The organism is Paenibacillus sp. S28, assembly GCF_016624415.1.
Lineage (GTDB): Bacteria > Bacillota > Bacilli > Paenibacillales > Paenibacillaceae > Paenibacillus_AQ > Paenibacillus_AQ favisporus.
This window is the reverse complement of sequence record NZ_JACVTM010000002.1, coordinates 805,313-862,983: the sequence shown is the minus strand read 5'-3', so window position 1 is coordinate 862,983 and position 57,671 is coordinate 805,313. Positions and strand designations below refer to the sequence as shown.

Genomic DNA, 57,671 nt, shown 5'->3' with positions numbered 1-57,671 from the left:
CGCACTTCCTCCGGCACCCGGTGAATGTCTGTGATGAGTCCCGTCGACTGAATTTGGAAAGGCACCTTGACGCATCGTTTCAAGTTAGCGCGCAGCTCATCCGTCAGGCGTTTCATGCCCCCCTCTTCCCCCAGCGAGACGAGGCCGATCAGGCTCGTTTCGTCCATGCTTGTCACAAATCCGCAGCCGTGCGCTTCAATCAGCTCACCAAGCACATTTTCAATAATAAAATGCTCCAGATGCACCGGCGCGTCGCTCTCCATCTTAACCATTACCAGTTGGAATGCGGGGTAGCTCTCAATTATTGAGGCGACGTCAAGGCGCCCGGTATCGAGTCCGCTCGCCCAGCGCTGAAATACCGCCTCGCGCAAATACTTCAGGTTAGACTTCAGCAGCTCCGCCTCGCGCACGATTTCATTCTCCCGATCCATCTCCTGAGCAAGTCCGGATATCATGGAGAGCAGCAGCTCTTTCCCGATCGGCTTGAGCATATAGTCCTTAGCCCCAAGCTTGACGGCTTCCTGGGCGTAGGAAAACTCGGAATAAGCCGAAATAATGACCCATTTGATATGCGGATAACTGCCTTGGCACAGCTGCATCAATTCAAGGCCCGTCATTCCCGGCATGAGGATATCGGTCAGCACCAGGTCAATCCGGTGTCTGCGCAGCTGCTGAACCGCTTCCTCCGGATTCGCCGCCAGGTGAACATAATGCTGCGGATAGGCCCGGTGGATGGTGCGCTTAATTCCGTCACGGATCACATGCTCATCGTCCACGACTAAAATGTTCATCTTCCATTCCTCCTTGGTGCCGGATTGGTAAACGGATGGTTACCGTCGTTCCTTCCCCTTCTTGACTGTCCAAGTATAAACCGTACGGACTGCCGAACATCATTCGGATCCGCTCATGCACATTGCTCAAACCGATGCCACGGCGAAGCACGGGGCCGTCTCTGTCCTCCGCTTTGGGCGAAGTGCGGTTGCCGCCCTCCAGCAAGCTTCTGACCCGCATCAGCGTGTCTTCGTTCATTCCCCTCCCGTTATCCCGAACGACGACATGGAGATCGTCCATGACCTGCTCCGCCGTAACGAGCAGCATGCCCTGCCGATCCAGCGGCTCCAGTCCGTATTTTACAGCGTTTTCAATAATCGGCTGAATCGTCATTTTCGGCAGCGTGACGTCCATCCACTGCGGATCCACATCGATTTTCGGTACAAGCCTGTCTTCCAGCCGGTTCTCGATGATCGTCAAATAATGCCGGATCTGTTCCAATTCCTGACGCAGCGTCGTCCTGGAGGCCTCCTCCCAGTTGCTGCTGTAACGGAACATTTGCGACAGCGACAGAATGACCCTGCTGAGGCGTTCATTCCCCTTTTCATCCAGCATCCAGTAGATCATGTCCAGCGTGTTGTACAAAAAATGCGGATTCACCTGGGACTGCAGCGCCTGCAGCTGCGCATTCTTCTCGCTGACGGTCGTGACCTTGATCGTCTCAATCAACTCATCCATCCGGTGCACCATCCGGTTGAAGGAAGACACCAGGCTGTTGATTTCGTCAAACGAATCGACATTAACCGAACCGCTGAAATTGCCCATCTCCACCTTTTTCATTTCCCGGATCAGCAGCTTCAGCGGGGAAGCAATGTTGCGCGATACCAGCGTGGCCAGAACCGTCGAGACAATAATCAGCACGATCAGGACGATAACGAGATATTGAGTCGTCTGGTTTACTTCCGCCTGAATGTCGTGCTTCGGGGTAAATCCGTAGATCGTCCAGCCCGCCATGGGCGTATTGGCAGCAACCACCAGCTGGCTTGAGCTGTCGTCCACCAGAATACCGTCCTCGGCACCCGGTTTCGGAATGCTGGCAAAGTCCGGCGCCTCCGTCCCTTTTTTACCGGTCGAAGCGATGATGCTGTTGTTCTGATCGATCAGATACACGCGGCTGCCCGGACTGATCGTCACATTGGACATCGCCTCCATGATGGACGAAGGATTCGCTTCGATGACCATGATGCCAAGCTGCTTGTGCGTGTTCAGATCATACAGCTTCCGTCCGAACACAAAGACGTTCTCTTTCTGCTGCAGCGTGTTGATCGGCGATCCCGGCATCATCCCGAGCCAGACCATATTGCCCGACGAGGCGTTCAGCTCGTTGTACCAGGACGTCTGGGCGTAATTGTTGTCGATGACCCCGGCGAACTGGCGCTCATAGCTGTACACTTTGCCCCTGTCGGTCAGAATATGGATGCCTGTAATATCGTTCCTTGAATAGTAAGCCGCCCCGATAATATTCGTAATCGTTCGTTCGTTTTCGATGGCAACGGTCTCTTTCACATGGGTCTCCTGAAGCAGCCGGGTCAGCTCGTAGTTGCTGTTGAGCGACTTGGAGAGACTGTTGTAGCCTTGAAGCAGCGAGTTGAACAGTCCGGCGGTCTGCGAAATGTTCTTCTCGGCGATATCATTCACCTTGGTATGAATAATGGAAATCGTGCGGTAATAATACACGACGCTGATCAATATCAATATGCCGGTCATGCAGCATAGAAACAGCAGAAAAAGACGGCTGTGAATCGAACGAAAATGTCGCCCCACAGATACATTCCCCTTTCGTATCCGGTCATCCATTTGTCATTCTATCACAGAAGCCGTCTTTACCCTACTAACCTTTTACTGCACCTGCTACCATACCTTGGGTGATCTTGTCGGCCAGCAGGAAGTAGATAATGATGACCGGAAGCGCGCCCAGCACAAGAAATGCGCCGATGGCTCCATAGTTGACCGAGTATTGGCTGACGAAGCTGTTGACGCCGAACGGCAGTGTTTTCAGCTTTTCCGATGAAATAAACGTCGCAGCCAAAATATATTCGTTCCAGATGTTGATGAATGTCAGGATACACACCGTCATCACCGGCGGAACCGAGATCGGCAGGATGATGCTCGAGAATATGCGCCCGATCCCCGCTCCGTCCACCACCGCGGATTCTTCGATCTCATGCGGAATGGTTTTCATGAACCCGCTGAGAATAAAGATGGCGATCGGCATGGAAAATGCCACATACGGAAGAATGATCGACAGATGCGTATTCAGGATATGCATGTTTTTGAAAATGATCATGAGCGGCAGCAGCGTCGCCTGCATCGGGATCATCATTCCGATCAAGAATACGACCATGACCGCCCCGCCAAAGCGCCACCGGAAACGGCTGATCGCATAGGCGCACAGGGAGCTGAGAATAATGACCGCAATCATCGTCACGGATGTGACAAAGATGCTGTTCAACAAATAGCGGAAATAGTTGCCCTCCAGCGCAGCGCTGTAATTGCCCCACTGCGGCGAATGCGGCAGGGCGAAGAAGCTGCCCGACAAAATTTCTTCATTGGATTTCAAGGAATACAGGAGCAGCCACAGCAGTGGATACACCTGGGTTACAAACAGAATGCCCAGTACCAGAAACACGATGGCCTTCGTAACGGAAAACCGTTTGCGTCTGGTTGCGGCCACCTGCTTGTTCAAAGCGACGGCTGTGCTTGTGTTCATCGGCGGTTTCCTCCTTTACGAGTATCGTTTCTCCAGTTTGTTGAAAATGAAGTTGATGCAGAACGTGGCGGCCAGACAGAGCACGACCAGAAATGCGGCGATCGAGCTGCCGTAGCCGTATTTCATGGATGTAAACGACATATTGTACATGTGCGTGGAAATGACATCCGTGGCATGCGCCGGTCCGCCGCCCGTCATGACCATGATCATGTCGAAAGCCTGCAGCGAGCCGATGAAGGCCAGCACGATGGAAATTTTGAAAATCGGGACAATCAGCGGAAACGTAATGTGCCAATCCGCTTTAAAGCCTTCGGCACCGTCGATACGGGCCGCTTCGTACACATCGTCCGGGACATTCGAAATGCCCGTAAATTGAATTAAGGTATGGTAACCCAGGTACTGCCACAGGGCAACGAAATACAGCGAGTACATGGCGACCGAAGGATCGGTGAGCCAGGCTTTGCTCCAGGAATGCAGTCCGACCGCATCCAGAATTTGGTTCAGCATACCGCCCATTGAAGCTGGGTTATAGATCGTTTTCCACAGCTGGCCGACGACAACGACGGACAAGATGACCGGTAAAAAGTAGCTGGACACTAAAAAATTCGGTTTTCGCACGTAACGCTTCAGCAGTATGGCTACGAGCAGTGCGATAGGAATTTCGGCCATGGAAAAAACCGCAAACATCAGCGTTCTTCGCACCGACGGCCAAAATACCGAGTCGTGGAACAGCAGCTTTTTGAAATTGGCCAGACCCACAAACGTCGATTCGCCGATCCCGTTCCAGTCCAGCATACCGCTGTACATGGATACGAGAATGGGAACAAACACAATACCGATATAGATGATTAAGCAAGGAAGCACAAACGCGGCAATCGTCCAGCGGGAGACCTTCAGCACGTTCACGACTTACCTCTCCTCCTTCTCCTTCTTGGCTGCAATATTCCTCATGGGAATTGAAGGGAACGGCATCCGGAATGCGTTCCCTTCGTTTTTAAATACTTGTTCTCTCTATAACTAGCTGTATCCGTTGATTATTGATTGTTATCTTCGAACCCGGCTTGATGCTCTTTAGCCACGTCCGCAGAATTTTTCTTCTGGGCGAACAGGTTTTGAATGCTGGAGAGGTGAACTTGAGCTGTGCCCGGATTCATCGTGTTGTCAAACGCCAGGTCTCCGCCTTTGACTTCCTTGAACAGGTTCAGTACGTCCATGGCCATGTCGGAATATCCGGCAGCCTTGAAGTCGCCGTCCACTTTCTGGCCGATACCGACCGCGCCTTTGGCTTCAAAGGCTTCTTTCGGGAAGTTCAGCATGAAGTAGTTGAGGAACTCTTTCGTTTCCGCAAGATGCTTGCTGTCTGCTGCAATGGCGAACCCGCTTCCCGGCGCCAGCATGAATTCGTCCGGGTTGCCCTTGCCGCCGATCGTCGGGAATTTGAAGACGCCGACTTTGCCGTTGACGGAAGACGATTCAATGCCGCCGGTTGCCCACGTTCCCATGTAGTACATCGCTGCTTTACCGGTTTTGAACAGGTTCTCGCCGGCGTTGTAGTCGAAGGATGTTGCGCCTTCCTGGAAGGCTCCGGCTTGTACCAGGTTCTGGAACGCGTCAACCGCCTCAACGAAGGCCGGATCTTCAAATGTCTTTTTCTTGTCGAGGACGTCCTTCAGAAATCCAGGGCCATTGTTCGTGCGAAGCAGCATGTTCATGAACAGGAACGAACCGGTCCATGTATCTTTCTCGCCGATCGCCATCGGCTGGATGCCTTTGGATTTCAGCGTTTTGACGACGTCGACCATTTCCTCAAACGTACTTGGAACCTTCACGCCGCCTTTTTCAAACAGTTCTTTATTGTAGAAGACCACGCCGATGTTGTTGCCGTCCGGTACCGCATAAGTACTGCCGTCAAAGCTGTACCAGTCAAGCAGCCCGTCCTGGAACGTGTCCTTCAGACCGTTCTCGGCCAGCATGTCATCAAGCGGAGCCAGCAGCTTGGCATCGACAAAAGGCTGCATTTGCGCCGCAGGGTTCACGACCGTAATGTCCGGAATTTCCTTGGAGGCCGCCTGCGTTTTCAGCTTCAGCTTCTGCTGGTCGGTGTTGAGCGAATCCAGTTCGATTTTGATATTCGGATGATCCTTCTCATACTGATCCACAATCTTGTTCATGATCTTGTTCTTCGGATCCGTCGGGTCCGGATAGATGTTTTGGAAAGTAATCGTAATGTTCTTGTCCTTCGATGTGTCGGATGTGCTGCTGTTGGATCCGGCCGCGCCCGATGCGCTGCTGCCAGAGTCCTCCTTGTTACCGCTTCCACAAGCCGTAAGACTAAGCGCCAAGGTGCCTGTAAGCACGATGCTTAATAATTTCGACATCTTTGCCATCTTGTTATCCCCTTTTTGTTTGGTATGGGTTCATTATGCCGCGATTCGACTCGAAAAGGGAGGTGAGAAATTCAGGAAATAGGTTTAATTTCTAAAGGTCCCCTTAAATGATCGCCCCAGACGATGCGATATTATAAACGAGGCATTGCTGAACAATCGACAAAAAAAGGAACCCTGTAAGGGTCCCCTGAGAATCCTTTCATCCTCATTTATAGCGTGTACATCCCTCAATCCATCCAATCGGTGCAGGTGTCGGCGAGCTGCTGCAGTTCTTGCAGAAACATTCCGGCATGGTACCCGTCACAGACGGCATGATGCACCTGCAGCGAAACCGGGAGCAGAACGTGCTTCCCTTCCCGAAAATACTTGCCCCCCGTGATGATCGGCAGCAGGTAGCTTCCGCCATGATCCAGATTCAGGTTAAAGCCGGTAAAACTGACCCATGGAATCATGGATACGGAGAAGGTATGAGGCGGCATGTCTTTTTTCGTAAACAGCCCCATGCTCTCCCCATAAAGGAGCTGATCCTCCAGATAAAGTTCCATAAAGCTCCGGTAGCTGCTGCTGTACTCCGTCCAGATCGCGGAGAAGGTATGGTTTTCCGGGTGAAAAATCGTATAACACGGACTCATCTGCTCCCAGTAGCCAACCTGCTCCTCCCGAATCTCCATCCGAAACTCCACATGCGCATTTACGATTCTGGACAGCATGTACAAAAAGGCGGGGTACAGCTTCATCCCCCTCTTCTTCAGCTCGCCCAGCAGCAAGGTGATCTCGATGTTGGCTGTCATGCTGAAGGTGCACCGGTTCTGTTTGAAATAGTGGTCAAAATAAGGCTGTCTGTCCCACTGCCCGGTTTGGATCGGAATAAATTTCATTTATGAACCCTCCTAAAATGTATATTTCGCGATTTTAGGAGGGTAAATCAACGGATTTCACCACGACGCTCACTCCATGTACAGGATTGGTTACTATGCCATTGTAACCAATTTCGCTGAACAACAAAACCATTTTATAGAGTTATAGACTCCTGCTTTTCCTTTCTAGCACGGTTTCGCATAAGTTAGATCATCAAGAGATGAAAGGAGAAATCCGGTTATGAACATCTCCAAATCGCTGTGCGACCGATTGGCCGCCATTCTCGGGGGCAAAGGCACGTCAGACGGAAAAAGCTGCTCCATCATGATCGAAAGAAAGCTGAATGCCAAAATTCTCGGCAGAAACTATGAAACCGAGCACGAAATCACGATCCAATCTTTGAAAAATGGCACAACGCTCAACACAGGGGAAATCACGCTGCTTCAGTCGGAAGTCCAGCGCTTTACCAGTGCCGCCCGCAAGCAAGGTTTTAAAGTGACCGCTATCCACAATCACTGGCTCTTTGAAAAGCCGAGGCTGATGTACCTTCATTTGGAAACAGTAGAGAACCCCGTTACGTTTGCCAGAAAATTAAGAGCCGCTTTAAATGTGCTGAAAAAGTGATCTGTGTGCATCGCTGAAAGGATGATGCCGATTCCGACAAGAAAAGCCCGCCGGCAGATGCCGACGGGTTTCGAGATCCTTTATTTTAGTAAATAAAGGCTTTCGTGATGATGACCAGCAGGATGAAGAGGACCAGGATTGCTCCTACGCCTCCGCCCCACAGACCACCATAACCGTATCCTACTCCAACGCCTCCAACGCCATCGCTCATGTGATAACCTCCTTGATTTATAAGGTACACCATATTCATATGGCGAAAAGCATAAAGAGGTATAGGCTAAATGGTAAGAACAGTGAGATTGGGCAGCAGCCTGTCAGCCGTAAAAAAATCCCCCGCACCGGTCAGGTGCAGGGGATTGTCCATTCTTAGTACAGCGTGATGTATTGATCGCGCTCCCATTGATGAACTTGTGTTCTGTACATATCCCATTCGATTTCCTTCAGCTCGTAGAAGTGAGCCAGGGCATGCTCGCCGAGCGCGTCGATGATGACTTCGTCGCGGATGAGTTCGCCGAGGGCTTCCTTCAGGTCGGCCGGCAGGCTTGGGATGCCTTCTTCAATGCGCTCTTCTTCGGACATCACGTAGATGTTGCGGTCGATCGGCGCCGGCAGCTTCAGCTCGTTGCTGATGCCGTCAAGGCCGGCTCTCAGCATAACGGCAAGCGCCAGGTACGGGTTCGCTGCAGGATCCGGGTTACGAACTTCAACGCGTGTGCTCAAACCGCGGGAAGCCGGAATCCGGATCATCGGGCTGCGGTTGCTGCCGGACCAAGCCACGTAGCACGGAGCTTCATAGCCTGGAACGAGGCGCTTGTAAGAGTTGACCGTCGGGTTCGTGATGGCTGCCATGGCGCGGGCATGCTTCAGCACGCCTGCCATGTAATAGCGGGCGGTGGCGCTCAGGCCCAGCTCGTCGGACTCGTCGTAGAAGGCGTTCTCGTTGCCTTTGAACAGCGACTGGTGGCAGTGCATACCGGAACCGTTCACGCCGAACAGCGGCTTCGGCATAAAGGTCGCATGCAGACCATGCTGACGGGCAATCGTTTTAACGACCAGTTTGAACGTTTGGATCTGGTCCGCTGCCTTCACAGCGTTCTCGTATTTAAAGTCGATCTCGTGCTGTCCCGGCGCCACTTCGTGGTGGGAAGCCTCGATTTCAAATCCCATTTCTTCCAACGTCAATACGATCTCGCGGCGGCAGTTCTCGCCGAGGTCTGTCGGAGCCAGGTCAAAATATCCGCCCTGGTCGTTCAGTTCCGTCGTCGGATTGCCTTTCTCGTCGGTCTTGAACAGGAAAAATTCCGGCTCCGGACCTACGTTCATGGACGTGTAGCCCATCGCTTCCGCTTCTTTCAGGTTGCGTTTCAGAATACCGCGAGGGTCTCCGGCAAACGGAGTGCCATCCGGCATATAAATGTCACAGATGAGACGCGCAACGCGGTCTTCCGTCACCCAAGGGAAAATGACCCAAGTGTCCAAATCCGGATACAGGTACATATCGGATTCCTCGATGCGCACATAACCTTCGATGGAAGATCCATCGAACATCATTTTATTGTCGAGCGCCTTCTTCAGCTGGCTGACGGGAATCTCCACATTTTTGATCGTTCCCAGCAAGTCCGTGAATTGAAGACGGATAAAACGGACGTTCTCTTCCTCCGCAATACGCAGAATATCCTCTTTAGTATAACTCACGATATCCTCTCCCTTTCTCACATGTGATTCCTGTTATTTTTTATTAAAAAACCGGGACAGCTCGCCTTGAATCAATGAGACCTGACCCGGTCTCTTACCAGATACCAGCTGCTGCTTCAGCAATCGGTGCAGCTGAGATTCCGACAGTTCTCTGCGCTTTACCTCGGTGTCGGCATTAAGGACAGTGGCTTCCTCAGACTCTTTGGACACAGGATTCATGACCTGCTTGATTCCCGCGATGTTGACGCCCTTCTCAATGAGCGCCTTAATCTCCAGCAATCTCTCCACATCGTTAAACGAGAACAACCGCTGGTTGCCGGAGGTGCGCGCAGGCACGATCAAATTGTGCTGTTCGTAATACCGGATCTGCCGCGCGGACAAATCGGTCAGCTTCATGACGATACCTATCGGGAATAATGCCATGTTTCTGCGAATTTCATCACCCATGACTCATCTCAACCTTCCACATGAACTATTTCTCATGTTCCATTGTACATTTCATGATATCACACGTCAATAACGTGTCAGATAAACTTACAATAATTTTCGATTTTTCATCGTCTGTAACGCCATCATTACGCCATATTTGACGTGTGAATAGGTGAGTCCGCCCTGCATGTATCCGATATAAGGCTCCCGGATCGGCGCGTCTGCAGACAGCTCCAGACTTCCCCCTTGAATGAACGTCCCGGCCGCCATAATGACCGGATGCTCGTAGCCGGGCATGTCCCACGGCTCGGGTACGACGTGGCTGTCGACCGCTGCCGCGCGCTGGATCCCCTGAACGAAAGCGATCAAATGATCCGGTCCGGTAAAGGAAATGGCCTGGATCAGGTCGGTGCGCTTCTCGTTCCATGCCGGCTTGCTCTCGAACCCCGCCTGCTCAAACATCGCGGCTGCGAAAATGCTGCCCTTGACCGCTTGTCCCACAAGCGTCGGCGCAAGGAAGAGCCCCTGGTAAATCCCCCGGGTCGCTCCAAGCATCGCTCCCACCTCACCGCCGATGCCCGGGGCGGTCAGCCGATAGGCTGCAAGATCAACGAGGGCTTGTCTGCCGCAAATATAGCCGCCGGTTTCGGCAATACCCCCACCGGGGTTTTTGATCAGCGAGCCCGCCATCAGATCTACTCCGACCTGCGTCGGCTCTATTTCCTCCGTAAATTCGCCGTAGCAGTTGTCCACAAACACGATCACATCCGGCTTGATTTGCTTTACGCGCCGGACCATTTCGCCAATCTGCTCCACCGTGAACGAGGAACGCCAGTCATAGCCGCGCGACCGCTGGATGCCGATCACCTTCGTTGAGCCGGAAATGCCGGCTTCTACAGCCTCCCAGTCTACGTCTCCTGACGCAGTCAAGGCAGCTTCGCGGTAAGTAATCCCAAAATCGGCCAGGGAGCCCGTTCCATCCCCTTTGCGGCCGATCACCTTATGTAATGTATCGTACGGCCGTCCGGTAATGTAGAACAGCTCGTCCCCAGGACGAAGCACCCCGAACAAGGCCGTTGAAATCGTATGGGTCCCGGAAGCAAAATGCGGGCGTACCAGAGCGGCTTCGGCTCCGAATACGTCCGCATACACCAAGTCAAGCACTTCTCTTCCTCGGTCGTTATAGGCATAACCGGTTGAGCCGGCGAAATGAAAATCGCTCACCTGATGGCGCTGGAACGCTTCGATGACCTTCCACTGATTATGGTCCACGATTCCGTCCACCGTCCGGAGCTGATCTTCGATCCGCCGCTCGGCTGTATCTTTCCACTGTATAAGTTCGTCTGCAAATGTTACCATGTTCCCGGTTTCTCCTCACTTCTCATTGGTCAGAAGGTCTGACCTTTTCTTTATAGCTCTCTACGATGTAACCGTACTTCTCATAGTCAGGCTTGTGCACCTGCACCGTATAAATCATATCATCATTGTCGGCATCCTGGCCAATCACTTCGCCGACCCGGTGCAGCTGGGACAATATATCACCGCGTCCGGCAGGTACGCGGAAGGTTAATGTATCTCCCGTCAGCCTCGTCTGTACTGCTTCGCGAACGGCCAGCAGATCTCCTTCCGCAAAAGCGCTGATTTTTAAATAACCCGTCCCGGACGGCAGCATCTCCAGCTGCTCAGGGGTGCAGGCGTCTTTTTTGTTAAAAAGGATCAGCTGCGGCTTGTCAGCCGCCCCCAGCTCTTCCAGAATGGAATCCACCACCCGCATTTGTTCGTCCCGCACATCCGACGATGCGTCAACGACATGCAGCACGAGATCGGCCTCATTCACTTCCTCCAGCGTGGCGCGGAATGCGGCGACGAGGTCGTGCGGGAGGTTCTGGATGAAGCCGACCGTGTCGGTCAGGATAACTTCACTGCCGCCGGGCAGCTTCATGATGCGCGAGGTCGGATCCAGCGTCGCAAACAGCTGGTTTTCGATATAGACGTCAGCGTTGGTCAGCTGTTTGAGCAGCGTTGACTTGCCCGCGTTCGTGTAACCCACCAGCGCGACCTGGACCACCCCGCTCTTCTGCCTGCGGCCTCGGTGCAGCTTCCGGTGCTTGGTAACCTCTTCAAGCTGGCGTTTCAGGTCGCCGATCCGACCGCGGATGTGCCGGCGGTCGGTCTCCAGCTTGCTTTCCCCAGGTCCCCGCGTCCCGATTCCCCCGCCAAGACGGGAAAGGTTTTTGCCGTGTCCGGACAGCCGGGGCAGCAGGTACGTCAGCTGAGCCAGCTCCACCTGGATAATCCCTTCGCGCGTTTTGGCGCGCTGGGCGAAAATATCCAGGATGAGCTGGGTGCGGTCGATGATTTTGGCATCGAGGGCCTCCTCCAGGTTCCGGACCTGGGCGCCGGAGAGCTCCTGATCAAAGATGGCCGTATTGCCGCCATGCATTTCCAGAATCTGCTTCAGCTCTTCCACCTTGCCCTTGCCGATAAACCATCTCGCATCCGGTACATCCCGGTTCTGCACTAGCATTTCCAGCACTTCCACGCCGGCTGTCTCGGCCAGCCGGACGAGCTCTTGAAGCGAGTGCTCCGTATTCATGCCGGATCTCTTCACCTCGTCGGTCACCAGGCTGACCAGTACGGCCCGGTCCGGAATTTCATGATTCGTGTCATACGTTTGGTTTGCCATGATGATCTGCTCCTTTTCGCTTCAGCGTCCATTGCTGCAAAATAAAGATCAGTTCAAACTGCCGGGCGAGCCTTTGGCTTCCAGCTTAAAATCCTCGGTCCGGAGCGTCATAAGCTCCAGCTTACCCGGGTTGCTGTGCGCATAATGATTCAGCAGCCGCACAGCCTGATTCCGGATTGACTTCTCGATCGTGTTGCGTACGTACCTCGCATTGCTGAAGGCGTGCTCGCTTTCGCCTTTCTCCTGAATCAGGTGCTGCCTCAATTTTAGTATCGCCTGCGGCATCAGGATGTAGTCCCGCTCCTTGGCCATCAGCTCGGAGATCTGGATCAGCTGATCGATCGTATAATCGGGGAAATCAACCTGAATGGGAAAACGCGAAGGCAGCCCAGGATTCGTTTGCAGAAAAAAGTCAATCTCCTCGGAATATCCGGCAAGAATCAGAATGAACTGATTTTTGTGGTCTTCCATCGCCTTGACCAGCGTATCGATCGCCTCTTTGCCGAAATCCTTCTCGCCGCCTCTGGCCAGACTGTACGCTTCATCGATAAAAAGAATGCCGCCAAGCGCCTTCTTGACCAAATCCCTGGTTTTCTGCGCGGTATGTCCAATATACTCACCGACGAGGTCGGCGCGTTCAACTTCGATCAGGTGGCCTTTGCTCAGCACACCCATTTTTTGAAACAGCTTGGCGATGATTCGTGCTACTGTGGTTTTACCCGTGCCGGGGTTCCCTTTAAACACCATATGATATACATGTCCGCCGCTGGCCAGCCCCGCTTCCTGACGCATATGGGCGATTTGGAGCATGGCGTAAATTTCAAACACGAAATCTTTGATACTGTCCAGCCCAACCAGCTGATCCAGCTCTTTTAGAATTTCCTGATACAGGCTGTGCTGAGCTGTATTCTTCTGGGCAGGGACCGGTTCCTTCTCCGGAACGGCGCTGCTGACGACAGGAGGCTCCTGGCTGCGCAAAATCACATTGATTTGTCTGGATGGCCTGCCCTCCGGCCGGCCGTTCGCGGCCGCTATACGCCCGTTCATGCATCCATCACCTCATTTATCTACAGAGATGTATTCTCTATTCAATGTATTCTACTTGCCCAGGCGTTATTAGCAGTTTCCCATCTATTTCAGGCCTGTCAGCAGCAGCAGCTCATCCAGCTTCCATTTGGTGTAGGCCAGCACTTCACGCGGCTTGTGATACTTCATCTGCAGCGTTCTGGACTCTGTTAAACCAAGGGCCGGTCGGATGTAGTCCAAAAATTTCGCAATGTCCAATGAGCGCATGCCATGGTATTGATGCGTAACGATGACGGCGCTTTGCCATCCCCGCTCTCTCATAATCTCCCGGCTGAACAGCAAATTTTCATAGGTACTCGTCGCCTTGTTTTCCAGAATAATAGCCGATGCCGGCACGCCGTGGTCCACCAGGTAATTCCGCATGCCTTCGGCTTCGGTATACTTGTAATCTGCCCGGTCCAGGCCGCCGGTGACGATAATATATGGAAACTTGCCTTCCTGATAGAGGCGGAGCCCTTCGTCCAAGCGTTCCCGGAGACCGGGGCTCGGCGAGTCCCCCCACATCGATGCGCCGAGAATAATGCCTACATCGCTTGCCGATGTCGGTACGGAGCTGTGGGCCCCGTTCATGAGCCGCCATGCATACCCGACCCACAGCAGTCCGAGCAGGACCAGAACGGCGAAGGTAATCAGCAGCTTCCGAAGCACGGACATTTTTTTACGCTTGGTTACGGCCACCGGCCCCCCGCTGCGGGCGTTCATGACTTCCTCCGGAATTCACCGTTGTCAAATAGTCGCTTCCGGTCCTCAAGGGACATGAGGAAGTACGGGAACTGATGCGCATCAATGGCTTTCATCACGTTCTTCGCCGTTGAGATTGCCAATTGGTAGTCTTCCTTGGTGATATCCCCACGGGTCAGCGCATCATCCAGTTCGTCCTCATCCAGCAGGAACACCTCTCCGTTTCGAAGGACGACCACATCCAGATACAAATCGTCAAACCAAGGCACGCCTTGTTCCGTGACCCCCTGCGTTTTGCAGGTGTCGATGTACCATTGGATAATTTCGCTCCGTTCGTCGAACATCGCCGTGACAATATAATGGCTGTTATGGGGAAAGTACTGCAGCCACGAGTATCCTTTATCCGCGATGCGGTAGGTGTGATTTCCGTAGTTTTTCCAGAGCGGCTCTTTCAGGTTGTAAATCGTGTACAGCGTAATATAGCCTGTGAATGCATCGCTCTCAACATAACGGCAGGCGAAGCGGCGGCGGGAAATCCGGCGCCAGTTCGCTCGATCTCCAAATTTTCGTTTCATGGAAAATTCCCTCTCCAATATGGTGTCTTCAGCTTATCACATTTGGGAATCACACTCAAAATATTGCCTGACAGATGTGCGGACAGCAAAAAAAAAGACCCCCAAATGAAAGGGGTCTAATACAAAACTTATTCTATTCGGTTACGGGGTGGTCACGGTTCCTGTGCTGCCGGAACTGGAATCACCCGGGTTTTGGAAGGTCGTTCCGTCGCTGCTTCCGGTTCCGTCACTGCTGCCATTGTCGGTCGTTCCGCCGTTCTCAGGCGGGGTTATCGTACCTGTGCCGCTATCGCCGGTTGTATCCCCGCTAGAGCCACCGTTGCCGTTATTGGCGCCGCCTCCATGGCCACTGCCGTTGTTATCATTGGAACCGCCGTTCCCGTTGCCGTTCCCATTGCCGCTATTGCCCGGGCCGCCGTCATTCCAATTTCCATTATTGCCGTTATCGTTCCCATTTCCGTTACCCATATCCCCGTTATCACCGCCCTGGCCGTTGTCGGTATTGCCGTTATCCGGATTACCGTTTCCGTCCTGACCGTTATCTCCGTTGTTCTGATCAGGCGGGGTTTGTTCGTCAGGCGGTGTATCGATCGTGATCTGCACCGTATTGGATGGATCCGACTCGGTACTCGAATCCGGGAAGTATGCCGTGACATAGTATTCGTACGTCATACCCGGCAGCGCCCCCATATCCTGGGCCGTTGTGCTGGTTACGCCATCCAGAATCAGCGAGTAGTTCGCTTCGGACGATTCTTTACGGTAGATACGATACTGGGCGTTACCGGAATCCACGCCGTTCCAGCCCAGCGTAACCGTCTGCGTGTCGATGTTGTAATCGGCGCTCAAGCCGCTTACGTGGCCCTGGTTCTGATCCTGCTCCGGTTCCTTCACCGGCTCCTGATCTTTGACTTTGTCCGGAACCGGGAACTCCTTCTGAGGGAAGTCCTTCACGACCTGCTCCATGACCTTGCCCCAGAAAGAGGCCGCCAGCGGACTGCTGTTGTGCAGCAGATGCGTTTTATCCGGCTTGTCATAGCCCATCCAAACCGCAGCGGTCAGCTCCGGCGTGTAGCCGACGAACCATACGTCGCGGTTCGATTTGACACCGGTATAACCGCTTTGCGTTGTCCCTGTCTTACCCGCTACCGGACGGTCGATTCTGGCTTTCCGGCCCGTACCGTCTTCAACGACCTTTTTCATCATTTCGGTCATTTGGTATGCGGTATTTTCGCTCATGACTTTCTTGGCGCTGTCTTTATGCTCATAAACCGGCTTTTCGTCGCTGTCGACGATCTTCTTGATCGCGTACGCCTCGTTCATCTTGCCGCCGTTGGCAAAGGCGCTGTACGCCTGAGCCATTTCCAGCGTGTTCGTTCCCTTGCTGATACCGCCGAGCGCCATCGCCAGGTTCTTGTCATCTTCGGTCAGCTGAATGCCGAGGGATTCCGCGAATTTGAAGCCGGTATTTACCCCGATTTGGTTCAGCAGCCATACAGCCGGAATGTTCTCGGATTTCTGGATCGCTTCGGCCATGCCGATCGTATCCGAGTATCCGTGCAGGTTGCCTGGGCAGTAGCTGCCGAAGCACTGCTTCTTGTTGCTGAGCGACGAGTACATATCGAACTTGCCGCTTTCCAGCGCAGGCGCGTACGAGACGATCGGCTTAAAGGCCGACCCCGGCTGCCTGCGGCTGTTCGTGACGCGGCTGTAGCCGCCGCGCGTATAATCCCGTCCGCCGAGCAGGGCGACGAGCGCGCCAGACTCCTGGTTCATGATGACCATGGAGCCCTGCACCGGCTGGTCATCCGGGCTTTTCTCGAAGTTCGATTCGTCCGCAAACTCTTTCTCCAGCACTTTCTGGGCGTTCGCGTCCATCGTCGTATAAATTTTATAGCCACCGATGTTCAGATCGTCTTCGCTGAGCCCGGTGACTTCTTCCGCCTCATTCATGACGTAGTCCATGAAGTTCTGGTACTGCTGTTGTTTTTTCGGCGGTTTATACGTATATTCGACTTTTTTCGCGGCGTCGGCCTCTTCCTGCGTGATGTACCCTTCCTGGGCCATCAGGTTCAGCACGACGGCGCGGCGCTGCATGGACAAGTCCGGATTGCGCACTGGGTTGTATTTGGAAGGTCCCTTCGGCATCGCCGCAAGGGTGGCCATTTCCCATACTTTCAAATCATTCAAATTACTTTTGCCGAAATAATACTTTGACGCTTCTTTAATGCCATAAATCTGCCCGCCGAATGGAATACGGTTCAAATACATCGTAATGATTTCGTCTTTGGTCTTGTTCCGTTCCAGCGCCATGGCGATGGACACCTCGGTCGCTTTCCGGAAGAACGTTTTGTCCCGGGTCAGAAAAATGTTTTTGGCGAGCTGCTGCGTTATGGTACTGCCGCCTTCGACCTTGGATCTGGCGATGACGTCCTTGATGGCCGCCCGGCCGATCGACCACAGATCGACGCCGCTGTGCTCATAGAAGCGTTTGTCCTCTGTCGCCACAAAAGCCTCCTTCAGCAGCTTCGGAATATCCTCGCTCTGGACCGGATCGCTCTTCTGCAGGGACAGCTCGCCCATCAGATTGCCGTTGCGGTCGAATACCTTAGATGTTTCGTGTACGGTCAGCTTATCCTTGTTCGCCTGCAGCAGGCGCTCCCCGTTGACCGTAATATACAAATATCCGGCAAGCGCACAGAAGATAGCAAATGCACAGGTGAAAAATAACGTCCAAAACACGCGCTTTCCGGATATTTTTTTCTTCTTATTCTTGGTTGTCTTTTTCATTGTCTTGGGCTGTTCTTTGTTTCTATCAGACCTCGACAGCTTGTTGTTGTCCATGGTACCCTCCTGACTCCCTTTTGATTTCTAAGCTCGGAATGAAAAGAACAACCCTTGCAGGTTGCTCCGCTCCATTTCCTATGCTTACAGAATGAACGTCTATAACGGATTTACCCGCATCCCCGCCATTCTATACTCTTTAACGAAAGTCATTTGAAAAAGTTTCAGCTATGAGGCTTGTCCTGTTAAATTATACCTCGTTCTGGGTTTCCTGCATCAGGGATACATTGCGTTGAGGCGTAACCGTTGAAATCGCATGCTTGAACAGCATTTGCTGTTTGCCGTCCGTATCCACCACGACGGTAAAGTTGTCAAACGCCTTGATTAAGCCTCTGATTTGAAATCCGTTCACAAGAAAAATGGTGACAGGGATGTTTTCTTTGCGAAGCTGGTTTAAAAATGTATCTTGGATATTGATGGATTTGTTCATTAGCCGTACCCCCAACGATTCAATTAGATTGTTTTGAAGTATATTCAAGATTTAAGAGAAACTTTCCTGCTATTATATCACGGATTGCGGCGAAATTCGCGAGAAAATTTCCCGTGTCCGTGACGTCCACCCACTGGATTTCCTTCATGTGGCGGAACCAGGACAGCTGGCGTTTGGCAAACCTGCGCGTATCTCTCTTCAAAATTGCAACAGCCTCTTCCAGGGTAGCTTCACCCTGCAAATATGAGATGATCTGTTTGTAACCCAGTCCCTGCATCGAGACCAGATCCGGTCCGTAGCCCTTATCCAGCAGAGAAGAAACCTCTTCTACCAAACCCTGCTCCAGCATCTCATCGATACGGGCTTCAATACGTTTATATAGCATTTGCCTATCCATTGTCAAACCGACCAGGCATAATTGATACGGCGATTCCCGGGTTTGGCTCTTCAACTGGGCCGAAAGAGGGATACCCGTCAAATGATAGATCTCAAGCGCCCGGATAATGCGCCTTTGGTCATGGGGATGCAGCCTCAGGGCGCTCTCCGGGTCGACTTCCGCCAGCCGGGCATGAAGTGCCTCGGCACCGTAACGCTCCGCATAGTCGGCCTGTTCCTGCCTGAACGCTTTGTCCTCTCCCGCTTCGGCAAACTGAAAACCGTAGCACACCGATTCCACGTACAGACCGGTCCCCCCGACGATAAAAGGCAGCTTGCCCCTGGCATGGATATCTGCGATCAGCCGGGAACATTCTTCCTGAAACTCGGCGACCGAGTAGGCTTCGTCCGGCTCGTGTATGTCGATCAGGTGATGCGGGATTCCCTGCATCTCTTCTTTGGTAATTTTGGCGGTCCCGATATCCATCTGGCGGTAGACCTGCATGGAATCCCCGGAGATGATCTCGCAGCCCAGCGCCTTGGCGATCTCGATGCTCATTTTGGTTTTGCCGACGGCGGTGGGGCCGATCAGCACCAGCAGCCGCGGCTTCGTCTCAGTTGTCATGCGGTCGGTCAACACATATCACTCCATACGAAATTTTTGAATGCGGCCGGTCGATCGGCACGAAGCCGAGACGGGCAAATTCGCCGCTGCCTTTTTTCTCCTTCAGCACAACGGTCTTGCGCGCGACCCGGACGGCTTCGCGGATGCTCTCCGGCTGCAGCGAGTCGCTGTTGGCAAACGCGCGCAGCGGACTGATAGACGAAGAATCCATCAACGGCTCGCGGAACATCGGGTCGAAGTATACGATGTCCACGCTGTTGTCCGGCTGCTTGCGCAGCACGTCCAGATGATGGCCGCAGGCCACCCGGATCCGGCGCATGGCGTCATCCACCTCAGCCAGGCCGGAACGGTAGTGAGCCAGCCCTTCGGCAAGCATCGCCGCCAGGGCCGGCGAGCTTTCAATCGCGGTGACATGCGCGCCGGGCCCTCCTTGGACCGCAAATACGAGCGAATCCGACCCAAGGCCGGCCGTACAGTCGAGCACCGTGTCCCCCGCAGTCATCAAGGCCGCGTCCAGCATCGGGTCACTCTCGCCCTTGAGCAGCCGCTTGGCGCGGACAAAGCCCATGCTGGGATGAAACTCCATCGGCGGACTTCCCGGCCTGACAAGCCTCGCTCCACCGTCCAGCACGACGATGATTTCGTCATCGCCGTGCATTTTGGCCATTTTTGTTAATGGGGTGTGGCTTCTCGGGACATATTTGCCCCCCGTCTCGTTGGCCAGGGCGACCGCCCTGCCTACGATCGATTCAGCCGCTTTATCCCCCGTCGTAATAATCATGACAGTCTCCAATCCTGTATAAAATAGGGCACCAGCCAAGCAAATGCGCTGTTGGTTTAGTTATACACCTTAATTCGTTTTATGAACCGTCCCTCTCCGTCACTTTCCTCTGCCCGCTGTGTTGAACCGCCTGCCGCGTTACATAACGCGCTTAAACAGCTTTTCCAGGTCATAGGTCGAAAAGGAAACGACGATCGGCCGCCCGTGAGGGCAGGTATAAGGCTGCCGGCATGCCGCAAGGCGGTCCAGCAGCGTCGTCGCTTCCTGCTCGGTCAGCTTCTGGTTCGCCTTGATTGAAGCTTTGCAGGAGCAGAGAATGGACGACGTCTCGCGGAGCTTGGCCAGGTCGATGCTGCGCTCGCTGAGGACCCATTCGGCCATCTCTTCGATCAGCTCTTTCTCCTCCCCTTTAGGGAACCAGTATGGATGGGAAACCACGCGGAAGGTCTGCCCGCCGAAATGCTCCAGATATACGCCGACCTGCTCGAACCAGTGCAGTTTCTGTGTCAGCTGCTCCGACTCAGACGGCGTAAACTCCAGCGTAATCGGCAGCAGCAGCTCCTGGGATGCATCGGCCGGACGGCCGAATTTCTCGTAATAGAATTCGTAATTGATCCGCTCATGCGCTGCGTGCTGGTCGATCAGGAACAGCCCGTCCGCGTTTTGGGCGATCAGGTATGTCCCGTGATGCTGGCCAATCAGCGTCAGCTCCGGAAAAGGCGGAATTTCGGGCGGCGCCTCTGTGCCCGCCAGCAGCCGGCTGGCCAGCGCTGGATTCGAGCTCTGCGAAACCCGCCCGCTCTGCGACAAGTTCAGCCGGTAGCCGGGAACCGTATTTTCGCGTAACGTTTCGCGCGCAGAATACGGAAGCTTCTGCTGCGCATAGGCAGCTTCACCGGGGTTGCGCACGCTTCCTGCATTCGGGCTGCTCTGACCGGAATACCCTTGCTGCGTCGGCGCCTGTGCACGCGGGCCGGAGAAGCCCGTGCCGGCGCCTTCCGCTCCGTCGGTCAGAGGAGATTTCACCGGCTGGCTGCCTGATGCGCTCACCGGATTGAGGGAGCTGCTAGCGTCCGAATTTCCGGTGTGACCGGCTGGGCCGGGATCCTGCGGCAGCGGGGCTTCCCGGCCGTCCTTGAGCCCGTCCATCGGTCCGGCTTGCAGGGCCGGGCTTTTGGAGAAGTGAAACTGCTCCTGGATAAACGATCCTTTATCCTTATCGCCGATGCTCTGCTTAACTGGCTGCGGAATGAGCACTTCCTGACGGAGCACCTGATGGATGCTGCTCTCCACGAACGGGAACAGCTCCTGCTCTTTGCTGAAGCGCACCTCCAGTTTGGCCGGATGCACGTTGACGTCCACCAGGGACGGATGCATCTTGACTTCCAGGACGGCGAGCGGGTATCGGTTGATCGGCAGCAGCGTATGGTACGCCCGCTGAATGGCCTGATTCAGGCCATAGCTGCGGATGTACCGCCCGTTGACGATGATCGAGATCCCGTTCCGGTTCGAACGGGTCCAATCCGGACGGCTGACGTACCCGTCGATCGTAAAATCCAGGTTCTCCGCATGGATCGGCAGCAGCGCCTTGGCGGCCTGCCGGCCGTATATGGCGGCGACCACCTGCAGCAGATCCCCGTTCCCGACGGTCTGCAGCAGCACGTTTCCGTTATGCCGCAGCGTAATCGCGATCTCCGGATGCGACAGGGCGATGCGGTACATGTAATCGGAGATATGCCCCAGCTCCGTCTGGATCGTCTTCATATATTTCAACCGGGCCGGCGTGTTGTAGAAGAGTTCCCGGACCGTCAAGTCGGTTCCCTTCGGCGCCGCCGTGTCCTCTTCGGTCACGAGCCTGCCGCCTTCGATGACGATTCGCCGCCCGAGCCCGTTATCGGCGCTCGCCGTGACCAATTCCACTTTGGCCACGGCGGCGATGCTCGGCAGCGCCTCGCCGCGGAACCCGAGGCTCGTGATGTTGAACAGATCCCTGCTGTTTTCGATTTTGCTCGTCGCATGGCGGTAAAAGGCGGTGCTAACGTCTTCCGGCTCGATCCCCGAGCCGTCGTCGATTACGCGGATGCTTTCAAGCCCACCCTCCTCTACCGTGACTTCGATTCGAGAGCTTCCGGCATCAATGGCGTTCTCCACCAGTTCTTTCACAACCGAGGCGGGACGCTCAACCACTTCACCGGCCGCTATCTGGTTGGCTATGTGCTCGTCCAAAACGCGAATTTTCGCCATACCGTTCCCCCATTTCAAAAAAAGATATGAACGGACAATCGGCCTTGTCCCACTTGTTTACAGATCCTTTGCCTTCATTTTCAGCTCGTTCAGCAGCTGCATGGCCTGCAGCGGCGTCATGTTCATGACGTCGGCGCTTTTCACCGATTCCAAAATTTGCGTTACTGCTGGATGAACCGGCTGCGGTTCAGGAGCGGCAGCGCTTCGCTTCACCGGCTCCAGCTCCTCATCCCCGAATATCGAGAGCTGTACGACTTCCGCAACGCTTGACTCTCCCCGGCCTGAAACCGTCTCCTGAACGGAAGCTCCGACAGCCGGTTCGGCGTGCCCTGCTTCCGTATTCGTCAGCGAACGTTCCCATTCGCCAGCATCCGCCCGCTCCCTGAGCTGTATCGGCGGTTCAGCCTTGGTCGCTTCTGCGGCCGCAGCGGTCTGGGCCGCGCTTTCCTCAAGGCCCTGCAGCAGCGTGTACGCCCGTCCTATGATGGACGACGGCAGTCCGGCCAGCCGGGCGCAGTAGATGCCGTAGCTGCTGCCGGCAGGCCCGGCGATCAGCTTCCGCAGGAAGTGAACCTTGTCGCCGCTCTCCTGCACCGCCATGGAGTAATTGCGCAGGCTCTGCAGGCTGTCCTCCAAATGCGCAAGCTCGTGAAAATGGGTCGATACGAGCGCCTTGCAGCCGATCGTATCATGGACATATTCGATTACCGCCTGGGCGATGGCCATGCCTTCGCTGGTCGATGTGCCCCGGCCCAGCTCGTCGATAATGATCAAGCTGCGCGGCGTCGCTTTTTCGGTCATGACCTGAATGTCGGCCATTTCCACCATGAACGTGCTCTGGCCGCCTATCAGGTCATCCGCCGCTCCGATCCGGGTAAAGATCCGGTCAACGAGCGGAATTTCCGCCGCCTTGGCCGGCACGAAACACCCGATTTGCGCCATGATCGAGATCAGCGCCACCTGCCGCATATACGTACTCTTTCCGGCCATATTCGGCCCGGTAATGAGCAGAATCGCCGCTTCCTCCCGGGTCAGCCGAGTCCCGTTGGCAATGAAGGAGGCATCCTTCATCACCGCCTCGACCACCGGATGGCGCCCGTTCTCTACGACCAGGTCATAACCTTCGGTCAGCTTAGGCTTCACAAAGCCCTGCTCCGCGCTGACGGCTGCCAGCGACTGATAGACGTCGGTGACGGCGACCTTCTCGGCGAGTGCCTGCAGCCGCGGGATTTCCGCGCTCAGCCGGTCCCTTAGTCCGCTGAAGAGGGAATATTCGAGGTCCACCATTTTGTCCTGGGCTTCGAGAATGAGCCCCTCTTTCTCCTTCAATTCCGGCGTTACGAACCGCTCGGCATTGGCCAGCGTCTGCTTCCTTTCGTACCGGCCTTCCGGCAGGGTGCCCAAATTCGATTTGGTAACTTCAATATAATACCCGAACACTTTGTTGAATCCGACTTTCAGCGAGCGGATGCCCGTCGCTTCACGCTCCTTGGCCTCAAGCTCGGCAATCCAGCGTTTGCCGTTCACGCTGGCTTCTCTGAGCTCGTCCAGATGATCGTGATAGCCCGGTTTGATCAAGCCGCCGTCCCTCACAGATACGGGCGGATCGTCGACGATCGCCGCGTCGATCGCTTCATAAAGATCGCGGCATTCGTCCATCTCCGCCGCCAGCTTCCGCAGGGTGGAAGACGCCGACGACACGCACAGTTCCTTCAAGGAAGGAATTTGCGCCAGCGACAGCTTGAGGGCGTTCAGATCCCGCCCGTTCGCGTTGCCGAAGGCGATTCTAGCGACCAGCCGCTCCAGATCGTAAATGTCTTTCAGCGCAGCCCGCAGGTCTTCCCGCAGGATAAACTGGTTGTAGAGATGCTCCACGGCTTCCAGGCGCTCTTCGATCGGCCCGCGGTGCAGAAGGGGCTTGTCGATCCATCTGCGCAGCAGCCGGGCCCCCATCGACGTTTCGGTCCGATCCAGCAGCCAGAGCAGCGACCCTTTCTTGGATCGGTCGCGCACCGTCTCGACGAGCTCCAGGTTTCGCCGCGTGAACGGATCGAGAATCATGTAATGGCCGGGTTCATAGGGCGAAATTTGTGTCAGCTGGCCGAGCGAACGCCGCTGCGTCTCGCTCAGGTACGAAATAAGCACGGCCACGCATGCCTGCCGCTCCGGATCGAGCCGGGCCCAGGCCGATTCGCCGAACTGCGCGCGGACCGTCTGCTCCTCCCTTTTCTCCCATGACGTGTAGACGACCGGCCGGCTCCACTGGAGCTGTTCCGCCTTGATCAAATCCAGCATTTTCGGGTCGCCGATCACTTCCGCCGGTTCATAGATGCCGATTTCGTCGCGCAGCCACTCCATGGATGCGGGCATGGAAGTTACGTACAGCTCGCCTGTCGTCAGATCGCAGGCCGCCAGCGACATCATACGGTCGGTCTCGGTCACGCATACCAAATAGTTGTTGGATTTGTCGGCTACGTTTTTGCCTTCCATGATCGTCCCCGGCGTCACGACGCGGACGATGCCGCGCTTGACCATGCCTTTGGTCACCGCCGGGTCTTCCAGCTGCTCACAAATGGCCACTTTGTAGCCCTTCTCGATCAGCCGCTGTATGTAACTCTCAGCCGAATGGTAGGGAACCCCGCACATCGGGATTTTTTCGTCCCCGCCGCCTTCCCGGCCGGTTAACGTAATTTCCAGTTCCCGGGAGGCCTTTAAGGCGTCCTCGAAAAACATTTCGTAAAAATCGCCCAGGCGGAAAAACAAAAACGCATCCTGGGCTTGCTGCTTGATTTCCAAATATTGTTCAATCATTGGCGTATACTTGGCCATGAGGTACCTCCAGACTTCACTTGTGCTCACGCCCTATTATAACAGAAAGTAAGTGGGCGGGAATCAAGGTTCGACCGGAATGTTCCACAGCGGCCGGATATCCCTGCTCTCGTTCCACGTTGTTCCCTGCTCGATATGCGCCAGGAGCGGTTCGATAGAGCCGGCGTAATTGCCGTAATCCGGCATCTGCCGGATCTCTCTGAGCAGCGGCCGAACAGCTGGCTTCATCACCTCGCGGTCACCCCGGTAATAGGCCCGGTGCACCCGCTCGCTCGCGTCCAGCGGCCGCATCTTCAGCTCTCTGTAATGGCTGACGATCAAATAGGAGAGGTACACCACCCCTTTAGCCAGCAGGGGGGACACGAGAAAGCTCGGCAGTGTGCGGTATTCGAAGCCGCCGTGCGGCTGGCGGCGAAAGTCGCCCAAATAGCCGTATTTGGGCCGCCGCGCCCGGCTGTTCTCGTCTTCGAGCAGCGAGACGGGCAGCGTCAGGTAGTTATCCAGCGCCCGCAGCAGCTCCGGGGTAAGCACAATGCCGCTGAAATGCAGATGCCCGCCCAGCGGCAAACCGGGTCTGGGCATGCCCCCCGCCTGCCAGATGAGCGACCGGTCCCCGATCATCCGGCCGGCGGCCTGCATCGTGAACATCAGGCGCTTGAGCAGACCGGTGGGGTCCCCGCTTGGATCCGGGCGAAGCTCGGCGATGGGGAAGGTCGTAAAGCCCTCGCCGTGGACGGCGTCGCAGCCGACCTCCCCCTCCCGGTCCAAAAACCGGGATGCGGGAACCATCTCGTTGCTGCCCGCATCCACAAGCACAAACTCCGGATCCATGCCCATCACGAGGCGGATCCCTTCCTCCTCTTCCCGCCGCAGCCGGCGGGCAAGCTCCGTCTCCGCCCGGTCATAACGCGCCTTGATGCGCGGATCTTTTATTCCGGAGGAAGGCGTGACACGCTCAACGCCGAACTTCCGCTCTCCAGAGGAAGCCAGCACGACTTCGCCCGAGTCCAGGCCAAGCGTATAAAGGGCCCGCACCGCCGCCTTCTCCAAGCGGGCATACAGCCCGATGAGCAGTGCCTCACCCGCGTGGGCCGAACCGACGGGAACACGTAAACCGTCTGCGCTTCCCTCGACGCGCTTCAAGTCAACGGCTTGCAGGCCAGCGACGTTAACGGCGTATCTTCGCCGGTATCGGGCGGATTCCCGGGCAGCCGCGTCCTCTTCCGGCAGCAGGAGGGAGCTGATGCCGGAACGGACCAGACGGGCATGCTTGACCCGGTCGGGCCATCCGGCATACCGGGCTTCTTTTTCCTCCTTTGTCACCCTCATCCCCCCTCACACGCTGAAAATAAAATAAAAAAAGGAGGGCATCCGCCCTCTTCGCCGCCGCTCTCCCGGCATATAGTACATCATACCTCTTTTCCTTGCTCTACGAATTACAGCTCATCATCAAGGGAATCGGGATCGAGATCCTCATAGTCCCCATCGTCGCCGGCGAATTCGAACTCTTTGTCGTCATAGTCGCCATGGCCGCGGCTGCACACCAAAACACGCACCTTGGTCTCGGCGACGAGCTCGACCGCGAATTCCCGCTCCACGCGGATGATGACATTGCCGCCTCCCGAAGAGACACTGGCTTCAACGCAGCTCGGCTCCTGCGTGGCCTCCGCAGAGACTTCGACGGTTGAAGCCCGGTGTTTCGGATCCAGGTAAGACAGCGGTACGAATTCTACATAAGATACCGTTTCTTTGGCAACGTCAGTTTGGGAGTTTTTGTCGTAGGAATACCAGATGTTGCAATCGTAAGTACCAATAACTTCAATTCCGTCGCCTGCGGCAACCGCTTCGTACTGATGGTTTATAATCCATGCCCCCAAAATACTGGTAGGATTATGAGGCGGAGTCACGGTATGTGTTACGGTAGAGAACTTACGACCCTTGCCGCAGATCGCTTTCGTGATGATCTCTCTACATTGATGTTTATCGCTTAATGACATCTTTGAACCTCCTCCATACAATCATTCACTTAAGTGTATGCAGGACATAGGCATTTGTTGATTAAACGAGCATAAATGAATGAAATATTATTGTGATCGCCCGGCTAGAATAGGAATAATGCTATGACGCAAGCGCCGAAATACCTTGGCTGGCCAGCATTTTACGGCCCTTTTAATCTAGTCTGAAACTTTACGTCACTCTACTTTATGCGGCTTTCATTGTATAAAAACCCCTTGGCAGCTGCCAAGGGGTTTCTTTGCGTTTTCAGGACCCGGCAGAGGGTTTTCGTAACTTGCCCGGTGCCGGCGTCTTATTTTTTTTCGCGATTTTCAAATATTGTCCCAGCTCACGTATCAGCTGCAAAATGGCCGATCTGACTTCAAACTCCTCCCGCGTCGCCGGAAGCTCCATTTCTTTAAACTCCTTCTCGAGGGCGACCAGCAGCTTCTCCGTGCGTCCCGTGTAGTTTTCCTCCGTTACGTCCCTGCTGAGCTGTTCGAACAGCTCGGCTACGTCATCCGCCTGCGGGAGCTTCTGATAGACGTGGGAAATGAGCTGCAGCATATTTTGGATCGATTCCAGCTGCTCTTTTCTCATATAAAAATAGATGGTCCACGACTCGTCAGGGTGCAGCACCTGGTTTTCCATCTCCCGACTTGCTGCTTCCTTGCCGCTCTGAATCGCTTTTCCCGCAGCGATGAGTTCATGCCCGTCCCATACATAGGAAGGGTCGCGAAGGGTTAGTGCGATCTGTCTGAAGATTTTTGAAAACTGCTCATCCACCCGCCTGCGGATCGACGTCATTTGTTCTGAAGCCGGGGGCATGTACACCATGTTGACGAGCATGGCCGAACCAAGCCCGATCACGAGCAGCTCAATTTGCGTCACGATGACATCCGTGCTGACTTCCGCACTGCCAAACACCCGGAACACGACGACCGAGCTGGTAACGATGCCTTCCTTGAAGTTCGCCCGGGTGATGGCCGGAAAGGCGATCAGAATATATATCGCGAGCACCCAGTAATGGAAACCAAGCAGTTCAAATAGAACGCAGGCAAAAAACAGTCCCAGCAGCGAGGCGAAAAAACGTGCGGATACCGTCTTTAGGCTCCTTTTTCGCGTCACATCGACCCCGAGCACGGCCAGGATCCCCGCCGACAGCGGTCCCGTTACGCCGCAGGCATCCGAGACCAGAATCGCCATCAGTGTCGCAATAGCCGTTTTAATAATACGAAAACCCATGAAACCGCCTCTCTCTATACATGTTGACGTATTTCATGGTACTTGATTTTGATGCTTCACACAACGTGACATGGATATGAAATTTTCAGAAATACATTCAATGTTAATCAAATGCCGGTGAGGCTGCGGTCCGGGAAAGGGCAAAGGCTCTATGCCACAGCAAGTATATCCGCACCTATCTTCTCTTTCCCGTCCCTGCAGTTCCGGCCCTTCAAGGCTGCTCCCTATTGCCGATGCGCAAGCAGCTTTCTTTCAATATAAACGACCAGCTGGTACATAGCCGTAGCGACGACCGCGATGATCAGCAGGCTGGCAAGTACCAGCGTAAAGTTGAACACCTGGAACCCGTAAATGATCAAATAACCGAGACCTATTTTTGCGACAAGAAACTCGCCGACGATCACGCCGACCCATGCCATGCCCACATTGACCTTCAGCGTGGAAATGATGGTCGGAAACGACGCCGGAAGGATGACCTGGTTGAATATCTGCCTCCGGGTTCCGCCGAACGTGCGGACGACCTTGACCAGGTTCGGGTCCACTTCCTTGAATGCGTTATAAACGACCAGCGTTGTCACAATGACGGTAATCGACAGCGTCGTAATGGTTATGGCCATAAAGCCTGCGCCGAACATCACGATGAAGATCGGACCAAGCGCCACCTTCGGCATGCTGTTGAACACGACCATATACGGATCCAGCACTTTTGAAAGAAACGGCGACCACCAGATTAAGACAGCCAGCAGCGTCCCCACGATCGTTCCCAGCAAAAATCCGACGACCGTCTCGCCCACCGTCACGCCCAAATGTCCCCACAGCTCTCCGCTGACCGCATCCTTCCAAATTTGCGCGAACACCTTGCTTGGATAGCTGAACAGCAGCACATCGATCCATTTCAAACGTCCGGCGACTTCCCACAAGGCAAAGAACAGCACCAGAATGGCCATCTGAACGGACAGGACCTGTGCCCGCAGCTTGCGCTGGCGGCGCAAATGAGCTTGATGCAGAGCATCGAGGCTGGAACCCCGGTCCCTCCGGATCACTTCTTCCGATCTAAGCACACTGTTCACACGCGCCGCCTCCCTTCTTCCATATGTCAGTCTTCCTCCGACTCCATCTCGCGCCAGATTTCGTGAAACAATTCATTGAAACCTTCCTCCTTTCTGGCATAGAAAGGCTGTGTCTCCCGGATGTGCCCGGGCACTTCAAAGGTACGGCGGATTCGGCCGGGATTTTTACCCAGCAGAACGACCCGGTCGCTGACGGCCACGGCCTCGGATAAATCGTGCGTGACCAGAATTGCCGTTTTGTTCTTTTCCCGCAGCGTCCCAGCAATTAAATCTTCAAGCTGCAGTTTGGTCTGATAGTCAAGCGCCGAGAAGGGCTCATCGAGCAGCAGCAGTCCGGGATCGGTCGACAGCGTCCGTACCAGGGCAACCCGCTGCCTCATCCCACCCGACAGCTGCTGCGGGTACAGACTCCCCGTTCCTTCCAGTCCCATCTCGTCAAGCAGCTGCGTCAGGTGATCCATCGATTCCCGCTGCAGGCGCCCGGTTACCTCAAGCCCGATGGCCGCGTTCTGAAGGATTGTGCGCCAAGGGAACAAATAATCCTGCTGCAGCATATACCCGACATCCGGGGAAGGCCCCTCCACCTTCCGCCCATAGACAAGCACCTCGCCGTTCGTCGGATGCAAGAGCCCGGCGATCATGGACAGAATCGTCGTTTTTCCGCATCCGCTCGGTCCGACCAGGCTGATGAACTCTCCGGGATGTACTGTCAGATTCAGTCCTTCGACAGCAAGCGAAGCTTCTCGGTCGTTAACGTATACATGCGTCAAATTTTTAAGTTCGACTACCGGCTCCATGCGCACGATCTCCTCTCCATAACCATTATTTCACGGACGATTTGGCCTTTTCGGCAAAACTGTTGTCCACGATGGCGGAGGCAGGCACCTTCTCCTTCAGTTCTCCCGCCTGATCCATGACGTCCAGCAGGTTGTTCCACTCCGTCTCATCCACGACGGGATCCGTCGCGTACGTTCCCTGATCCTTATACCGTTTGACCGCCGAGACGACGATATCCTTATCGGTATCCTTAAAATAAGGAAGAATGACGTCGGTGATCTCCTCGGGGGTGTGCTGCTGCACCCAATTTTGGGCTTTCTGGAGCGCGTTCGTAAATTTCTGAACAGTTTCGCCGTTCTTCTTGATATAACTCTGCTTGCTCATAAAGACCGTATAGGGCAGATGTCCGCTCTCCACTCCGAATGAGGCAACGACATGCCCTTTGCCTTCTTTTTCAAAAATCGAGGCCTGCGGCTCAAACAGCTGCACGTATTCACCTGTTCCGGACAAAAACGCCGAAGCTATATTGGCAAAATCGATGTTTTGGATCAGGTTCAGATCCTGATGCGGATCGATGCCATGCTTTCTCAGCGTAAACTCGCCGGCCATCTGCGGCATGCCGCCCTTGCGCTGCCCGAGGAAGGTTTTCCCTTTCAGCTGATTCCAGTCCAGCTCTCCTTCATCCTGCCTTGAGACGAGGAACGTGCCGTCCGTCTGCGTCACCTGACCGAAGTTGATCACGGGATCGTCCGAACCTTGCTGATATACGTAAATCGACGTCTCGGATCCGACCAGGGCCACATCGATGGCACCCGAGAGCAGCGCCGTCATCGTCTTATCACCGCCGGGAATCGTCTGCAGCTCCACATCCAGTCCTTCTTCCTTAAAAAAGCCTTTCCCAAGCGCCACATATTCCGGAGCGTAAAATACCGAGCGCGTCACTTCGCCGATTTTGACCTTCACGTCACCCTTGCTTCCGGAGCAACCGGACAGCACGGCTGTGCAAAGGAGAACCGCCGCAAGCACCAGGGCGAATCCACGTTTACCCTTTCTCATTGTCATTGTCCTCCATCCTTCTTCGCGTTCCAGCCATATGCCATCTTATGCATGCGCCCAGCAAAGGGTTAAACATGGCCACGGACGAACACAAAAATACCCCTGCCATTTCCTCAAGTAGCCTCGGGGCTTCTTTACGGAAGTGACAGGGGTGCTTCTGTGCTTACGCTTGGATGGTTGGATCTGATGTCAAGCGTTCCTGCGCTGCATTACAATTGATAAATTTCCTTATATTTCGTTTCGAGGTAATCAGCCAAATAGTCCGGGTTCAGCTCTTCACCGGTCACCTGCAAAATGATCTCGGACGGCTTGCGGCTCTTGCCGTAGCGGTAAATCTTCTCCGTGAGCCACTCGCGGATCGGTGCCAGATTGCCTTCCTTAATATGCTGATCCAGCTCTGGCATCTCCTTGCGCAGCGTGTTCATGATTTGCGCAGCATACATGTTGCCGAGGGAATAGGAGGCGAAGTAACCGAAATCCCCGCCGGACCAGTGCACGTCCTGAAGGACGCCCAGGCTGTCGCTTGGCGGTGTAATGCCGAGGTACTGCTCGTATTTCTCGTTCCATACCTTAGGCAGATCCTTGACCTCAAGCCCCTCGTTAAACAGCATCTTCTCGATTTCATAGCGGATAATAATGTGCAGGTTATACGTCAGCTCATCAGATTCGATCCGGATCAGGGAGTTCTCCACGCGGTTGACGGCCCGGTAGAAATCATCCAGCTGCACGTCCTTCAGCTGCTGCGGGAAATGCTGCTGCAGATCAGCATAGTAGCGTTCCCAGAAGGCGCTGCTGCGTCCGATCATATTTTCCCACAGGCGGGACTGCGATTCGTGAATGCCCATGGACGTCCCTTGGGCGAGCGGCGTTCCGGCCAGCTCCTTGCTCACGTTTTGCTCGTACAGGGCATGGCCGCCTTCATGCAGGGAGCTGAATAGCGCACTCGTCACGTCGTCCTGCAAATAATGGGTCGTAATCCGCACATCTCCCGGGTTCAAGCCGGTGGCAAACGGGTGTACGCTCTCATCGAGACGCCCGGCTTCGAAATCGTACCCCATTTCGCCCAGAATGAAGCGGCTCATCTTCGCCTGCTGCCCCTGCTCGAACAGCTGGTCCAGGAACGACGTATCCGGTTTGTTCGGAGATGCCGCAATCGCCTCCACGAGCGGCACCAGCCGGTCACGAAGCTTGCTGAACACCTGGTCCAGCTTCTCAACCGTCATATCCGGCTCATAACGGTCCAGCAGCGTGTCATATGGCGTTCCCTTGACGCCCCAATATCCGATGAATTCCTTCAGCATGCCCACAAGCTTCGTTAAGTTCGGCTCCAGCATGGCAAAGTCGCTCTTCGCCTTCGCTTCCTCCCAAATCGTCTGGGAATGGGATGACAGCACCATAAATTCCTGAAACTTTTCCGCCGGGATGCTTTTGTTCTCGTCATATTCTTTTTTACACTCGTCAACGATTCTTCTGGAAATATCGTCCAGCCCCTCATATGTATCAGGACGGGTCAACGCCTCCAGATAAGAGCCCATTTCATCCGAAATTCGGAGTTTGAAATCTTCCGCCGACAGCATCCCGATCACCTCGGAACGCTGCTCTGCTCCTTTACGAGGTGCACCCGTCCGCAAATCCCAGTGCATCAAGCCGATGGCCTCGTCATAGCTTCTGATTTTGCGGACCAGCCCGAGAAATGAGTCCAGTGTCGCTTTTGCTTCTTTTTCCATAATTAGGTTCACCTCACGCCGAATTTTTTCTTCCTTCTTGATGATACTTTTACTGGAAAGTATAATCAATATTTAATAGACGCTATTATCCTTTTTACATAGGGAAGGAGCCTGAAACCCGCCGTGGTTATCCAAGTTACCGAAACTGCCAAAAAGCATATCGAGTCGCTTGCCGGGTCGGAGTCGGCCATCATCCGGCTTGCCTACGATTCCGAAGGCTGCGGCTGCGGCGTCAACGGGCTGCCGGCACTCTGGATCGTTTCCGCCAAAGAAGCCGATGATGTGGAAATACAGAGTAATCATCTGCATTTTATTATTCACCGCCTGCAGGCGGTTTTTTTCGAAGAGCATCTATACCTGGACTCCGAAAAAAACTATCCATCGTTCCGGCTTACCGGGGACGGCCAGCTGTACGGTCAAAATATCAGGCTAGTGGATAAGCGTTGACGCCTTACATCATGCATCATTACCCAACAATGGAAGGAGCAATTCATTATGACAACCGTTTCGCAGATTTTGGAGTTCAACCAGCAGTTCGTAGAAAGTAAAGAGTACGAAAAATACATTACCGGCAAGTTCCCCGAGAAAAAGCTCGTCATCGTCACCTGCATGGATACGCGCCTCGTAGAGCTGCTGCCCAAAGCGATGAACGTCCGCAACGGCGACGTGAAGCTCATCAAAAACGCCGGTGCGATCATCTCGCATCCGTTCGGCAGCGTCATGCGGAGCGTTCTCGTCGCTCTGTATGAACTGAAAGCTGACGAAGTCATCGTCGTCGGGCATCTGGACTGCGGCATGGCGGCGCTTAACGCTGACGTCATGATCGAGCATATGAAGGAGCGCGGCATCTCCGATGAGGTGCTGTCGACGCTGGAGAACTCCGGCATCAATCTGAACGATTGGCTGCGCGGATTCGATAACGTTCAGGACGGCGTAAAAGGAACCGTGGGCCTGATCAAAAATCACCCGCTTCTCCCGCCGGGCTGCAGCGTTCACGGCATGGTCATCGATCCGAAAACAGGCCACCTCGAGCTGGTTGTCGACGGTTACGAAAAGTAGAATACGCTTGGATTTGCAAAAACACGGATGATCATCATCCGTGTTTTTTCTATTTTGTGAACAGCGGGAGAGGTCCAGCGCCGAACCGGCGCCTTAAAACTCGATTTATCATTGTTAGACGAACATCATCTTCTTTTTCCGTTCCGATACATGCTTTTCAGTCATGAGCTCAGGTTGAAAACCATACAGTTTAAGTGTACACTTTGGTTGAAAAGACCATCTCACGTATAGGAGATATGCTAATGAATACACTTTCCTATGGACTACTAGCTTTCCTTGCACGGGAACCCGGATCAGGATATGATGTGATGCTCAAGATTCAGCCGTTCTGGCAGGCCAAGCACAGCCAAATCTATCCGCTGCTGGCGCAGATGGAAGAGAACGAGCTGCTGAGCTCCCATTGGGTGAAGCAATGCGACAAACCGGATAAAAAGGTATACTCCATTACGGACAGCGGCATCCGCAAGCTCAAGGAATGGATGTACAAACCACTTCCCGATCCGGTAACCCGCGACGAATTATCGATGAAAACCTTCTGCATGTGGATGACCGACAGGGATAACGCCATCGATATCGTGGAAACCCGCAAATCTTACTTCATCCGCCGGCTGGAATCGTTCCAATCAATGCAGGGCAAAGTGACGGAGGAACATAAGAAATTCGGTACCCGGGAATTTTACGATCACCTGCTGATCCAGAAAGGCATCTTTAATGCGGCAGCCGGTTTGGAATGGTGCAACTGGGTTCTGGGCATATTGAGAGAATGCGATTATTCAGAGCCTCCGTCATTAGTCAAACCGTAAGTTGAATGATCAGACATTATTCATCTTTTATCGGCAAAAATTAATTTAATTAATTTTGAAACCTTAAGATATTTGGTACGTAATGTATTATGAGATAGACATGCTTTCACCATTCTCAGGGAGGTATATTTCAAACCATGAAAAAATCTTTACAGAAGTGGATGCTGATTGCTTTGGCGTTTACGTTCTTCTTCGCTGTTACCGTACCGGATAACGCGGACGCCAGACGTGCAGGCGGTGGATTTAAATCCGGCACAAGATCCTACACGAACACGCCGAGCAAGTCGACGCCGAACAGCAACGTCAAAAAGTCGACCAACAACACCTCGAGTACAGCTGGCACAACGGCAAAACGCGGCTTCTTCAGCGGCGGCAGCTTTATGAAGGGACTCATGATCGGCGGATTGGCCGGACTTCTGTTCGGCGGCATGTTCAGCAACATGGGATTCATGGGCGATTTCTTCGGATTGATCATCAACCTGCTGGCCATTTACGTTCTCTTCTCGCTCATCCGGGCCGGATACAGAGCGTTCCGCAACCGGAAGCGACCGAATCCGAATGACGGACGGTACTGATCATGTTGATTCTGACCATGGATGAAATCGTGAACGCGATTTGTCTTCATACTGCCGAGCGTAAGCAGATCCGTCCGACGGATGTGCAGGTGGAGCTGAGCTGGGACGAGGAAACGGGATATTCCGCAGAGGTTTGGGCACAGGGACGGAGCCAGTATTTGGTCGAGTCCAACATGATTGAAGCCATCCTGCGTTACCTCTACAGCGAATATAACATTCGGGCTTACCGCGAGCAGGTGACGCTGGATTTGGATGAAGAAATCACGGCTCACGTTGATGTTGAGGTTGAACAGGCGTATTAATTTATACCGAAGGCTGGGTGTCCGTTTTGGATGCCCGGCCTTCTTTTTGATGTCATAAAAACAAAATAAAAAAGGATGCACATTCCGGGAATGTGCATCCTTTTTCTTCATTGCTCCAAAGCAGCCTGCTGCCCATCGGCTTCGAAATTACCGGTCCAGACGATACCCGCCGTGGAAGACCGGCCCCACGTATTCGTTGAACTGGTATCCGCTGCGAATGGCCGCCGACACAAAATCTTTGGCTTTGGCCACCGCCTCTGCGACAGATAGTCCGTTCGCCAGACCGCCCGTAATCGCCGCGGCGAAAGTACAGCCGGCACCGTGATTGTAGGCCGGTTCGATCTTGTCCGTCTCCAGGACGGTGAAGTCCTTGCCGTCGAAGAATACGTCGACCGCACGGTCCCCACCGAGTGCCTTGCCGCCTTTGACAACGACGTTTTGGGCGCCGAGGCCGTGAATATTGCGGGCCGCCTCCTTCATTTCCTCGACGCTGGTCAGCTTGCCCAGGCCGGACAGCACGCCGGCTTCAAACAGATTGGGCGTAACCACCGTGGCCAGCGGAAGAAGCAAGTCGCGAATCGCCTCTGCACTTTCGGGATTCAGCACTTCGTCTTCGCCTTTGCAGACCATGACCGGGTCAATGACCACGTTTTTCTGCTGATTGCTTTTGATCGCCTGCTCCGCTACGCGGACGATGTCCACGCTGCCAAGCATGCCTGTCTTCATGGCGTCCACCGGTCCACCGGCAAAGACCGTCTTCAGCTGCTCCGCAACCAAAGCCGAATCCACCGGATATACGTTATGGTGCCAGCCGTTGTCCGGGTCCATCGTCACGATCGTGGTCAGCGCGCTGAAACCGTAAGTGCCGTACTCTTCGAAAGTCTTCAAATCCGCCTGAATGCCTGCGCCCCCGCTGGAGTCGCTGCCGGCAATGGTTAACGTCTTCATAATCTTCGGCATGTGAATTTCCCCTTTGTTCTGCGTGAATGCTTATTTTCTGAAACTGAGTTGATTATACCAGAAAATTGTCGAATGCGTTATTCCAGCGACCTCCATTTTAGGATGTACCCAAAGCATTCAAAATAGCCGGATCGTTGGCATCCCCCAGCAATGGCTGTATGGAACTGATGAGCCTACCCCTGACAACTTAAAGCAATGCCAATCTATTGCAGCTTTGATCCTTATATAAGCAAGCGATAGAGATCCCCGAGTCTTGTGAGGTTCCTGTCTAGCACGTTTTCTATCTCCACTGCATTGAATATAGCGAACTACTAGAAAAGAGGTGAGACGCTATGCCCCGTCGTGTGAAGGCTGTCCGGCAGCCGGACCTTGTACTGATCAGCTGGTCCAGAAACCCGCTGATTCCCGGTTCTGCACGCAGAATCGTCGCTGCTCGTGTCATTGGCAGCGCTGCTCCCTGCTGGCAAGACCTAAGACCCAATGCGCTGCTCAGCACTGCATTGGCTTGTCTACAGGATCATGATGTAGGATTTAAAATCGTATTCCGCAAAATGACTTCCGATATCAGCGGGTACCTGCTGCTGCAGCGCAATTAATCTTTATGAAAAGAGGAGGAAGCCGGTTGGCTTCCCCCTCTTTTCAGCTCGTGCATGAATATATCAACATCCAAGATGAAAATTTCAGTCATTGATGGATCATTTTATTTCCAACAGTTCCTTCTCTAAACTCTGAAGGGTCGATGTTCGTTCTGACGGTGATTGACGGTCAAATAACAGCTGTTCAATAAACTCCCATACATCCTCCAGCTTCCGTCTGATTTGGTAGAACATCAGTGTCCTGCCATTCAGCGTGAAATCGGGATGAAATTGCCGGTAAATCTGCATAAACTCATTAAAGTAGGATTGGTCAACCACAAACATCAGATCAGCTTCCACAGGAGCTAGCTTAAGTCCCTCCCAGTCAATCAGCATCAGTTGACGGCGGCTTTGAGGCTGCATTAAATTCCATGAATGGATATCAGTATGGCACAGCGCAAGCGGAAGGTTGCTCTGTTTTAGCACGGCAGATATTTCATCGGCATTGAAGATCATCCGGTTTAACACTTCAAGGTATGGCCCCAGCAGATCATATAGATCGCTTGGAAGACCGGCACCCTTAGTCATCAGGATATTGTTCAAGCTTAATGCAAACGGCAGCTCGAAATTTTCCACGATATTTCCGGACTGAACAGGCATCTCTTTACCGCAGCTATGCAGTTCGGCCACGATTGCCGCGAGCTGGCAAATTTGTTCCTGTGTTAGCGGTTTGTCCCCAATGGTCTCACCATCAATATAGTCATAGAGGAGATAGATGCCATAATCATCTTCACAACGGTAATGACCATGGTTCGTCATTATCGGAACAGGTATTTTCCCATGCAGCCCTGTAGACCCCTCAAGCCAGCTCGTGACGGGTACATATTGATCAATTCGCGCGGTCCATTTGGGCGTGGACGATCTGTCTTTTTCATATACCTTCAGAAAGTAGGAGCGGCGGCTTTCCGGTTCCGTCACCTTATAGGCCAGTGCGGCCCATCCGCCCTTCTGCCCGAGAACCTCCACCTGCTCCAGTCCGTAATACTTGCTCAGGATGGTTGTGAACTTGTTCATAAGATTCATTCACCCGTTGTTCCGGTCTTGATCTGACCGAATGATCAATCACTAATATTGCTCGTGTAATACTCTATAATGACCTTGCGGCGGATGATGCCGATAAAGATCTCGTTTTCATCCACGACGGGAACAAAGTTTTGGTCGGCAGCCAACTCAAGCATATCTTCCAGATGCGCATGGATTGAAACGCATTCATTTTTAATCCGGCGCTTAATCTCATGGACCTTGACGGTATCCAAATTTTGAAAGCTCAGCCCGGGGGTATTCTTCATTTTCCACAATAGATCCCCTTCGGCCAGCGTGCCTGCGTATTTCCCCTCTTCATCGATGACGGGGATCGCCGAATACTGGCTTTGCTCCAGCTTGTCCATAGCCTCCTGCATCGTGGAAGAAGAATGGATGTAAGCCACTTTGTCTTTGGGGAATAGAAAATCGGATATTTCCATCGAACAAAAGCTCCCTTCTCATTCAATTTGCGCCGCTACTAGTGCGTCTGTAGTGGACAGGAGCGATTTGCCGCTCGCTCTGTGCCTTTGTTGTAAGTGTAGCATACTCGAAATAAAGAAAAAACTTTCGAATCATGCGAAACAGATACGAAGCCGCTGTCCGTGGACATCGAAGCGGGAAGTGAACGCCTGTAAAAAGCAGAGGGAGTTCGCATAAGCAAAAAGCCCATTCGGCGTCGATAACGCCATGGATGGGCACTTGTTTTGATCATTTTTTTCGTATACATCGTCAAACTTCAGCGGATTTCACTAGTTCTGAAGGGCGGCGGCACCAAGCTTTATTAGCTTGTAAGCTCCGTCCGCAGTGCCGATGAGCAGCGTCTGCCCGTTCTGTAGAGGCTGAACGAATTCACCGGCATTGTAGCTGGTACGGTTAATCACTTTCGTCCAAGTCGTATCCCCGTTAGGAGCGATTCCCCAAACCCCTTGTCCGGATACCGTCCCGTGCCAATCCTCATTCACCTTACCCGTCGCGATGAATCCGCCGTCCGATGCAGGCTGGATATCGTTCACCATGCTGCGGTCAAACGCAGAATCAAGTAAAGTTGTCCATTGCAGCGTGCCGCTGCGATCCACCGACAGCGCAAAGCCTGTAGTCAAATACCTGATCGGATCGTTCGGGTTCGGATGGTTATAATAGCCGGCGGCCACGATACTGCCGTCATGTGCTTCGGCGAGCGTCAAAACTTCAACGTTCTGGGAATCGTCTGCCACTGCGATCGATTGCTTCCACTTGACTTGACCCGATGGAGCGAATTTGGCCAGCACCACATGCCCCTTCTCCCCGTCCCGGTACTCACTGCCGGATATGAGAAACCCTCCATCCGACGTGTGCTGCACGGAATGAATCCGTTCGAAGGCAACGTCGACCAGATCTCCTTCATGCAAGGCTTTTCCCGCTTCGGAAAATACGATCCAATGTAGCGTACGGCTATTGGAGGTGCTTCCAGGTGTATCCACTGCAGCCGCATACTTTCCGTTTTTCAGTTGATCCACCGAAACGATATAACTGTCCGCCTTCTCCAGGGTATAAGCCCACTCCTTTTGCCCTTTTTCGCCAACCTTTAAAATCTGTGATCCACCTCCAGCGATATACCCCTGATCCTGGGTGTGATGAAACTCCGCGATATATTCAAGCTCATGTTTGGGAAAGCTGATTTCCTTCTTGATTTGGCCAAAGGCGCCGATCGAATGGACGACAACCTCATCCCCTTCAATTCCGGCATAGGAAATCGCGTTCGTCCCGTGCTCAAAAACATCACCAGCATGAACATTCAAGTCCGAATAAGAAAGCATCTCCGGGGGGTTCAGGGCGGACGGCTCCGCAAATACACTGCTGCCGGCGAATATGCCCCATAGGCCAACAGCTGCCCCAAACAGCCATTTGCGGACATTCGATGTTTTGCTGGACCGTTTAGTGATCGTCATCATCATTTCATCAGCTCCTTGTCAGAATTGGGACCCGTTTCCATTATGGGCGGCGATTCGCTTTCCAACAAGCGGCAAAAGGGCTGGATCGCCCCCTGCCAAACTGACCAATACACAAGTACATTTTGACTAATATAAGGTACCTACTATGCCATTTCCCGGAAATAGGAACGGCTTACGTCCAGTTGATGACGTAAGCCGCAGTAAAGATATAAAAAAAGCCGTAAACGTATCTCTAGATTGTTTAATCCAACGCGCTGTAAACGACGTTGCGGATCCGGTTCGCAATATAAGGCTCGCGGCTCGGCAGCATCTGCTGCATATACACGAGAGTCAAGTCTTCCTGCGGGTCAATCATAACCCAGGACCCGGCCATGCCGGCCCAGCCGTATTCCCCGATCGAGCTGCCTGTGCCGCCCGCCGCCGGATCGATCATCACCCGAACGCCAAGCCCGTAACCATATCCGTTTAAATGCCCCCAATTGTAATCATTCATCTGTTGTGGGGTTAAATGATTACTCGCCATCAATTGAACGGTCTTTGGACTCAGCAGCCGGTAGCCGTCCAGTTCCCCGCCACGGACGAGAGCCTGTGCGAATCGGGCGTAGTCACCGATCGTCGACAACAGCCCTCCCCCGCCGCTCTCGAACCGGCACTCCGGTTGATAAGGAGTTTCGAGCGAGTTGTTAGGCGTTAGCGTTCCGTCTTCCGCAAGATTGTACATCACGGCAAGACGATCCCGCTTACCTTCACTAATCCGGAAAGAAGTGTCCTTCATCCCAAGCGGGTCGAATATTTCCCGCTTCAAGTATTGTTCGAACGTCTGTCCGGACAGCACTTCAATCAGCGCCCCGAGCACATCATGGCTCAGGCCGTATTGCCAGCGTGTTCCGGGATCGAAGGCGAGCGGAACTTCCGCCAGCGCGCGGGTGAAAGCACGTACGTCCATCGACGCTGGCGCTTTTTGATAAATCGGCCCCGTTAACCGCTCCGTTTCCGATCCGCTGCCGCCATAGGTGAGACCGGACGTCATCGTAAAGAGATCCCTGATGCGAATCGGACCCGCCGCTGGGCCGGCCACCATGTTACCGCTTTCATCTTGACGAAATACCGACGGGTTCTTGAACTCGGGCAAATATTCCTCCAGCGGATCATCAAGCAGGTACAATCCACGTTCATACAGCTGGAGAGCTGCTGCGCATGTGATGACTTTCGTCATGGAGTATATGCGATAGATGGTGTCCAATTGGATAAGCTGCTTTGTTTCCAAATTCGCATATCCGAATTTCTCATCATAGACCGTTTCACCACTGCGCATCACCAAACAGGCGCAACCGGCCGGTCCTCCCTGTTCCATATACCTTTTGAACAGCGGGGTCAAACGTTCGAAACTGCTCATAGCCATTTCCCCTTTCACAAATGTCGCGCTCCACAATGTGTCATCATGCCGCCTCCCGCATTGCTGGGTCAAGAACGCCGACTTGCGGTCGCCTGTCTCGTTCATATATACCACTATTTAACAGTCCGGTTCAACCATCGGTCTTCAACGTTAAGAGCCCTTGTCCATAGTAGGGGACGGATTGCGGTATTCACGGGGCGAAACCCCGTAATATTTGCGAAATTGGTCGGCAAAGTGGTTGTAGTTACCGAAACCGACCTCTATGGCGGCTTCTACCGCCAGCCTTCCGGAATGCTTCATCAGCAAAGCCGCTTGACGGATGCGCATTTGATTGACATGCTGCACAATGGTGCGGCCCGTCTCCGCCTTAAACAAATGGGCCAGGCGTGAAGGGGACAGCCCTACCTCCCGGGCCAACAAATCAACCCTGATCTCCTCCTTCATCCGGCTGGAGAGGATACCCAGCGTTTGTTCGATTCTGGGATCAAACCGTTTCTTCGTCCGCTGCGCAAGCAGAAGCAGCACTTCACGAATCGCGTTCTCGCACAAGGGCTTCCACAAAACGGATCTGTCGCGCGAATCCTGAAGGACGTTGCGAAACGCCCGCTCGATCCGGTCTTTGATGCGATCTTCGGACAGCGTTTCAATCAGGATGTCATCTTCGGGCAGATAAGCGTTTTCCGGGAGTCCGGGATAATGGATCCATAAAAAATTCCACCATGATCCGCGGACCGTCCCGTATTCGTGCGGCACGCCTGACCGGAGCAGGCCAAGCTGCCCGGTTCCGCACCCCTTTTTTCCGCTGGGTGTCAGGAAGTAACCCTCGCCGCTAAGCGTATAGACCAGCAGCCAGTCCCGCATCCCGTTTGGCCGGTGAAGTCTGTAGGTGTCATCTTTTTCAAAATGGTCACCGAATATCGCTGCGCCAGTTCCTTCAAGGACGTCTGGTTGACGAATAAACCCTGACATATTCGCACCTCCCCTCATTTCGGATGATAGCAGGATTCCGTGACTTAATAGCAGATTTCAGTCTTCTCCTTAACATAGAGTTACCGTATGCTATTGTCAATCAGTATCCATTACGAATCAGGGAGGGACACCCCATGCAGACGAATCCGCAAGTTTTGACGGAAGAACAGCTGCGAATGTTTGAAACGGAAGGGTATTTAATCGTAAAAGGGCTTTTTCAGCCGGAAGAATTGAGAGACATTGACGCTACCTTCCAAGAGATCGGCAACACCGTCGTACCCGGACACTTCGAGCCGGTGCTCGATCAGGAAGCAGGCGATCCGCTGAAGCGATATCCTCGCGTCATGCATCCCCACCGGTTCAACGCTACCGCAAAAAAGTATATGCTGCATAAACCCGTGATGGATGTGCTCGCCGATTTGTACGGCGAGGAGGCATTGGCGGCACAAAGCATGTTTTATTACAAACCGCCAGGCTCACGCGGGCAAGCGCTGCATCAGGACAACTTCTACTTGCAGGTCGAACCGGGTAACTGCATTGCGGCCTGGACCGCAATCGACCCGGCGGATGAAGAAAACGGCGGAATGCTCATCGTTCCCAAAACGAGTGATTATGCGCTGGTATGTCCGGAGGAAGCAGATTCCAGCGAGTCGTTTACGACTCATCTGGTTAAGCCGCCCAAAGACAGGAAAGCCGTGCCTGCCATCATGGACCGGGGAGACGTTCTATTCTTCAACGGTAATCTGATCCATGGGTCTTACCGCAACAAATCGCAGAATCGTTTCCGGCGTGCTTTTATTTGCCATTATGCCAACGCTTCCGCTACCCAGATCAGTTCATTTTATCGGCCGTTGTTCCGCAGGGACGGAAGTGAGGTCGATCTCGATGTCAATCCGGACGGCGGTCCTTGCGGCATCGAATTCGGCACCGCCTACCCGCATTAATGAATCAATGAAATCCGAAGGGAAGGGTGGCAAACAAGCGTCCAGGATGAATTACAAGATTAGCAGCCGTTCTGGCCACGCTGACAGGGGCGGTATTCACAGCGGATCCCCCAAGCAAACGCTTGGGGGAGTCTGCTCCGACGCCATCACCTACATCCCTTTCATAAGGCCCTTGCTCAAACCAGCCGAACAACGCGCCGTACGCTTCTTCCTCATTCTTTCATTGTCCTTCCTCGTTCATTTGTGCAATGACGATCCGGTTCCCATCCGGGTCCAGAAGCGCAAATTCGCTCAGGTCAGGAAAGGTTTGCGGTTCACCGGCCAACTCAAAGCCGTTAGACTTTACAAATTGGAGTGCCCCGTCAAAATCCTCTGTTTCGAAATAAAACAGCTCCGAAAACGACTCCCCGTTCAGATGACGGTTATAGTCAAGCAGAAGCGCGGCACCGGATGCCGTCGGAACGGAATAAATCCGCTGCTCGGCAGCTGCTTCATCATATTCCACACCAAGCAGACCCGAGTACCACCGGGCAGCCGCCGGCATATGCTTCACGTCAACAAATACGCCGCCGATTCTCGGCAAAATCGGACTTCGGCTTAATCCTGCCAAAGAGAGGTCTTCCTCGCGGTTCTCGGCCCAGCATGCCATCTGTACGTTCCCTTCCGGGTCGCGAAAGTTAAAGTATGCCATCGGCCCGTGTCTTTCCGGTTCAGAGAGAGGCGTACCTTGTTCCCGAATAAAAAGGTATGCCTCGTCAATATCCTTGGCAGGTAACATCATGCGCGGCATCATGTCTTCCTTCCAATCCGGATTTTCCCTGTTCCCCGAATTGGAATCCAGGATGAGGTGCGTTCCTTGAAAATCAAACCAATACACCGGTCCGCCGTTTAACCGTTCTTCCTTGATCGGAAGACCCAGCAGGCGGCTGTACCACTCAGCGGATTCCCGAAGATTCGTGACATGCACAAACACGCTCGCAATCCGGTTCTCGAACGGGATCGTGGTGGTGTGGTTCTTTTCTTCATGTTGAGACAATTTGAATCAGCTCCTTTTCCGATATACGGATGATTAAACCTTCCGGAGAACAAATGTGGAACCTGTTGACCCCATCCTGTTCCCGGCATGACTCGGCTGGGACGCCTAATTGGGACAGCGCCCGGTAAGCATCGTGAATGCTGGGCGTTTGCAGCGAATAATAAGCCTGGCCGTTCAGCCTTAGCAACGCTTGACGGTGCAGCTCTTCGTCCATAACAATCATCGTGACAATTGTTTCTCCCTTGCCGATTTTGAGATCGGCCCCCTGCCCCCAATGGTTTACCAGCTCAAAGCCAAGCATATCCGCGTACCATCGGATCGAGGAATCCAAATCTATAACGGGAAGAAAAACGGCGAGAATCCGGTGAAACATCGGGGGAACCGGTCCGGGAGCCGGCGTGTAGAAGAGCGAATTGCTTTTTTCATGGCAGATCCCGGTCACGTTTCCGTATGGATCGGTCATCTCGCAAACGTTCATGTGAGCCGTCTGTATGGTTGGCGTGACCGAAATGTTCCTGGAACGAAGCCAGCCGCTGTGCAAATCGTCCCAATGACAATAAAAGTTGAAGCATGGAACGTGGCCAGAGGCGTCCAGGTGGATAAGCGGCTGATAACGCTGGTTTCCGGAATGTTCCGTCAGCGTAAGCAATGTTTCCCCATCCTGTATCCGCAAATCGATCTCCTTACTGCCTAAGCGCCCGATCCGGAATTCAAACTCGTTGATGTACCATTCCGCAGCCGCCTTGGCATCAGGGACCGGCAGAATGACTCTGTCGATGCATACAAATGAAGCGCTGCCTGATGGCATGACACTCTACCTCCTCTCTAGCTTAAATGCCCTCACATGTAAATAACGATGAAGCTGCCTACAACCATACACAATCACCCTAAAGTGATGATCAAAATGTTTCGCTCACCATAAAAGCATTGCCGTCCGGATCCTCAAACGTAAAATAAAATCGCCCATCGCGGGTCCGGATGTCCGCAATGCGGCAGCCGTTCTCGTACACCCGGAGATAAGCTTCATAAATCAAGCGGGGATCATGGCGGATAAAAGCAGCGGCAACCGCTTCAAGAAGCTTGGCGGCCGACCTGGGATCTCCCGGCCGGCTCCGCGGCGCGCATGCATCGTTCCCGATCCCTTCCGGCTTATGGAGCGCCAGCAGGCGCAGCCGTTTGCGCGCCCGGGAAAGGGCGACCTGAACGGCCCCCTCCGCCATATTGATGCAGCTTCCCGCTTCCTTGGCGGTAAACCCGAATACGTCGCACAGGAGGACCATGACGAAAGCCTTCGGCTTCAGCTGGTACATCAGCCCTTCCAGCAGATCGCGTGTGATCAGAGAGTCCACGAAGGGTTCCGTTTCACTTCCGTATGCCGATTCAAAATGTTCGACCGGCATGGTTACCAGCCTCCGGCTTGACCTGCAGCGGTCGATCCAAAGATTGCGGGCCGTGCGAAACACATACGGCTTGCTCAGGGTCATCTCCGGCATTTGTATACACCGGTTCATCAATCTGACCATGGTATCCTGAACCAGGTCCTCGGCTTCCCATTCCCGATGGGTCAGCGATCGGCAGTACTGCAGCAGCTGGGGTCTCATTTCGGCCAATAATCCGGCAAATTCCCCCCGGAAGGAAGAATTAAGGGTTGTTTCCGTCATTTAACTCACCTCACTCCCCTGTCCCAACGTCGCATATGATCTGCCTATTTGGGATTGTTAAAAAAACACAACACAAACAAATGTTCCTATCCAAAGTTATTCTACCTCTGTTTTGCGTTTTCCTCTTTTTCTCAAAAAATATTCTGTTCTTGCCCCCTCCCTGTACCGCATATCATACAGCCCCATCGTTTGGAAAAATTTTGACTACTGCAAAATGAAATCGGTCAAGATAATGGTTGGTAATGAAATATGGATGGAGGTGGAGCAGACATGCTTGACTCTAAAACGATCGAAATCGTTCAATCGACAGCGCCTGTTCTTAAGCAGCACAGCGAACAAATCGGAAAAAAGTTTTACGAATTGTTGTTTGCCAAGGCTCCGGATCTGTACAACCTATTTAACCAGACCAACCAGAAGCGCGGGCTGCAGCAGGAGGCACTGGGTTATGCGGTATACGCTGCGGGTGAACATATTACGAATCTGGATGCCATCATGCCGGTCATTACCAGGGTCACCCAAAAGCACCGGGCCATCGGTGTAAAACCGGAGCAATACCCGTTGGTCGGTGAGACGCTTCTCGAGGCGGTCAAGGAGGTGCTTGGAAGTGCAGCAACCGATGACATTATCGGGGCGTGAGGTAAGGCATACGAATATACTGCCGATGCCTTTATTCAAATTGAACATGATCTTTATAAAGAAGCCAAAGAACAAGCCGGAGGGTGGGAAGGTTTCCGCAGCTTTACGGTTACCCGGAAAGTAACGGAAAGCGACGATGTGACCTCCTTCTACCTCGAGCCTTCGGACAAACAGGCCCTTGCTGTCTTTGAACCCGGCCAATATCTAACGATCAAAGCGGAAGTTCCGGGCGAGAAGTATAAGCACATTCAGCATTACAGCCTTTCGGATGCCCCGGGCAAAAGCTATTACCGGATCAGCGTTAAGCAGGAGCGTTCGAACGAGGGGAAACCGGCCGGGATCATATCGAACGATCTGCATGACCGCATTCAAGAAGGGGATTCCCTCCTCTTTTCTGCGCCGGCAGGTGATTTCACCTTAGACCATACCGACGACCATCTGGTCCTCATCGGCGGAGGAATCGGAGTTACTCCCTTGATGAGCATGATCAATAACGTTGCCGATCAATCTCCAGGCCGCGAAGTAACATTTGTGCAAGCGGCCGCGAACGGGAACAACCATCCGTTCAAGGAGCATCTTGCCGGGCTGGTCAACAGCCATCCGAACCTTCGCTGCTTCACGGCGTATTCTTCTCCAACCGAGCAAGACCTGGGCTCAGAAAGCTTTTCACATAAGGGCTATGTTGATGCAGAGTGGCTGCGCTCCATTCTTCCGTCCGGGCCGGCGGTGTATTATTTCTGCGGATCCGTCTCCTTCATGAAAGCAATCAATCAAGCATTGAAAGAGCTGGAAATTCCTAAGGAGCGCATTCATTATGAAGCCTTCAGTCCGATCGCCATACTAGATGAAGAATAGCGGGGTTTGGGGCAAACGCCTTCAAAACAAAGAAGAGCCCGGCACCTGTGCCGGGCTCTTTTTTATGAAAGATACAGAAGGCTGGATTCATGACTCCAAAAAAGTCCAGGTAACGTAATTCAGCCCTGTTCGTCTTTCTCCTGAACGACCGGCATCATCATGCCGTCGTCCATCCCCATCATCGTCACGCTGGTGGACTCGGGAATCTCATCATGCTGCGTAATATCAACCGGCGTATCGAATAGCGGTTCGGCATAAGCCAGATGCGTCCGTCCGCGCGCCAAGATTTGGCGGTAATTCCCGCTGTCGCCCTCATAGCCGTCATGGTCCCATGGAACAAACGAACGGGCATTACAGTAATGGCACACATACGAGCGGCGGTAACGGTCCGTCGTTCGATTCGGGTAGGAGCGGTGAAACAGGTGAGAATGGAAGAACAGCACGTCCCCGGGCTTCAACGGAACCGGAATCGGGTCCGGATAACGGGACACCACCTTCGACAGCGTGTTGACTTCGTCATCCAGGTGACTGACATGCTCCACGGAATGGAGATCGGAAAACGCCTCCTTGGCGTGAACGTTTCCGCCATTATCTCCCGGCGGCGGATAAATCGGCTCATGGTTGGAGCCGGGAACCACCCAGAGGCAGCCGTTCTCTTCATCGGCGTCCTCAAGCGCGATCCAGGCTCCGATCAGCGTGTCGGGATGAGTTTTGATGTAGTATGCGTCCTGATGCCATCCCTGTCCCCCTTTTCCCGGAGGGTTAAAAAAGATCATGGACTGCAGGGCATACACATCCGGACCCGTCAGCGCTTCAAGTACATCAAGGATTCGGGGATGCAGCATTAGCTGCTCCCCTTCCGGGTAGAGACGGGAGATCATATGAACCCGCGTTTTTTCGGCGAACTCCGCTTTGAGCGGGTCCTTATCCTCCTCGGATGCCTGTACGCGCTTTCCTTCATTCTCGATCCGCAGCCGTTCTGCCCACACGGCGTACTGTTCGATTTCTTTCGGATCCAGCAGCCCTCGGACGATGACGAATCCGTCCCTGTGATACTGCTTATACTCTTCCACCGTTACATAATAACGGTCCTCTCTTAATTTGGCTTTCGGCACATAAGTCTGCCCCATGGTTGATCCCCTCCACACGTATTGATTACCTTAAGTGTGAAGGATTCCGTAAGCGTTCTCAATGGAGAGGACACGGAAAACGGTGGACGGATTTGATATCCGCTTTACCGGGAATCTCCATGATCCAGTACGACAAAATGCCGGTTCAAAGGATACGCGGCCTCCTCCTCCTCGATGACGGCCAAATGCCGGAACAACGGATCCGCGAACCGGTCGCGAAACTCCAGGGCCGTCATTCCACGGGTTCGCTTGAACATGCGGGAGAAATAGTGCTCATCGGTGAATCCGACGTCGTAAGCGATCTGCTTGATGGTCCGCTCCGCCTGAATAAGGAGCTGCTCAGCCCTCCGGAGGCGGCGTTCCAGCAGCGCTTTCTGAGGGGGAATGCCCATCCAGCGGACGAACATCCGGGTGAAATGCTCATGGGTCCAGCCCGAGCTGGCCGCGATTTCTTCAATGGTAATCTGGCGGTGAAGCTGCTGCTCCATATAATCCATGGCCCGCATGATGGGAGCGGGCAGCGAAGCGGCCGACATCGACTCGTCTTCCTCAATCGCCTGCCATTCCTCAAGGACGCCCATCAGCAAAACGGACGCCCTTCGCTGCCAGCCGGCCGGCTTGATATGCGCGATCTTCAGCATCTGCTTAAGCATGGAGGGAATCAGGCTCCCTCCGGCAATGACCGACCAGTCACGGAAATTTTTCCGGTCGTGGTCCGGCCTGCAGAAGGCTTCCCGAAATGCAGCAAATTCGAAGTGAACGAATAAGTGTCTTGTGGGAAGGCTAGGATCAAACCGGTACCGGTGCGGTTCTCCGGGGCAGGTGAACACGACTCCCGGACGGTCCAGCGCAAACGGCCCCCGGTCGATTTCGTAAACGGATCGGGTCCCTGCCGGAAAGTACACCAATTCGAAATCGTCAATCGTACGCATCCCGAGAACGGATCCCGGCTTTACGGCGATGTCCCCCATGGCATGGATGGCGGGTAATGTAAGCAACGGTGCACAACCTCCCTAGTCTCTAGTCCTCTCGCTCCCGGATCGGAACCGCTCGTTTTAATAGCATGATACACTATTAAACCGCACCGTGCAGCCCAAAAACAAAAAAAGAGAGATGACCGCATGCCCTGCGGCATCTCTCTCTTTAGAGTGAACCCGGGACGGATTCCGCACGCCTTGCCGGGCAGGGTGAGAAGCCCTGTCTAGCACAGCTTATCTTATTTCTCCTTGAACCGCTTCCGGCTGCCGATGAGCGGGAACTCACCGATCCGCAGCCGCGCGCTTCCGTAAGGGATCAGCTCAAGCTCCGCCACAGGCTGACCGTTACAGTCGGGATGAATGGGCGGTGTGCCTGCATTGTTGCCTTCCATCTTCCAGTCTTTGACCAGCTGTCCCGATGCCTTGAGCCGCACGGGGGCTCCATTCGCGGAGAACGGCTGGCTTGGAATATCCGCCTCGGTTACCTCAAAGCCGGTATCGGCCAACAGGCCGTATTTCCAGGCCGATCCCGGATACAGTTCCCAATCATGGAACATTTCACGCTCCCGCACCATCTGCCATTGCTCCCGGACCGGCAGCACATAGACAAGCGGTCCCCTCTCTACGCTGACTGCATAAAGGTTGCGCGACGTCGTGTTGACAGCCATCGGCAGCGTCAGTCCGATCCCGTCTCCACTCGCCCACTCGCGGTTGATTTTGGCATAGCCGTTCTCGGTCTGAACGTTCACCGGCGTACCGTTGACCTGGATTTCAGGCTGTGTGCACCAGGACGGGATCCGCAAGGAAACCGTAAATGTTTCCGGGCGCTCCAAAGTGATTGAGATGGAGACATGGTCCCGGAAGGGATATTCTCCGCTGACGGCCAGCTTGGCCAAGGAACCGTTGCCAACCGGGGTCTCGACAGTACACGGCGCATAGGAGACGGCTGCAAGCCCGCCCTCATGGTCCTTCATCCACAAATGCGACGTCAGCTTGGGCCATCCTTGGTGCATATTCGCGGTGCAGCAGCCGAAATGCGGTTCCAGGCCGAAAAGGTTCGCGTCAGGCCCGTTCACCCAGCTGCGGGGAGCTACGTTGCACAAAATCTGGTTCACCTGCTGATCGTACTGATGGGAGGTCCAATCCGGGGAGATTGCCGCCGGCAGCGCATTAAACGCCACTTTTTCAAGAATGTCTCCGAACCTGCCGTCGCCGAATATCCGCGTCAGCTGCTCCATCGAAAACATGTATTCCACCACGGCGCACAGCTCGACGCCCTGGCTCGGATGTGTGCCGGAAAGCCACTCGTCACCCGAAAACATGCCATGTGCCTGACCGTGGTATGTCATCAGCGAATTGATCCCTCGGTGCACAGCCTCCTTCAAGACGACATCTCCGGTCAGTTCGTACAATACACCCGGCGTCTTGATCCCCATCGCCACATTGACGACATGCGTCGTCCAGTCCCACTCCTCCACCTTGCGCCAAAACGGGAAGTCGTAAAAAATGTCAGACCAGTCCGTCGTCTGCTTGGCCACGATCTCCGCCACTTCCAGCAGCAAAGGATCCTGCGTCCTTTTATACAGCCAAACCAGGCAGAGCAGCATTTCTGCTCCCCGGGTTTTCGCCCAGCCTTGCAGCGGATTCTCTTCAATGGTGCTGCGGACGTAGCCGAAAAATTTCGTCAGAAAGGGAACGATCCTCTCATCTTTCGTCGCTTCTTCATGCTGCATCATGACCTTCAGCATGATCATGTAATGCCACCAATCGTGCTTTTTATCGACCTCACGGTTGACGGTTTCGATCCGTTTCGGACCGAAGTGGCCATCGTCCTGTTGACTCGCAAGCGACCATTCAACCCACCGGTTGGCTTTGGCGATCAACCTTTCATCTTCTAGCAAATAGGCCAGTGGAAGAAGTCCGTCCAAATAGTACGGTCCGCGTTCCCAGCTTTCTCCGCTGCCTCCGATCCACCCGTTTTCAGGCCCGACATCCGCCCAATGCTCCTCCAAATGCCCGGTAAGACCTTTTGCTTGAATCATCAGTTGATCCTTAAGCCAACCGGAAGGTTTAACCGCGCCAAGCGGCAGTTGTTCAAAAGCGGTTTTAACGAATTTCATAGCTCGCCACTCCCTTTTCATCTTCGGTTTACTTTGGCTAACGCTATGAAATATACCATGTCCCTCGCTATTTACCGATACCGGATATCAACATGTTTTTGTCCAATCACAACCTCATCATGCAGGCAAAACATATGGCTTCGCCATGTACAATCCTTTATGATAGAAGCAATTCGATTCGAAGGAAGGAGGATCGCCATGTTCCAATTCATCGCTCCGCCTCTGCCCCATTACATTACCTGCGGGGAGGACACCTACCCAATTGGCGGAATCCATCCGGACCGAAGCGGCATCGGGGTCTTTGACCTGATCTTCGTGGCGAGGGGTTGCCTGTTTCTGGAGGAAGAGCTTACGATGCTCACCATCCCGGCGGGACATTACGCCATCCTTCGGCCTGACCGGTCGCACCGGACCGCCCGGCCCTGTTTGGAAGAAACGCATTTTTACTGGCTGCATTTTCAAACCTTGGGCAGCTGGAACGAAGTTTCCGAGCAGGATTCCTCTTTACCGGCATTTGAAGGCCATCCGCTCTATCAGATCGAGAAATTCTCAATCTATATTTCCCAGCAGGGAGCACCGCTTCTCCCAAGTCAAGTGGAAGAGCTCCTCCGCAGGCTGATGCTGCTGCACCCGGAACAGACTGTATCCGCCCGCTGGAAGCAGCAGATCTGCTTTCAGGACCTGCTGTCCATGCTGCAGCAGACGGAAGGGGGAGAAGTACAGAATCCACATCTGAAGGTGGCGGAACTGGCGGGCGAATATCTTCGCCGGCATTACCGGGAGCCCATCAGCTATAAGCGGATGTCGGAAGCCCTGCACTTTCATTCCAACTACATCGCCATATGTATGAAAAAGACGTTCGGCTGTACGCCGCTGGAGTATTTAACGAGGTACAGGATCGAGCAGGCCAAGCAAACTCTGATCCATACCGACGATCCGATCGGACGTGTCGCCGAGCAGACGGGTTTCGGATCCTTTCCTTATTTCGTTAGGAGCTTTGCGAGATATACCGGTCATACCCCGAAGTCTTTCCGGCAGCTCTACCGAAAATAATTTCGGCCAGATGTACCTGCATCTATGACAAAAGGCTGCCCGCATGCTGTGGAAGCAATGCGGCAGCCTTTTTGCATTCTTTTACATGAGGTGAAGTCATGTCTGTCAGGTAGTTTTCACGGATTGGGTTCGTTCGAAGTTTTCACGGTATTGTTCTACCGTCCACTTACATACCTGCCACAAATCCGTAACCGGCTGATTGGTAAAAGGCAGCGTGTGAAGATAACCCGGCGGACCGTATTCCGGCGTAAAGGTCAATTCGGAGGCACCGGCATGCTGCCTCGCATCGGCGATCCGGTTCCACCAGTCAAAATGCCGAGCAACTTCATGCGCGTACTCGGGTGCCCGCGGATCGGGAACTTGAGGGCCCTGCGCATAACCGACACGCCCATGGATATGTACGGTGCGGGCGATAGCCAGGTCCAGCTCGCTCTCGAAATGTTCCAGCGTCGATTCGGTAACGCAGCACCAATGGCTAAAATCGGCCGTCAGTCCAAGTCCAGGGACCGCATTCAGCACCTTCCCCGTATCCCAGGGATTAAATAAAGCTCTGCCCCGGTGGGTTTCATGGCCCACCTTGACGCCAAGCTGCTGCTCAAGCTGAACGGCCCGCCGGAAATAATCGATCTGCTCCTCCAGCGGAACATAGTCCTTTAAGGAATGCGCAGTTACATGGATCGGCCCAAACGACGTCGCCCGTTCCAATTGTGCTTCGAAAGAAGCATAGTGGTCCGGCCCCTCGGTAAAAATCATCCCAACGTAATCAAGCTTATGGCTTGCGAGGAGCTCCTTAAACCGCTGTTCGTCGTCAGGTCCCGGCAGGGGCGCCTCTACGCCATCATAACCGGCGGAAGCGATACGCCCCACCTGCTCTTCCAATGTGCCCGTTCCCTCCATGCCCCACAACGCTTTGATCAATTTGAGTTTCATCCTTTTCCACCTCTCCCGGTTGATTGGACACCGTTTCCCCCATTGTTTCCGATCCTCCGCCCGTTGTCCATGGATCCAAGGGCATGATTCGTGGATAGATTTGATATGTCTTTTGTTCGATAACATACGGATTCACGCTGGATCGTTCTTAAAAAGAACTAAGGCCGACGTCGCCAAGTTACGCCTCGTGATGCGTTTTGCCGGCAAGGATGGTAAATCGGTCGACCAGGTCGCTGATCTGAAAATTCTCTGCGTTCGTCATATACGTTGTGACCGTATCGTGAAACGGCTTAACCCAATGCTCCGGCACGCCGGATTTCCCGGCGATCGCGCCAACGATGCTGCCGGCCGTCGCAGCCGTACAGTCGTTGTCCAGTCCCATGGCAACCGTCTCCGAGATCACCTTGGACACATCGGTCCCCCCGATCATCAGGCCGAACACCGTCAAGCAGGCGTTATTGTTGGTGTGCACGCCCGACATTCCCTTGAAGCGCTCATCGACCGCCGCTCTGGCTTCCTTGTAATCATGGATTTCACCGCTAACGGCAAGCGCCCACTCCACATCCTTATAAAGGCTGCATTCCTTCGGAATTTCGGTCAAGCCGATACGAAGCGCCTGCTCGGGATGATCGACGGCGAACGCCGCGGACTGCGCAGCACTGAAAAACATCTCCCCGTAAATCCCGTTCCGCCGATGGCTCAAATAAGCGTCCCGATAGGCGCATTCCGCCGCTTTCGCCGGGTACGCCGGAGCCAGGTAAGCCCACGGATCCGAGCGGATATCCGCACCGATCCACTGGCAGAACGGATTGTTTACGTCAGCTGCTTGCAGCGCCGGAATGCCCGCCTTCAAATTGTTGAGCGCAGCCTCCTCCGCAGTACAAGCGACCGGCAGGTACTTGAGCCAGCTCTTTCCTACATCCTCTGTCGTGAAGTTGAGACCGTGCTCTTCGGCAATAAGCAGTCCGAGGATCGTATAAGTAATGTCGTCATCGACAGGGACTTGGGTCAAGCCTTCCAAGGTATATTCATAAAAGGTGCTTTTGCCGTAACGGAGATCGTTCGGATTTTTGATTTTGGACCAATAATGCTGTGGAGGAAAGGCATCCCCGATATATGCGGCCCATTTCTCCATGTCGCTCACTTCCCAGAATTCTACCGGCGCCCCCAGCGTGCATCCGGCAAAACGGGCGAGCATCGCCCCTTCGAGCTTTTCCTTGTAGACCGCCTTGTCAAACGAAGCCCACAGCCTTCTTGGTCCTTCAGTACGCTGCGCTCGAATGGACGGCAGATCGTCCGGCTCCCGCTCCTTAAGCTCGGCGTCAATGGGTAAATCCTGCAGTTTCTCCAACGTTTCTTTCATCTTCTCTTCCATGTCGATCCAGGCATCGGCCACGCCCCGTCCTCCGTATTCGTGCGTGAGCCGCCCGTACTCAATAATTTTGCCTGCCAGTTCGTGGATCCTCGGTTCCTTAGGATAAGCCATATCAATAAACTCCTTTCCCAAGATCAATGAAATTCGTTCAAGGATAGTTTATTATAATGAAAACAATGACTTCCGCCGAAAAAGGACTGAAAGCTGTGCAGAATCGACCATTTGATTATAAAGTCGTCTCCCAGCCTTATATGCTTCCTTCCGATTTCCCTGTGGATTGGCTCAGCAATCATATCCAGGGAGACAATGAAATTACGTATTTGCACTTTCACAACTGCCTTGAGATCGGCTACTGTCTGGAAGGCTCAGGCGTCTTTTTCGTTGAAGACAAAATCCTGCCCTACACCCAAGGAGATGTGAGCATCATCTTTCCGAATCAGCTGCATCTTGCCCAAAGCTTAAAGGGAAAAGAAAGCAGGTGGCATTTCTGCTTTATTGATCCGGACGCCCTCTTTTCGTCTGACCAGGTGTCTTCCGGATTCTGGGACCGGGTCGGAACGGATACGTATCCCCGGTTCAACAACATCGTCACCCCGGATGATCACGCGGATGTCGTCTGGCTGACAGATCACGCGATGAAGGAGCTGGAGAAACACGGGCCGGGATATGAATCGGCTGTAAAAGGATACATCTGGACGCTCCTGACGCTGATCGGCAGGCAGCTGCTGCTTCAAGAGAGCGGCACAGCTGAAGCTGCGGCTGGCGGGGCCGACCGGCGGGCGATGCAGCAAATTTCAAAAGCGCTCGAGTACATTTCCCAGCACTATATGGAACCGGTCCCGATCCACCGGTTAGCCGAGCTATGCTGCCTCAGCGTCACCCATTTCCGGCGCATTTTCCACAAATGCATGGGCATGGCTCCGCTGGACTATATCAACAACGTGCGCATTCAGGTTGCGGCTGCCCTGCTGTGCCATAGCGGCAGCAGCATTTTGGCTATTTCCGAGGAGGTCGGCTATGCGACCTTATCCAGCTTCAACCGGCACTTCAAGCGGCTGATGGGCGAAGCCCCGAGCCAATGGCGGTCCAAAAACAGATGACAGAGGCAGCAAATATTTCGTGCTGCGGCAAAATCATTTGTGATTGGCAGGCAATTAGAGGCGCGGCTCAACCAACTCAAAATGGCGCCTCCTGCAGCCCTTGGGCTTAAGGAGGCGCCATTACGGTCACCGGAATGATATACGAGAGAGTAAACGACTACAACTATCCGGCCAGTCCGCGGTGCTTACGAGGTTTCAATGATTTCTTTGAGCACGACCGCCTGATTCATGGTGGTATCCTTCGCGGCATATAACAGCGTAACCGTGCAACCCTCCGCCAATTCCCGGATTTGCCGTAAAAGCTGGGAAGGCTTGTCCTGCTGAAGTTCCTGCAGGTATAGCTCTTTGAACTTCTCGTAATGATCCAGCCGATGCGCGTACCATTTTCTCAGCTCATGACTGGGCGCGATCTCTTTCATCCATTCGTCGACCGCGGCCTGCTCTTTCGTGAGTCCCCTCGGCCAGAGACGGTCGACCAGGATTCGTTTGCCGTCTGATGCTTCAGGCTTTTCATAGACCCGTTTGATATGAATCGGAATGGTGGACACCTCCTTATTAGACTATTCATGCCCAAGCACCCGATCCTTATCCTCTTAATATAGTGTAGGAGTGAAAGGCGGGATGCGTATGAGCAAGGCAGACGATTTGCAGCAGCGTACCATTTTTCTGGCGGCCATCTGCGGACAGACCTATGCTCAATTTGAGAATGCAGACGGGTCGTTTGTCGTCCCTTCTCCATACACACGGCTTGAGACGATTGAGGCCAGGTCCATTACAGACGATTGGGAACGCTTCGGTTTTATTCTCGATTCGGATCAAGAGGTCATCATTGCATTTCGGGGAACCAGCACGACGACCAACTGGATCGCGGACCTGATCGCATCTCAGAAGAAATACAAATACATTAAAGAAGACTGTATGACTCATCGGGGCTTCACGGACATTTATGCCTCCGCAAGGACCCGCATTATCTCGACACTGGCTAAGGTATCCCGCGGCAAGACGCTGTTTATTACCGGTCACAGCCTGGGTGCGGCGCTGGCGACCTTATGCGCGGTCGATGTTGCAGCCAATACCGGCTTCCGCTCCCCTTACCTGTTCACATTCGGTTCACCGCGGGTAGGCGATCCTGCCTTTGCCAAGGCTTGTGCCAGCTATGTCCCCAACAGCTTTCGCATCGCCAATCTGTTTGATGTCGTGACCCATGCGCCCCCTGCCGTATACAAACTGCCGAAACGGTCCAAAACATTTTATTACAGCCATGTAAAGAACTTGTCACCCCGGCATTTTCAGCTCGGATCCTTTGGAGGGAACCACGTCATCTCCAGCTATTTCAACGAGTTATCCAAGCTTCAGCCGGAATATACCAAGATGCTGTCATCAGCCAATCCTGGCTTCTGTCCGTTCCCTGAACGCGTCCTTTAACGCCATCCGTGTCAAAATTGACATATTCTTTCACGGAATCGTAACCCAATCTCCTTCGGTTTCTACTATGCTGTAGAAGAATTGAATCTTACGCAGAATGGGTAATAAAAACATAGAGACCCCAGAAGTTACAAGGAGAGGATACAACATGAACATCACAAAACCGGCAAAAAAAGCAATCATGGCCATGACCGTGGCCGGCATGGTAGGCCTGGGAGC

General features: G+C 53.8%; 54 protein-coding genes and 1 pseudogene (2 of these 55 running past the window's edge). 13 read left to right on the top strand and 42 right to left on the bottom strand.

From position 1 onward, the window contains the following. The 6 genes from IAE55_RS08490 to catA form a co-directional block, all read right to left on the bottom strand. On the bottom strand, positions 1 to 791 hold the 5' portion of the coding sequence (locus IAE55_RS08490) for a response regulator transcription factor (protein ID WP_145158753.1). The gene continues 400 nt to the left of window position 1, outside the view; 791 of the gene's 1,191 nt are visible here — the first part of the coding sequence; it begins with the start codon at positions 789 to 791; its stop codon lies beyond the left edge, outside the window. Then, positions 766 to 2,595, bottom strand: a complete 1,830-nt coding sequence (locus IAE55_RS08485; RefSeq protein ID WP_200631667.1) for a sensor histidine kinase — start codon at positions 2,593 to 2,595, stop codon at positions 766 to 768. Before IAE55_RS08485 ends, IAE55_RS08490 begins: the two co-directional genes overlap by 26 nt. 67 nt (positions 2,596 to 2,662) lie before the next feature. Next, complete coding sequence (locus IAE55_RS08480; protein WP_200631666.1) at positions 2,663 to 3,541, bottom strand: carbohydrate ABC transporter permease; 879 nt, start codon at positions 3,539 to 3,541, stop codon at positions 2,663 to 2,665. A 15-nt stretch (positions 3,542 to 3,556) separates the two neighbouring features. Beyond that, positions 3,557 to 4,447, bottom strand: coding sequence for a carbohydrate ABC transporter permease (locus IAE55_RS08475; RefSeq protein ID WP_145158749.1), 891 nt, complete (start codon positions 4,445 to 4,447; stop codon positions 3,557 to 3,559). Between the two features lie 128 nt (positions 4,448 to 4,575). Continuing rightward, positions 4,576 to 5,928: an extracellular solute-binding protein gene (locus IAE55_RS08470; protein WP_105442226.1), complete on the bottom strand. Its 1,353-nt coding sequence runs from the start codon at positions 5,926 to 5,928 to the stop codon at positions 4,576 to 4,578. A gap of 227 nt (positions 5,929 to 6,155) precedes the next feature. Beyond that, positions 6,156 to 6,806: a type A chloramphenicol O-acetyltransferase gene (gene catA / locus IAE55_RS08465; protein WP_200631665.1), complete on the bottom strand. Its 651-nt coding sequence runs from the start codon at positions 6,804 to 6,806 to the stop codon at positions 6,156 to 6,158. A gap of 220 nt (positions 6,807 to 7,026) precedes the next feature. Here catA and IAE55_RS08460 point away from each other — a divergent pair, with 220 nt between their 5' ends. Beyond that, on the top strand, positions 7,027 to 7,410 hold the full coding sequence (locus IAE55_RS08460) for a DUF1259 domain-containing protein (protein ID WP_145024178.1): 384 nt from the start codon (positions 7,027 to 7,029) through the stop codon (positions 7,408 to 7,410). Positions 7,411 to 7,495: 85 nt separating this feature from the next. Here the strand turns inward: IAE55_RS08460 and IAE55_RS08455 are convergent, their stop codons facing one another. The 21 genes from IAE55_RS08455 to IAE55_RS08355 all read right to left on the bottom strand — a co-directional run bounded on the left by IAE55_RS08455 (position 7,496) and on the right by IAE55_RS08355 (position 32,557). Continuing rightward, positions 7,496 to 7,621: a sporulation protein YjcZ gene (locus IAE55_RS08455; RefSeq protein WP_143811875.1), complete on the bottom strand. Its 126-nt coding sequence runs from the start codon at positions 7,619 to 7,621 to the stop codon at positions 7,496 to 7,498. 155 nt (positions 7,622 to 7,776) lie between these two features. After that, the gene (glnA, locus tag IAE55_RS08450; protein WP_076171222.1) at positions 7,777 to 9,105 is read right to left on the bottom strand and encodes a type I glutamate--ammonia ligase; all 1,329 of its coding nucleotides are present in this window, start codon (positions 9,103 to 9,105) and stop codon (positions 7,777 to 7,779) included. A 33-nt stretch (positions 9,106 to 9,138) separates the two neighbouring features. Continuing rightward, positions 9,139 to 9,552 (bottom strand): MerR family transcriptional regulator, encoded by a 414-nt coding sequence (locus IAE55_RS08445; protein WP_076171220.1) that lies wholly within the window; start codon positions 9,550 to 9,552, stop codon positions 9,139 to 9,141. Between the two features lie 87 nt (positions 9,553 to 9,639). Beyond that, on the bottom strand, positions 9,640 to 10,893 hold the full coding sequence (locus IAE55_RS08440; RefSeq protein WP_105442223.1) for a methionine gamma-lyase family protein: 1,254 nt from the start codon (positions 10,891 to 10,893) through the stop codon (positions 9,640 to 9,642). 22 nt (positions 10,894 to 10,915) lie between these two features. Next, positions 10,916 to 12,220: a GTPase HflX gene (gene hflX, locus IAE55_RS08435; RefSeq protein ID WP_200631664.1), complete on the bottom strand. Its 1,305-nt coding sequence runs from the start codon at positions 12,218 to 12,220 to the stop codon at positions 10,916 to 10,918. Between the two features lie 48 nt (positions 12,221 to 12,268). Beyond that, the gene (locus IAE55_RS08430; protein ID WP_145158740.1) at positions 12,269 to 13,267 is read right to left on the bottom strand and encodes an AAA family ATPase; all 999 of its coding nucleotides are present in this window, start codon (positions 13,265 to 13,267) and stop codon (positions 12,269 to 12,271) included. Between the two features lie 84 nt (positions 13,268 to 13,351). After that, a complete protein-coding gene (locus IAE55_RS08425; protein WP_200631657.1) occupies positions 13,352 to 14,008 on the bottom strand; it encodes a YdcF family protein in 657 nt (218 codons plus the stop codon). Beyond that, the gene (locus IAE55_RS08420; protein WP_105442220.1) at positions 14,005 to 14,562 is read right to left on the bottom strand and encodes a DUF402 domain-containing protein; all 558 of its coding nucleotides are present in this window, start codon (positions 14,560 to 14,562) and stop codon (positions 14,005 to 14,007) included. Before IAE55_RS08420 ends, IAE55_RS08425 begins: the two co-directional genes overlap by 4 nt. Positions 14,563 to 14,703: 141 nt before the next feature. Next, complete coding sequence (locus tag IAE55_RS08415; RefSeq protein WP_200631656.1) at positions 14,704 to 17,403, bottom strand: penicillin-binding protein 1A; 2,700 nt, start codon at positions 17,401 to 17,403, stop codon at positions 14,704 to 14,706. A 190-nt stretch (positions 17,404 to 17,593) separates the two neighbouring features. Next, entirely contained in the window at positions 17,594 to 17,833 is a 240-nt protein-coding gene (gene hfq, locus IAE55_RS08410) for an RNA chaperone Hfq (RefSeq protein WP_076171204.1), read from the bottom strand. 19 nt (positions 17,834 to 17,852) lie between these two features. Further along, a complete protein-coding gene (miaA, locus tag IAE55_RS08405; protein ID WP_076171764.1) occupies positions 17,853 to 18,833 on the bottom strand; it encodes a tRNA (adenosine(37)-N6)-dimethylallyltransferase MiaA in 981 nt (326 codons plus the stop codon). Further along, entirely contained in the window at positions 18,823 to 19,614 is a 792-nt protein-coding gene (locus IAE55_RS08400; RefSeq protein WP_145024168.1) for a class I SAM-dependent methyltransferase, read from the bottom strand. Before IAE55_RS08400 ends, miaA begins: the two co-directional genes overlap by 11 nt. A gap of 138 nt (positions 19,615 to 19,752) precedes the next feature. Next, positions 19,753 to 21,858 carry a DNA mismatch repair endonuclease MutL gene (gene mutL, locus IAE55_RS08395; protein WP_200631655.1) on the bottom strand — a complete coding sequence of 702 codons (2,106 nt, stop codon included), beginning with the start codon at positions 21,856 to 21,858 and terminating at the stop codon, positions 19,753 to 19,755. Between the two features lie 57 nt (positions 21,859 to 21,915). Continuing rightward, the gene (gene mutS, locus IAE55_RS08390; RefSeq protein ID WP_200631654.1) at positions 21,916 to 24,687 is read right to left on the bottom strand and encodes a DNA mismatch repair protein MutS; all 2,772 of its coding nucleotides are present in this window, start codon (positions 24,685 to 24,687) and stop codon (positions 21,916 to 21,918) included. Positions 24,688 to 24,750: 63 nt separating this feature from the next. Continuing rightward, complete coding sequence (locus IAE55_RS34240; protein ID WP_200631653.1) at positions 24,751 to 26,010, bottom strand: putative amidoligase domain-containing protein; 1,260 nt, start codon at positions 26,008 to 26,010, stop codon at positions 24,751 to 24,753. Between the two features lie 113 nt (positions 26,011 to 26,123). Then, positions 26,124 to 26,684: an outer spore coat protein CotE gene (locus tag IAE55_RS08380; RefSeq protein WP_116229842.1), complete on the bottom strand. Its 561-nt coding sequence runs from the start codon at positions 26,682 to 26,684 to the stop codon at positions 26,124 to 26,126. A 265-nt stretch (positions 26,685 to 26,949) separates the two neighbouring features. After that, positions 26,950 to 27,927 carry an aromatic acid exporter family protein gene (locus tag IAE55_RS08375; protein ID WP_145158728.1) on the bottom strand — a complete coding sequence of 326 codons (978 nt, stop codon included), beginning with the start codon at positions 27,925 to 27,927 and terminating at the stop codon, positions 26,950 to 26,952. 224 nt (positions 27,928 to 28,151) lie between these two features. Next, positions 28,152 to 28,934 (bottom strand): ABC transporter permease, encoded by a 783-nt coding sequence (locus IAE55_RS08370; RefSeq protein ID WP_234489404.1) that lies wholly within the window; start codon positions 28,932 to 28,934, stop codon positions 28,152 to 28,154. 89 nt (positions 28,935 to 29,023) lie between these two features. Further along, a complete protein-coding gene (locus IAE55_RS08365; protein WP_076171190.1) occupies positions 29,024 to 29,794 on the bottom strand; it encodes an ABC transporter ATP-binding protein in 771 nt (256 codons plus the stop codon). A gap of 25 nt (positions 29,795 to 29,819) precedes the next feature. After that, the gene (locus IAE55_RS08360; RefSeq protein ID WP_200631652.1) at positions 29,820 to 30,830 is read right to left on the bottom strand and encodes an ABC transporter substrate-binding protein; all 1,011 of its coding nucleotides are present in this window, start codon (positions 30,828 to 30,830) and stop codon (positions 29,820 to 29,822) included. 209 nt (positions 30,831 to 31,039) lie between these two features. Continuing rightward, positions 31,040 to 32,557 carry a carboxypeptidase M32 gene (locus IAE55_RS08355; protein ID WP_200631650.1) on the bottom strand — a complete coding sequence of 506 codons (1,518 nt, stop codon included), beginning with the start codon at positions 32,555 to 32,557 and terminating at the stop codon, positions 31,040 to 31,042. A 123-nt stretch (positions 32,558 to 32,680) separates the two neighbouring features. Between IAE55_RS08355 and IAE55_RS08350 the strand changes: the two genes are divergently transcribed. The 5 genes from IAE55_RS08350 to IAE55_RS08330 all read left to right on the top strand — a co-directional run bounded on the left by IAE55_RS08350 (position 32,681) and on the right by IAE55_RS08330 (position 35,296). Then, positions 32,681 to 33,004 carry an iron-sulfur cluster biosynthesis family protein gene (locus IAE55_RS08350; RefSeq protein ID WP_186325970.1) on the top strand — a complete coding sequence of 108 codons (324 nt, stop codon included), beginning with the start codon at positions 32,681 to 32,683 and terminating at the stop codon, positions 33,002 to 33,004. A gap of 48 nt (positions 33,005 to 33,052) precedes the next feature. Further along, entirely contained in the window at positions 33,053 to 33,616 is a 564-nt protein-coding gene (locus tag IAE55_RS08345) for a beta-class carbonic anhydrase (protein ID WP_145158722.1), read from the top strand. Between the two features lie 242 nt (positions 33,617 to 33,858). Beyond that, positions 33,859 to 34,419, top strand: coding sequence for a PadR family transcriptional regulator (locus IAE55_RS08340; RefSeq protein WP_105442212.1), 561 nt, complete (start codon positions 33,859 to 33,861; stop codon positions 34,417 to 34,419). Positions 34,420 to 34,556: 137 nt separating this feature from the next. Beyond that, positions 34,557 to 34,994, top strand: a complete 438-nt coding sequence (locus tag IAE55_RS08335; RefSeq protein ID WP_094596436.1) for a hypothetical protein — start codon at positions 34,557 to 34,559, stop codon at positions 34,992 to 34,994. Positions 34,995 to 34,999: 5 nt separating this feature from the next. Then, positions 35,000 to 35,296 (top strand): YxcD family protein, encoded by a 297-nt coding sequence (locus IAE55_RS08330; RefSeq protein ID WP_076171759.1) that lies wholly within the window; start codon positions 35,000 to 35,002, stop codon positions 35,294 to 35,296. Positions 35,297 to 35,443: 147 nt separating this feature from the next. Here the strand turns inward: IAE55_RS08330 and pdxK are convergent, their stop codons facing one another. Beyond that, positions 35,444 to 36,256 carry a pyridoxine/pyridoxal/pyridoxamine kinase gene (pdxK, locus tag IAE55_RS08325; RefSeq protein WP_145158718.1) on the bottom strand — a complete coding sequence of 271 codons (813 nt, stop codon included), beginning with the start codon at positions 36,254 to 36,256 and terminating at the stop codon, positions 35,444 to 35,446. Between the two features lie 332 nt (positions 36,257 to 36,588). Here pdxK and IAE55_RS08320 point away from each other — a divergent pair, with 332 nt between their 5' ends. After that, positions 36,589 to 36,852 carry a hypothetical protein gene (locus tag IAE55_RS08320; RefSeq protein WP_200631648.1) on the top strand — a complete coding sequence of 88 codons (264 nt, stop codon included), beginning with the start codon at positions 36,589 to 36,591 and terminating at the stop codon, positions 36,850 to 36,852. Positions 36,853 to 36,951: 99 nt separating this feature from the next. On the opposite strand, the gene IAE55_RS08315 is transcribed toward IAE55_RS08320, so the two are convergent. From IAE55_RS08315 to IAE55_RS08295, 5 genes are all read right to left on the bottom strand, one after another. After that, positions 36,952 to 37,905, bottom strand: coding sequence for an aminoglycoside phosphotransferase family protein (locus tag IAE55_RS08315; protein ID WP_200631646.1), 954 nt, complete (start codon positions 37,903 to 37,905; stop codon positions 36,952 to 36,954). Between the two features lie 44 nt (positions 37,906 to 37,949). Next, positions 37,950 to 38,354, bottom strand: coding sequence for a CBS domain-containing protein (locus IAE55_RS08310; RefSeq protein ID WP_076171166.1), 405 nt, complete (start codon positions 38,352 to 38,354; stop codon positions 37,950 to 37,952). Between the two features lie 309 nt (positions 38,355 to 38,663). Then, positions 38,664 to 39,848: a hypothetical protein gene (locus IAE55_RS08305; protein ID WP_200631645.1), complete on the bottom strand. Its 1,185-nt coding sequence runs from the start codon at positions 39,846 to 39,848 to the stop codon at positions 38,664 to 38,666. A gap of 238 nt (positions 39,849 to 40,086) precedes the next feature. Continuing rightward, positions 40,087 to 41,241 carry a serine hydrolase domain-containing protein gene (locus tag IAE55_RS08300; protein WP_200631644.1) on the bottom strand — a complete coding sequence of 385 codons (1,155 nt, stop codon included), beginning with the start codon at positions 41,239 to 41,241 and terminating at the stop codon, positions 40,087 to 40,089. A 150-nt stretch (positions 41,242 to 41,391) separates the two neighbouring features. Next, positions 41,392 to 42,210, bottom strand: coding sequence for a helix-turn-helix domain-containing protein (locus IAE55_RS08295; RefSeq protein ID WP_200631643.1), 819 nt, complete (start codon positions 42,208 to 42,210; stop codon positions 41,392 to 41,394). A gap of 134 nt (positions 42,211 to 42,344) precedes the next feature. Between IAE55_RS08295 and IAE55_RS08290 the strand changes: the two genes are divergently transcribed. Further along, positions 42,345 to 43,154 (top strand): phytanoyl-CoA dioxygenase family protein, encoded by an 810-nt coding sequence (locus tag IAE55_RS08290; RefSeq protein WP_200631642.1) that lies wholly within the window; start codon positions 42,345 to 42,347, stop codon positions 43,152 to 43,154. A gap of 220 nt (positions 43,155 to 43,374) precedes the next feature. Here IAE55_RS08290 and IAE55_RS08285 read toward each other — a convergent pair whose 3' ends face one another. From IAE55_RS08285 to IAE55_RS08275, 3 genes are all read right to left on the bottom strand, one after another. After that, entirely contained in the window at positions 43,375 to 44,190 is an 816-nt protein-coding gene (locus IAE55_RS08285) for a VOC family protein (RefSeq protein WP_200631641.1), read from the bottom strand. Then, a complete protein-coding gene (locus tag IAE55_RS08280; RefSeq protein WP_145158706.1) occupies positions 44,177 to 44,998 on the bottom strand; it encodes a VOC family protein in 822 nt (273 codons plus the stop codon). Before IAE55_RS08280 ends, IAE55_RS08285 begins: the two co-directional genes overlap by 14 nt. Positions 44,999 to 45,089: 91 nt before the next feature. Beyond that, entirely contained in the window at positions 45,090 to 45,851 is a 762-nt protein-coding gene (locus IAE55_RS08275) for a sigma-70 family RNA polymerase sigma factor (protein ID WP_145158704.1), read from the bottom strand. 270 nt (positions 45,852 to 46,121) lie between these two features. Here IAE55_RS08275 and hmpA point away from each other — a divergent pair. Further along, positions 46,122 to 47,342, top strand: a pseudogene (hmpA, locus tag IAE55_RS08270) (NO-inducible flavohemoprotein). Between the two features lie 119 nt (positions 47,343 to 47,461). Here hmpA and IAE55_RS08265 read toward each other — a convergent pair. The 3 genes from IAE55_RS08265 to IAE55_RS08255 form a co-directional block, all read right to left on the bottom strand. Then, on the bottom strand, positions 47,462 to 48,472 hold the full coding sequence (locus tag IAE55_RS08265; RefSeq protein WP_200631640.1) for a phytanoyl-CoA dioxygenase family protein: 1,011 nt from the start codon (positions 48,470 to 48,472) through the stop codon (positions 47,462 to 47,464). Positions 48,473 to 48,576: 104 nt separating this feature from the next. Beyond that, positions 48,577 to 49,470, bottom strand: coding sequence for a helix-turn-helix transcriptional regulator (locus IAE55_RS08260; RefSeq protein WP_234489351.1), 894 nt, complete (start codon positions 49,468 to 49,470; stop codon positions 48,577 to 48,579). Between the two features lie 218 nt (positions 49,471 to 49,688). Then, positions 49,689 to 51,569 (bottom strand): beta-L-arabinofuranosidase domain-containing protein, encoded by a 1,881-nt coding sequence (locus IAE55_RS08255; RefSeq protein ID WP_200631639.1) that lies wholly within the window; start codon positions 51,567 to 51,569, stop codon positions 49,689 to 49,691. 198 nt (positions 51,570 to 51,767) lie between these two features. On the opposite strand from IAE55_RS08255, the gene IAE55_RS08250 reads away from it, so the two are divergent. Then, positions 51,768 to 52,622, top strand: coding sequence for a helix-turn-helix transcriptional regulator (locus tag IAE55_RS08250; RefSeq protein WP_145158696.1), 855 nt, complete (start codon positions 51,768 to 51,770; stop codon positions 52,620 to 52,622). Between the two features lie 105 nt (positions 52,623 to 52,727). Here the strand turns inward: IAE55_RS08250 and IAE55_RS08245 are convergent, their stop codons facing one another. Both IAE55_RS08245 and IAE55_RS08240 read right to left on the bottom strand, forming a co-directional pair. Continuing rightward, positions 52,728 to 53,552, bottom strand: a complete 825-nt coding sequence (locus IAE55_RS08245) for a sugar phosphate isomerase/epimerase family protein (protein WP_145158694.1) — start codon at positions 53,550 to 53,552, stop codon at positions 52,728 to 52,730. A 178-nt stretch (positions 53,553 to 53,730) separates the two neighbouring features. Beyond that, positions 53,731 to 55,038: an ADP-ribosylglycohydrolase family protein gene (locus IAE55_RS08240; protein ID WP_200631634.1), complete on the bottom strand. Its 1,308-nt coding sequence runs from the start codon at positions 55,036 to 55,038 to the stop codon at positions 53,731 to 53,733. Positions 55,039 to 55,094: 56 nt separating this feature from the next. On the opposite strand from IAE55_RS08240, the gene IAE55_RS08235 reads away from it, so the two are divergent. Continuing rightward, positions 55,095 to 56,027 carry an AraC family transcriptional regulator gene (locus IAE55_RS08235; RefSeq protein ID WP_234489350.1) on the top strand — a complete coding sequence of 311 codons (933 nt, stop codon included), beginning with the start codon at positions 55,095 to 55,097 and terminating at the stop codon, positions 56,025 to 56,027. 185 nt (positions 56,028 to 56,212) lie between these two features. On the opposite strand, the gene IAE55_RS08230 is transcribed toward IAE55_RS08235, so the two are convergent. Continuing rightward, positions 56,213 to 56,575, bottom strand: coding sequence for a DUF488 domain-containing protein (locus tag IAE55_RS08230; RefSeq protein WP_258168113.1), 363 nt, complete (start codon positions 56,573 to 56,575; stop codon positions 56,213 to 56,215). 79 nt (positions 56,576 to 56,654) lie between these two features. Between IAE55_RS08230 and IAE55_RS08225 the strand changes: the two genes are divergently transcribed. Together IAE55_RS08225 and IAE55_RS08220 are read left to right on the top strand one after the other, a co-directional pair. After that, positions 56,655 to 57,452: a lipase family protein gene (locus tag IAE55_RS08225; protein ID WP_313960362.1), complete on the top strand. Its 798-nt coding sequence runs from the start codon at positions 56,655 to 56,657 to the stop codon at positions 57,450 to 57,452. Between the two features lie 148 nt (positions 57,453 to 57,600). Then, positions 57,601 to 57,671, top strand: the beginning of a protein-coding gene (locus IAE55_RS08220) for a YjgB family protein (RefSeq protein ID WP_145158688.1). It continues 520 nt past the right edge of the window; the window shows 71 of its 591 coding nt (coding positions 1-71); its start codon is at positions 57,601 to 57,603; its stop codon lies off the right edge, out of view.

Excerpts from the sequence above, each read along its gene's own strand:
- IAE55_RS08335 (WP_094596436.1), top strand. The coding sequence starts at position 34,557 with ATGAAAAAATCTTTACAGAAGTGGATGCTGATTGCTTTGGCGTTTACG.
- IAE55_RS08415 (WP_200631656.1), bottom strand. The coding sequence starts at position 17,403 with ATGGACAACAACAAGCTGTCGAGGTCTGATAGAAACAAAGAACAGCCC.
- IAE55_RS08355 (WP_200631650.1), bottom strand. The coding sequence starts at position 32,557 with ATGGAAAAAGAAGCAAAAGCGACACTGGACTCATTTCTCGGGCTGGTC.
- IAE55_RS08425 (WP_200631657.1), bottom strand. The coding sequence starts at position 14,008 with ATGAACGCCCGCAGCGGGGGGCCGGTGGCCGTAACCAAGCGTAAAAAA.
- IAE55_RS08310 (WP_076171166.1), bottom strand. The coding sequence starts at position 38,354 with ATGGAAATATCCGATTTTCTATTCCCCAAAGACAAAGTGGCTTACATC.
- IAE55_RS08400 (WP_145024168.1), bottom strand. The coding sequence starts at position 19,614 with ATGATTATTACGACGGGGGATAAAGCGGCTGAATCGATCGTAGGCAGG.
- IAE55_RS08315 (WP_200631646.1), bottom strand. The coding sequence starts at position 37,905 with ATGAACAAGTTCACAACCATCCTGAGCAAGTATTACGGACTGGAGCAG.
- catA (WP_200631665.1), bottom strand. The coding sequence starts at position 6,806 with ATGAAATTTATTCCGATCCAAACCGGGCAGTGGGACAGACAGCCTTAT.
- IAE55_RS08460 (WP_145024178.1), top strand. The coding sequence starts at position 7,027 with ATGAACATCTCCAAATCGCTGTGCGACCGATTGGCCGCCATTCTCGGG.
- IAE55_RS08455 (WP_143811875.1), bottom strand. The coding sequence starts at position 7,621 with ATGAGCGATGGCGTTGGAGGCGTTGGAGTAGGATACGGTTATGGTGGT.
- IAE55_RS08470 (WP_105442226.1), bottom strand. The coding sequence starts at position 5,928 with ATGGCAAAGATGTCGAAATTATTAAGCATCGTGCTTACAGGCACCTTG.
- IAE55_RS08480 (WP_200631666.1), bottom strand. The coding sequence starts at position 3,541 with ATGAACACAAGCACAGCCGTCGCTTTGAACAAGCAGGTGGCCGCAACC.
- IAE55_RS08290 (WP_200631642.1), top strand. The coding sequence starts at position 42,345 with ATGCAGACGAATCCGCAAGTTTTGACGGAAGAACAGCTGCGAATGTTT.
- IAE55_RS08445 (WP_076171220.1), bottom strand. The coding sequence starts at position 9,552 with ATGGGTGATGAAATTCGCAGAAACATGGCATTATTCCCGATAGGTATC.
- IAE55_RS08300 (WP_200631644.1), bottom strand. The coding sequence starts at position 41,241 with ATGAGCAGTTTCGAACGTTTGACCCCGCTGTTCAAAAGGTATATGGAA.
- IAE55_RS08245 (WP_145158694.1), bottom strand. The coding sequence starts at position 53,552 with ATGAAACTCAAATTGATCAAAGCGTTGTGGGGCATGGAGGGAACGGGC.
- IAE55_RS08440 (WP_105442223.1), bottom strand. The coding sequence starts at position 10,893 with ATGGTAACATTTGCAGACGAACTTATACAGTGGAAAGATACAGCCGAG.
- IAE55_RS08240 (WP_200631634.1), bottom strand. The coding sequence starts at position 55,038 with ATGGCTTATCCTAAGGAACCGAGGATCCACGAACTGGCAGGCAAAATT.
- IAE55_RS08295 (WP_200631643.1), bottom strand. The coding sequence starts at position 42,210 with ATGTCAGGGTTTATTCGTCAACCAGACGTCCTTGAAGGAACTGGCGCA.
- miaA (WP_076171764.1), bottom strand. The coding sequence starts at position 18,833 with ATGACAACTGAGACGAAGCCGCGGCTGCTGGTGCTGATCGGCCCCACC.
- IAE55_RS08250 (WP_145158696.1), top strand. The coding sequence starts at position 51,768 with ATGTTCCAATTCATCGCTCCGCCTCTGCCCCATTACATTACCTGCGGG.
- IAE55_RS08280 (WP_145158706.1), bottom strand. The coding sequence starts at position 44,998 with ATGCCATCAGGCAGCGCTTCATTTGTATGCATCGACAGAGTCATTCTG.
- hflX (WP_200631664.1), bottom strand. The coding sequence starts at position 12,220 with ATGGCAAACCAAACGTATGACACGAATCATGAAATTCCGGACCGGGCC.
- IAE55_RS08360 (WP_200631652.1), bottom strand. The coding sequence starts at position 30,830 with ATGAGAAAGGGTAAACGTGGATTCGCCCTGGTGCTTGCGGCGGTTCTC.
- hfq (WP_076171204.1), bottom strand. The coding sequence starts at position 17,833 with ATGAACAAATCCATCAATATCCAAGATACATTTTTAAACCAGCTTCGC.
- IAE55_RS08265 (WP_200631640.1), bottom strand. The coding sequence starts at position 48,472 with ATGGGGCAGACTTATGTGCCGAAAGCCAAATTAAGAGAGGACCGTTAT.
- IAE55_RS08430 (WP_145158740.1), bottom strand. The coding sequence starts at position 13,267 with ATGAACGGGCGTATAGCGGCCGCGAACGGCCGGCCGGAGGGCAGGCCA.
- pdxK (WP_145158718.1), bottom strand. The coding sequence starts at position 36,256 with ATGCCGAAGATTATGAAGACGTTAACCATTGCCGGCAGCGACTCCAGC.
- IAE55_RS08380 (WP_116229842.1), bottom strand. The coding sequence starts at position 26,684 with ATGTCATTAAGCGATAAACATCAATGTAGAGAGATCATCACGAAAGCG.
- IAE55_RS08320 (WP_200631648.1), top strand. The coding sequence starts at position 36,589 with ATGCCCCGTCGTGTGAAGGCTGTCCGGCAGCCGGACCTTGTACTGATC.
- IAE55_RS08225 (WP_313960362.1), top strand. The coding sequence starts at position 56,655 with ATGAGCAAGGCAGACGATTTGCAGCAGCGTACCATTTTTCTGGCGGCC.
- IAE55_RS08255 (WP_200631639.1), bottom strand. The coding sequence starts at position 51,569 with ATGAAATTCGTTAAAACCGCTTTTGAACAACTGCCGCTTGGCGCGGTT.
- IAE55_RS08340 (WP_105442212.1), top strand. The coding sequence starts at position 33,859 with ATGAATACACTTTCCTATGGACTACTAGCTTTCCTTGCACGGGAACCC.
- IAE55_RS08365 (WP_076171190.1), bottom strand. The coding sequence starts at position 29,794 with ATGGAGCCGGTAGTCGAACTTAAAAATTTGACGCATGTATACGTTAAC.
- IAE55_RS08235 (WP_234489350.1), top strand. The coding sequence starts at position 55,095 with ATGAAAACAATGACTTCCGCCGAAAAAGGACTGAAAGCTGTGCAGAAT.
- mutS (WP_200631654.1), bottom strand. The coding sequence starts at position 24,687 with ATGGCCAAGTATACGCCAATGATTGAACAATATTTGGAAATCAAGCAG.
- mutL (WP_200631655.1), bottom strand. The coding sequence starts at position 21,858 with ATGGCGAAAATTCGCGTTTTGGACGAGCACATAGCCAACCAGATAGCG.
- IAE55_RS08305 (WP_200631645.1), bottom strand. The coding sequence starts at position 39,848 with ATGATGATGACGATCACTAAACGGTCCAGCAAAACATCGAATGTCCGC.
- IAE55_RS08375 (WP_145158728.1), bottom strand. The coding sequence starts at position 27,927 with ATGGGTTTTCGTATTATTAAAACGGCTATTGCGACACTGATGGCGATT.
- IAE55_RS08420 (WP_105442220.1), bottom strand. The coding sequence starts at position 14,562 with ATGAAACGAAAATTTGGAGATCGAGCGAACTGGCGCCGGATTTCCCGC.
- IAE55_RS08345 (WP_145158722.1), top strand. The coding sequence starts at position 33,053 with ATGACAACCGTTTCGCAGATTTTGGAGTTCAACCAGCAGTTCGTAGAA.
- IAE55_RS08275 (WP_145158704.1), bottom strand. The coding sequence starts at position 45,851 with ATGACGGAAACAACCCTTAATTCTTCCTTCCGGGGGGAATTTGCCGGA.